The 56,196-nt window shown below is 71.0% G+C and carries 52 protein-coding genes and 2 pseudogenes (2 of these 54 only partly in view); 30 read left to right on the forward strand and 24 right to left on the reverse strand.

Annotation, left to right across the window (positions count from 1 at the left end; genetic code table 11):
* The 4 genes and pseudogenes from ACFZB3_RS11805 to ACFZB3_RS11820 all read right to left on the reverse strand — a co-directional run.
* Positions 1-183, reverse strand: the 5' portion of a protein-coding gene (locus tag ACFZB3_RS11805; RefSeq protein WP_391373354.1) for a diaminopimelate decarboxylase. 1,146 nt of this gene lie to the left of the window's left edge; only the first 183 of its 1,329 coding nucleotides appear in the window; its start codon is at positions 181-183; the stop codon falls past the left edge of the window.
* A 32-nt stretch (positions 184-215) separates the two neighbouring features.
* Complete coding sequence (locus ACFZB3_RS11810) at positions 216-1,208, reverse strand: fatty acid desaturase (RefSeq protein WP_391373357.1); 993 nt, start codon at positions 1,206-1,208, stop codon at positions 216-218.
* Positions 1,209-2,459: 1,251 nt separating this feature from the next.
* On the reverse strand, positions 2,460-4,739 hold the full coding sequence (locus tag ACFZB3_RS11815) for an FUSC family protein (protein ID WP_391373360.1): 2,280 nt from the start codon (positions 4,737-4,739) through the stop codon (positions 2,460-2,462).
* Positions 4,740-4,771: 32 nt separating this feature from the next.
* A pseudogene (locus ACFZB3_RS11820) lies at positions 4,772-5,032 on the reverse strand (formate dehydrogenase); the annotation flags it as partial.
* A gap of 446 nt (positions 5,033-5,478) precedes the next feature.
* On the opposite strand from ACFZB3_RS11820, the gene ACFZB3_RS11825 reads away from it, so the two are divergent.
* Together ACFZB3_RS11825 and ACFZB3_RS11830 are read left to right on the forward strand one after the other, a co-directional pair.
* Entirely contained in the window at positions 5,479-6,141 is a 663-nt protein-coding gene (locus ACFZB3_RS11825; protein ID WP_391374046.1) for a sigma-70 family RNA polymerase sigma factor, read from the forward strand.
* Positions 6,141-7,202, forward strand: coding sequence for a hypothetical protein (locus ACFZB3_RS11830; RefSeq protein WP_391373363.1), 1,062 nt, complete (start codon positions 6,141-6,143; stop codon positions 7,200-7,202). The genes ACFZB3_RS11825 and ACFZB3_RS11830 overlap by 1 nt, the downstream gene beginning before the upstream one ends.
* A gap of 225 nt (positions 7,203-7,427) precedes the next feature.
* On the opposite strand, the gene ACFZB3_RS11835 is transcribed toward ACFZB3_RS11830, so the two are convergent.
* Positions 7,428-8,294 carry a L,D-transpeptidase family protein gene (locus ACFZB3_RS11835; RefSeq protein WP_391373366.1) on the reverse strand — a complete coding sequence of 289 codons (867 nt, stop codon included), beginning with the start codon at positions 8,292-8,294 and terminating at the stop codon, positions 7,428-7,430.
* A gap of 107 nt (positions 8,295-8,401) precedes the next feature.
* On the opposite strand from ACFZB3_RS11835, the gene ACFZB3_RS11840 reads away from it, so the two are divergent.
* Positions 8,402-9,982: a methylmalonyl-CoA mutase family protein gene (locus ACFZB3_RS11840; RefSeq protein WP_391373369.1), complete on the forward strand. Its 1,581-nt coding sequence runs from the start codon at positions 8,402-8,404 to the stop codon at positions 9,980-9,982.
* Between the two features lie 105 nt (positions 9,983-10,087).
* Positions 10,088-10,741, forward strand: a complete 654-nt coding sequence (leuE, locus tag ACFZB3_RS11845; RefSeq protein ID WP_391373372.1) for a leucine efflux protein LeuE — start codon at positions 10,088-10,090, stop codon at positions 10,739-10,741.
* 28 nt (positions 10,742-10,769) lie between these two features.
* Here leuE and ACFZB3_RS11850 read toward each other — a convergent pair whose 3' ends face one another.
* Positions 10,770-11,291 carry a helix-turn-helix transcriptional regulator gene (locus ACFZB3_RS11850; protein WP_391373375.1) on the reverse strand — a complete coding sequence of 174 codons (522 nt, stop codon included), beginning with the start codon at positions 11,289-11,291 and terminating at the stop codon, positions 10,770-10,772.
* A gap of 180 nt (positions 11,292-11,471) precedes the next feature.
* Here ACFZB3_RS11850 and ACFZB3_RS11855 point away from each other — a divergent pair, with 180 nt between their 5' ends.
* Both ACFZB3_RS11855 and ACFZB3_RS11860 read left to right on the forward strand, forming a co-directional pair.
* Positions 11,472-12,023, forward strand: a complete 552-nt coding sequence (locus tag ACFZB3_RS11855; protein ID WP_391373378.1) for a hypothetical protein — start codon at positions 11,472-11,474, stop codon at positions 12,021-12,023.
* A 60-nt stretch (positions 12,024-12,083) separates the two neighbouring features.
* The gene (locus ACFZB3_RS11860; protein ID WP_391373381.1) at positions 12,084-12,866 is read left to right on the forward strand and encodes a TMEM175 family protein; all 783 of its coding nucleotides are present in this window, start codon (positions 12,084-12,086) and stop codon (positions 12,864-12,866) included.
* Here ACFZB3_RS11860 and ACFZB3_RS11865 read toward each other — a convergent pair.
* Positions 12,863-14,239, reverse strand: a complete 1,377-nt coding sequence (locus ACFZB3_RS11865; RefSeq protein WP_391373384.1) for an FAD-dependent monooxygenase — start codon at positions 14,237-14,239, stop codon at positions 12,863-12,865. The genes ACFZB3_RS11860 and ACFZB3_RS11865 overlap by 4 nt on opposite strands.
* A 71-nt stretch (positions 14,240-14,310) precedes the next feature.
* Here ACFZB3_RS11865 and ACFZB3_RS11870 point away from each other — a divergent pair, with 71 nt between their 5' ends.
* Positions 14,311-14,961, forward strand: coding sequence for a TetR/AcrR family transcriptional regulator C-terminal domain-containing protein (locus tag ACFZB3_RS11870; RefSeq protein ID WP_391373387.1), 651 nt, complete (start codon positions 14,311-14,313; stop codon positions 14,959-14,961).
* Positions 14,962-15,170: 209 nt separating this feature from the next.
* Here ACFZB3_RS11870 and ACFZB3_RS11875 read toward each other — a convergent pair whose 3' ends face one another.
* Positions 15,171-16,079: a class I SAM-dependent methyltransferase gene (locus ACFZB3_RS11875; RefSeq protein WP_391373390.1), complete on the reverse strand. Its 909-nt coding sequence runs from the start codon at positions 16,077-16,079 to the stop codon at positions 15,171-15,173.
* Between the two features lie 185 nt (positions 16,080-16,264).
* On the reverse strand, positions 16,265-17,383 hold the full coding sequence (locus ACFZB3_RS11880) for an acyltransferase family protein (RefSeq protein ID WP_391373393.1): 1,119 nt from the start codon (positions 17,381-17,383) through the stop codon (positions 16,265-16,267).
* Positions 17,384-17,645: 262 nt separating this feature from the next.
* Here ACFZB3_RS11880 and ACFZB3_RS11885 point away from each other — a divergent pair, with 262 nt between their 5' ends.
* Both ACFZB3_RS11885 and ACFZB3_RS11890 read left to right on the forward strand, forming a co-directional pair.
* Positions 17,646-19,106: a hypothetical protein gene (locus ACFZB3_RS11885; protein WP_391373396.1), complete on the forward strand. Its 1,461-nt coding sequence runs from the start codon at positions 17,646-17,648 to the stop codon at positions 19,104-19,106.
* Positions 19,103-21,421 (forward strand): glycosyltransferase, encoded by a 2,319-nt coding sequence (locus tag ACFZB3_RS11890; RefSeq protein ID WP_391373399.1) that lies wholly within the window; start codon positions 19,103-19,105, stop codon positions 21,419-21,421. Before ACFZB3_RS11885 ends, ACFZB3_RS11890 begins: the two co-directional genes overlap by 4 nt.
* Before the next feature lie 121 nt (positions 21,422-21,542).
* Here ACFZB3_RS11890 and ACFZB3_RS11895 read toward each other — a convergent pair whose 3' ends face one another.
* On the reverse strand, positions 21,543-22,877 hold the full coding sequence (locus ACFZB3_RS11895; RefSeq protein ID WP_391373402.1) for a polysialyltransferase family glycosyltransferase: 1,335 nt from the start codon (positions 22,875-22,877) through the stop codon (positions 21,543-21,545).
* Entirely contained in the window at positions 22,874-23,851 is a 978-nt protein-coding gene (locus ACFZB3_RS11900; protein WP_351715083.1) for a glycosyltransferase family 2 protein, read from the reverse strand. The genes ACFZB3_RS11895 and ACFZB3_RS11900 overlap by 4 nt, the downstream gene beginning before the upstream one ends.
* A 198-nt stretch (positions 23,852-24,049) precedes the next feature.
* On the opposite strand from ACFZB3_RS11900, the gene ACFZB3_RS11905 reads away from it, so the two are divergent.
* Genes ACFZB3_RS11905 through ACFZB3_RS11920 form a run of 4 tightly spaced genes read left to right on the forward strand, consistent with a single transcriptional unit; the run spans position 24,050 to position 28,817 of the window.
* Positions 24,050-25,372, forward strand: a complete 1,323-nt coding sequence (locus ACFZB3_RS11905; protein ID WP_391373405.1) for a DUF6716 putative glycosyltransferase — start codon at positions 24,050-24,052, stop codon at positions 25,370-25,372.
* A 56-nt stretch (positions 25,373-25,428) separates the two neighbouring features.
* Entirely contained in the window at positions 25,429-26,679 is a 1,251-nt protein-coding gene (locus ACFZB3_RS11910; RefSeq protein WP_391373408.1) for a cytidylyltransferase domain-containing protein, read from the forward strand.
* A gap of 15 nt (positions 26,680-26,694) precedes the next feature.
* A complete protein-coding gene (locus ACFZB3_RS11915) occupies positions 26,695-27,630 on the forward strand; it encodes an N-acetylneuraminate synthase family protein (protein ID WP_391373411.1) in 936 nt (311 codons plus the stop codon).
* Positions 27,631-27,677: 47 nt separating this feature from the next.
* Entirely contained in the window at positions 27,678-28,817 is a 1,140-nt protein-coding gene (locus ACFZB3_RS11920; RefSeq protein WP_391373414.1) for a hypothetical protein, read from the forward strand.
* A 208-nt stretch (positions 28,818-29,025) separates the two neighbouring features.
* Here the strand turns inward: ACFZB3_RS11920 and ACFZB3_RS11925 are convergent, their stop codons facing one another.
* From ACFZB3_RS11925 to ACFZB3_RS11935, 3 genes are all read right to left on the reverse strand, one after another.
* Positions 29,026-30,015 (reverse strand): zinc-binding dehydrogenase, encoded by a 990-nt coding sequence (locus ACFZB3_RS11925; RefSeq protein WP_391373417.1) that lies wholly within the window; start codon positions 30,013-30,015, stop codon positions 29,026-29,028.
* Between the two features lie 94 nt (positions 30,016-30,109).
* A complete protein-coding gene (locus ACFZB3_RS11930) occupies positions 30,110-30,811 on the reverse strand; it encodes a TetR/AcrR family transcriptional regulator C-terminal domain-containing protein (protein WP_391373420.1) in 702 nt (233 codons plus the stop codon).
* Between the two features lie 58 nt (positions 30,812-30,869).
* Positions 30,870-31,883: an aldo/keto reductase gene (locus ACFZB3_RS11935; protein ID WP_391373423.1), complete on the reverse strand. Its 1,014-nt coding sequence runs from the start codon at positions 31,881-31,883 to the stop codon at positions 30,870-30,872.
* An 87-nt stretch (positions 31,884-31,970) separates the two neighbouring features.
* Here ACFZB3_RS11935 and ACFZB3_RS11940 point away from each other — a divergent pair, with 87 nt between their 5' ends.
* Positions 31,971-32,864 (forward strand): AraC family transcriptional regulator N-terminal domain-containing protein, encoded by an 894-nt coding sequence (locus tag ACFZB3_RS11940; protein ID WP_391373426.1) that lies wholly within the window; start codon positions 31,971-31,973, stop codon positions 32,862-32,864.
* A 100-nt stretch (positions 32,865-32,964) separates the two neighbouring features.
* Positions 32,965-33,471 carry a carboxymuconolactone decarboxylase family protein gene (locus ACFZB3_RS11945; protein ID WP_391373429.1) on the forward strand — a complete coding sequence of 169 codons (507 nt, stop codon included), beginning with the start codon at positions 32,965-32,967 and terminating at the stop codon, positions 33,469-33,471.
* 115 nt (positions 33,472-33,586) lie between these two features.
* On the opposite strand, the gene ACFZB3_RS11950 is transcribed toward ACFZB3_RS11945, so the two are convergent.
* The 3 genes from ACFZB3_RS11950 to ACFZB3_RS11960 form a co-directional block, all read right to left on the reverse strand.
* The gene (locus ACFZB3_RS11950) at positions 33,587-33,787 is read right to left on the reverse strand and encodes a hypothetical protein (RefSeq protein ID WP_391373432.1); all 201 of its coding nucleotides are present in this window, start codon (positions 33,785-33,787) and stop codon (positions 33,587-33,589) included.
* A gap of 114 nt (positions 33,788-33,901) precedes the next feature.
* Positions 33,902-34,141, reverse strand: coding sequence for a DUF397 domain-containing protein (locus ACFZB3_RS11955; protein WP_391373435.1), 240 nt, complete (start codon positions 34,139-34,141; stop codon positions 33,902-33,904).
* Positions 34,141-34,983 carry a Scr1 family TA system antitoxin-like transcriptional regulator gene (locus tag ACFZB3_RS11960; RefSeq protein WP_391373438.1) on the reverse strand — a complete coding sequence of 281 codons (843 nt, stop codon included), beginning with the start codon at positions 34,981-34,983 and terminating at the stop codon, positions 34,141-34,143. The genes ACFZB3_RS11955 and ACFZB3_RS11960 overlap by 1 nt, the downstream gene beginning before the upstream one ends.
* 193 nt (positions 34,984-35,176) lie before the next feature.
* On the opposite strand from ACFZB3_RS11960, the gene ACFZB3_RS11965 reads away from it, so the two are divergent.
* From ACFZB3_RS11965 to ACFZB3_RS11975, 3 genes are read left to right on the forward strand one after another with little or no spacing between them, the layout of a single operon-like run.
* On the forward strand, positions 35,177-35,584 hold the full coding sequence (locus ACFZB3_RS11965) for an ATP-binding protein (protein ID WP_391373441.1): 408 nt from the start codon (positions 35,177-35,179) through the stop codon (positions 35,582-35,584).
* Positions 35,584-36,108 carry a hypothetical protein gene (locus ACFZB3_RS11970; RefSeq protein ID WP_391373444.1) on the forward strand — a complete coding sequence of 175 codons (525 nt, stop codon included), beginning with the start codon at positions 35,584-35,586 and terminating at the stop codon, positions 36,106-36,108. Before ACFZB3_RS11965 ends, ACFZB3_RS11970 begins: the two co-directional genes overlap by 1 nt.
* Positions 36,109-36,147: 39 nt before the next feature.
* The gene (locus ACFZB3_RS11975) at positions 36,148-37,041 is read left to right on the forward strand and encodes an alpha/beta fold hydrolase (protein WP_391373446.1); all 894 of its coding nucleotides are present in this window, start codon (positions 36,148-36,150) and stop codon (positions 37,039-37,041) included.
* A gap of 27 nt (positions 37,042-37,068) precedes the next feature.
* Here ACFZB3_RS11975 and ACFZB3_RS11980 read toward each other — a convergent pair whose 3' ends face one another.
* Positions 37,069-37,725: a methyltransferase domain-containing protein gene (locus ACFZB3_RS11980; protein ID WP_391373449.1), complete on the reverse strand. Its 657-nt coding sequence runs from the start codon at positions 37,723-37,725 to the stop codon at positions 37,069-37,071.
* Positions 37,726-37,985: 260 nt separating this feature from the next.
* Here ACFZB3_RS11980 and ACFZB3_RS11985 point away from each other — a divergent pair, with 260 nt between their 5' ends.
* The 8 genes from ACFZB3_RS11985 to ACFZB3_RS12020 all read left to right on the forward strand — a co-directional run bounded on the left by ACFZB3_RS11985 (position 37,986) and on the right by ACFZB3_RS12020 (position 48,081).
* Positions 37,986-39,203, forward strand: coding sequence for an amidohydrolase (locus tag ACFZB3_RS11985; protein ID WP_391373452.1), 1,218 nt, complete (start codon positions 37,986-37,988; stop codon positions 39,201-39,203).
* A gap of 345 nt (positions 39,204-39,548) precedes the next feature.
* The gene (locus tag ACFZB3_RS11990) at positions 39,549-40,580 is read left to right on the forward strand and encodes a BMP family ABC transporter substrate-binding protein (protein WP_391373455.1); all 1,032 of its coding nucleotides are present in this window, start codon (positions 39,549-39,551) and stop codon (positions 40,578-40,580) included.
* A 244-nt stretch (positions 40,581-40,824) separates the two neighbouring features.
* Positions 40,825-41,874 (forward strand): BMP family ABC transporter substrate-binding protein, encoded by a 1,050-nt coding sequence (locus ACFZB3_RS11995; protein ID WP_391373457.1) that lies wholly within the window; start codon positions 40,825-40,827, stop codon positions 41,872-41,874.
* Between the two features lie 348 nt (positions 41,875-42,222).
* Entirely contained in the window at positions 42,223-43,941 is a 1,719-nt protein-coding gene (locus ACFZB3_RS12000) for an ATP-binding cassette domain-containing protein (protein ID WP_391374050.1), read from the forward strand.
* Positions 43,938-45,059 carry an ABC transporter permease gene (locus tag ACFZB3_RS12005; RefSeq protein WP_391373460.1) on the forward strand — a complete coding sequence of 374 codons (1,122 nt, stop codon included), beginning with the start codon at positions 43,938-43,940 and terminating at the stop codon, positions 45,057-45,059. Before ACFZB3_RS12000 ends, ACFZB3_RS12005 begins: the two co-directional genes overlap by 4 nt.
* The gene (locus ACFZB3_RS12010) at positions 45,059-46,321 is read left to right on the forward strand and encodes an ABC transporter permease (protein WP_391373463.1); all 1,263 of its coding nucleotides are present in this window, start codon (positions 45,059-45,061) and stop codon (positions 46,319-46,321) included. The genes ACFZB3_RS12005 and ACFZB3_RS12010 overlap by 1 nt, the downstream gene beginning before the upstream one ends.
* The gene (locus tag ACFZB3_RS12015; protein WP_391373466.1) at positions 46,318-46,722 is read left to right on the forward strand and encodes a cytidine deaminase; all 405 of its coding nucleotides are present in this window, start codon (positions 46,318-46,320) and stop codon (positions 46,720-46,722) included. The genes ACFZB3_RS12010 and ACFZB3_RS12015 overlap by 4 nt, the downstream gene beginning before the upstream one ends.
* A gap of 81 nt (positions 46,723-46,803) precedes the next feature.
* The gene (locus ACFZB3_RS12020; RefSeq protein ID WP_391374053.1) at positions 46,804-48,081 is read left to right on the forward strand and encodes a thymidine phosphorylase; all 1,278 of its coding nucleotides are present in this window, start codon (positions 46,804-46,806) and stop codon (positions 48,079-48,081) included.
* Between the two features lie 39 nt (positions 48,082-48,120).
* Here ACFZB3_RS12020 and ACFZB3_RS12025 read toward each other — a convergent pair whose 3' ends face one another.
* The gene (locus tag ACFZB3_RS12025; RefSeq protein WP_391373469.1) at positions 48,121-49,041 is read right to left on the reverse strand and encodes an AEC family transporter; all 921 of its coding nucleotides are present in this window, start codon (positions 49,039-49,041) and stop codon (positions 48,121-48,123) included.
* A gap of 153 nt (positions 49,042-49,194) precedes the next feature.
* Here ACFZB3_RS12025 and ACFZB3_RS12030 point away from each other — a divergent pair.
* A pseudogene (locus ACFZB3_RS12030) lies at positions 49,195-49,578 on the forward strand (STAS domain-containing protein); the annotation flags it as partial.
* Here the strand turns inward: ACFZB3_RS12030 and ACFZB3_RS12035 are convergent.
* Positions 49,465-50,478, reverse strand: coding sequence for an RNA polymerase subunit sigma-70 (locus ACFZB3_RS12035; RefSeq protein WP_391373472.1), 1,014 nt, complete (start codon positions 50,476-50,478; stop codon positions 49,465-49,467). The pseudogene ACFZB3_RS12030 and the gene ACFZB3_RS12035 sit on opposite strands and share 114 nt — an antisense overlap.
* A 213-nt stretch (positions 50,479-50,691) precedes the next feature.
* The gene (locus ACFZB3_RS12040; RefSeq protein ID WP_391373475.1) at positions 50,692-51,966 is read right to left on the reverse strand and encodes an MFS transporter; all 1,275 of its coding nucleotides are present in this window, start codon (positions 51,964-51,966) and stop codon (positions 50,692-50,694) included.
* 63 nt (positions 51,967-52,029) lie between these two features.
* Between ACFZB3_RS12040 and ACFZB3_RS12045 the strand changes: the two genes are divergently transcribed.
* Positions 52,030-52,983, forward strand: coding sequence for a LysR substrate-binding domain-containing protein (locus tag ACFZB3_RS12045; RefSeq protein WP_391373478.1), 954 nt, complete (start codon positions 52,030-52,032; stop codon positions 52,981-52,983).
* Between the two features lie 100 nt (positions 52,984-53,083).
* Here the strand turns inward: ACFZB3_RS12045 and ACFZB3_RS12050 are convergent, their stop codons facing one another.
* Positions 53,084-53,848 (reverse strand): alpha/beta hydrolase, encoded by a 765-nt coding sequence (locus ACFZB3_RS12050; RefSeq protein WP_391373480.1) that lies wholly within the window; start codon positions 53,846-53,848, stop codon positions 53,084-53,086.
* A 124-nt stretch (positions 53,849-53,972) separates the two neighbouring features.
* On the opposite strand from ACFZB3_RS12050, the gene ACFZB3_RS12055 reads away from it, so the two are divergent.
* Positions 53,973-55,130, forward strand: coding sequence for an adenosine deaminase (locus ACFZB3_RS12055; protein ID WP_391373483.1), 1,158 nt, complete (start codon positions 53,973-53,975; stop codon positions 55,128-55,130).
* Positions 55,131-55,281: 151 nt separating this feature from the next.
* On the forward strand, positions 55,282-55,632 hold the full coding sequence (locus tag ACFZB3_RS12060) for an ATP-binding protein (protein WP_391373486.1): 351 nt from the start codon (positions 55,282-55,284) through the stop codon (positions 55,630-55,632).
* 83 nt (positions 55,633-55,715) lie between these two features.
* Here ACFZB3_RS12060 and ACFZB3_RS12065 read toward each other — a convergent pair whose 3' ends face one another.
* Both ACFZB3_RS12065 and ACFZB3_RS12070 read right to left on the reverse strand, forming a co-directional pair.
* Positions 55,716-55,916, reverse strand: a complete 201-nt coding sequence (locus ACFZB3_RS12065; protein WP_181805292.1) for a PspC domain-containing protein — start codon at positions 55,914-55,916, stop codon at positions 55,716-55,718.
* 95 nt (positions 55,917-56,011) lie between these two features.
* On the reverse strand, positions 56,012-56,196 hold the 3' portion of the coding sequence (locus ACFZB3_RS12070) for a VanZ family protein (protein WP_391373489.1). It continues 367 nt past the right edge of the window; the window shows 185 of its 552 coding nt (coding positions 368-552); the start codon falls outside the window, past its right edge; its stop codon occupies positions 56,012-56,014.

The following is a 56,196-nucleotide window of genomic DNA, read 5'->3' on the forward strand; positions in this document are numbered from 1 at the left end:
CACGGTGTGCCCGAAGGCGCTGGGCAGCCCCTTGAGCAGGGCGACCTTGTCGCGGATGCTCTGCTCGTCGTAGACGAAGACCGGGGTGCCGAAGGTCTCGGCGACGTGGCGGACCTCCGCCGGGGAGAGGAACTTCAGCCGTTCCAGCGCGGGGCCGGACGGCGACGTGGTCTGGGCGGACATCAGGTCGCGTTTCCTTTCTTGGGGTCCGTCGGTCACCGGGTCATGCAGTTGTCGGACTGGTCCTGGTAGGTGATCCGTCCGGTGAAGACGTCCTTGTAGAAGGACCAGTAGGACGGGGCGACCGTCTCGATGCGGCCTTCGATCACCTGGTGCAGGGCCCGCACGTTGACCATGGGGATGCCCTGGTGGAAGTGGTGCGCGGTGTGCACGTCGTTGCCGTTGGTGTACCACTTCGCGAACCAACCCGCCTCGATGGTGCGGGTGTTGGACAGAACGTTGGGGTCGGTCTGGGTGTTCAGACCGTAGTGCTCCGGCATCTCGATCAGGAAGTGCGCCGGCTCGGCGAAGAGCAGGGTGGGCAGCACCCAGACCCAGAGCAGGTACAGGTCACGGGCGAGCACCGAGTACGCGACCGCCGCGACGATCAGCACCGTGAACAGCAGGTACTCGGTGCGGATCTTCTTCGCCGCGAGGGTCTTGGTGACCTTCGGGTTGGTGCGGCCCACCACCGAGCGGCCGATGTCCTTGACGACGTCGCTGTAGCGGCCGAGGTGGTACGCGCCGCGCAGGAAGCCGGGTACGGTTCCCAGCCCCTCGAACCGGTAGTTGAAGAACTCCTGGTTCTGCGGGGTTCCGAGGTAGGCGTGGTGGCGCAGGTGGTCGTGCTTGTAGTGCCAGTACGAGCTGAGCATCGGCGCGCCGGCCAGGAAACCGACCAAACGGTTCAGCGAGCGGCTGTTGTAGGCGTGCTCGTGCAGGGTCTCGTGCTGGAGCTCCACGAGGTGCGCGTACATGAGGCCGTTGACCGGGATCGTGATTGCGATGACCCACCACGCCGGGTCGAGGGCGACCGCAGTCCACGCGGCGGCGGAGATCAGCACGGCCAGCACGAATTTCGCGGTGAAGACAGAAGGCTTCTTCACGAACATGGACTTCGGCAGGGCACGCCGTTCGTCCTTACCCCGGACCGGGGCGAGCAATACGTTGACGGAACCATCGAGATCGGGCTCGACTGCCTGGCTCACTTTCTTTCCCTCCCTGTCGGCAACTGGCGGTGATTGTGACGGGACGGATCGGAACAGTGCAAGGAATTGAATGGCTTCCATATGAAAGGGAGGGTTCCATTTCCATGGCGGGCCTGCCCGTATTCCGTTGCGGGCCTGCTCCGAATCAGAGAAACCGCCCGCAGGGAAATGGCGAAGCCTCGGCGGACCCGGGCCGGTGTCCCGCTGGCGGGACACCGCCCAGCCGCCCCGGGCGCCGGTGCACAGGGCCGCACGGCAACCCAACTGCCCTATATGGAACGGCACTTGAGGCCGACCCCGGTGGTACGCTCCGCGCCGCGACGCCGGGCCCGTGCCGGCGGGCGTCGACCGGTTCCGGGATTCCCGGAAAAGCGGAGGGTGAACGGTGAAGCAGATGGCAGCCGTATTTCTGCCACTCCTGACGCCGTTTTTGCGACAGCGCCGTCGATCCGGAATCACCGCGCCGCCTCATGGTCCACTACCGCCACACAGGTACCACCGGCCCTGTCCTGCCGGGCACCACCGGGGAGGGCCCGGCGGCGGAACCGCACGGGCAGCGGGGCATCGCCACCGCGGCCTGCGGCGCGGTGGCCGGCCGGGGAACTGCCCGTGCACGTCCGGGTCGCCGACGCCGTAGCGGCCGAGCGACTGGTGAAGGCGGGCTGGTGAGGGCGCGAACCGCCTGGCGCGGCGTCAGCCGACCGATCCCGGAGCCGTTCCGTGCGGTCGACCGGATGCTCCTGAAGTACTGTCGGCGGCACCTCGGGCCGATCGCCTCCTCCGAGTGCCGGCCGCCCCTGCCCCGGGTGCCGGACGCACCCGCCGCCCGGCTGGACGGCCTCGCGGCCGGGCCGTCGGCGACCCGGCACACGCCGAATTCGGCGGAACCGCTTCCCGCATTCGGGTCGAGCGAAATGAACGGCGCCGGACCCGGACCATCGGTTGCACCACGGAAGAAGTATCCCTAATATGCCGGCCGTGAACGCTCGCAGGATTGTTTTCGAGCATCACCTGTGCGCAACCTGAACTCCTGCGGCGCATTGCCGGAAACCGACTCCGGAAGAACTTTCGCCTTCCGCCGCGGGAGCGTACGGGGCCGGCCGGGACCGAGACGGCCGAGGACGGCCCCCGCGGCTCCTGACCGCCGGCGCCCGACGCCCGTCCGCCGGCGCTGCCGGAGGCGATCCGGCACGGCAACGACCGTTGCGCGACAGTGTGTTCGGCGCTGGACAGGACTCCGCCGATCGCCGGTCACTCGTCTGCGGTACTCGCCGCTGCCGCCAGGCTCGGCAGCAACGTGCGGGCAGCCTCCAGGTACTTGCTCGTCCAGACGATGAGCACGACGTGGGCACGGGTGTCTCCCGACCCGAGCAGATCCCGGTACACCGACTCGACAAGGCGGAGGTCCTCGGGCGGGTCACCGCTCGCGACGGTGGGGGAGCGCCGTTCGATACCCGTTGCCAGAACGCGGTACGACGCGCTGACGCCCTCCGCGGCGCGGACCAGTTCCAGCCGCGCCGGGTCGCTGCCGGCGTCCGGCCGGGTCTCGCCCGCCCGCTGCCAGAGGTGCTGCAGCGCGTCGGCCATGAGCCGGAGCCTGGCGACACCGGTCACCAGCGTGGTCATGGCCGCCAGCGACACCGGCTTGGCGCCCCGCTCGGCGAGATAGGTGCGGAAGGAGTCGTCGAGCCGGCGCGCCGCGGCCGCGGCCCGCCACTCCTCCTCCGCGGGGGAGCGGCCGTCCTTCTCCGCCTCGGCAGGCAGGCCGAGGTGATGCTCCACCACGCTCCGGAGGTGCGCCGCGCAGTCGGTGTACGCCTCGGCCAGGGCCCGGTTCACGGCAGCCGTCGCGCCGCGCGGCCACAGGCACAGCGAAACCACCAGGCTCACCGCGCAGCCGAGTACGACGTCCTGGAGCCGCAGAAGCGCGATGTGCCAGTCCGGGTTCTGGCCGATGCTGAACACCACCACGAGTGCGACCGTGAACGCCGCCTGCCCGGCCGCGAAGGAGATCACCGTCGGGGCCACGCCCATGGCCAGGACGGCGACCGGGAGCACGAACCACAACACGGTGCCGTGATGTCCGAGCAGTTGCAGAAGCGCGGCCCCCACGACCGACCCCACCACCGTCCCGGCGACCGCGCGCAGCGCGTTCTGGCCGGTGTTCAGGGCGTTCGAGCGCAACGCCGACAGGGTGCCGAGCAGAATCCAGAACGCGTGCTGAAGATTGGTGATGTCCGCCAGGGTGACGGCGATGCCGAGGCCGACCGCGGCGCGCAGACTGTTGCGCACCCACACCGACGTCACGGTCAGATGTGCCCCCAGGCGTGCCCGCGCGGAGGACACGGATCCGCCCAGCGCGTCCGGTTCCCGCCCGAGCAGCCGCTCGAACCAGCCACGCCGCTCGGCCGCCGCGGCCACCTGCACGTTGTGGGCGACCTGCAGGGCCGCGAAACCGAGTTCCTTGGCACGGAAGGCGGCGTCCAACGTGGTGAGGACCGCGCGCTCCTCCATCTCGGCACCGTCGGTCCTCACGTGGTGCGGCGGCTGTGCTGCCGGCCCTTCGATCAACGTGTCCATGGCGGCACGCAGAAGACGGGTGCCTTCCTGCACCGGCTCCGGGGCGCCGAGTGGATTCCCGAGCAACGCGGCCGACCGGTCGAGGAGATCGGCCACCGCGCGCAGCACCGCGCAGGCCTCCGTCCGGCGGTCCGATGACGGCTCGTGGGCGGGCGGCCCGTCGGCCGCGACGGCGCCGAGCCAGATGAGCTCGTCCACCAGGCGCACCAGAGCGCGCGAACCCGTCGACAGGCCTGTCGGCCGATACGGCGTACTGTCGAACGCGCGACGCAGATCCCGCACAGCCGCACCCGCCTGCTCGGCGTTGTGCGTCAGTGCTGTGGCGCTTGCCGCTTCGGCATCGTCCATCGGCGGTGCGGCCTCGTCGCGCAGCCGGACAGCGGTGCTCCTGCACACACGGATCGCGGGCGTGCTGAGCGGATCGGTCGAAGCACGTGGCCACAGCAGCCAGATCGCGAGCATCGAGCCGCAGGAGGCGAGCCCCACGCCGGCGAGCCGGGCGATCAGCTGGGAGTAGGGCACCGGCGAGGTCACGGGGATGACGAAAGCGAGCAGCAGAGCCGTCGAGGAACTCGCGATCACCGAGCTGACCACACCGGACAGCAGAATGAGGAACGCGACCACCACGGTCGCCGCCACCCCCAGCCAGGTGACGCCGGCCGCGAAGGTGCCGAGGGTCACCAGAGCGGCCCAGGCGACCGCCAGTCCGACGTGCAGGCGCAGCCGTTGGGCCATGGGCCCGGTGAACTCGACGAAGAGCAGCATGGAGAAGCAGCCGAACGCCGCGTAGTAGGCCATCGCCGGCGAGTGGAACACCTGCATGCTCACGGCGAACAGGGCCGATGCGACGACGGAGGCGCGGCAGGCGCGCCGCGTGGCGGCGAGCCCGGGGTCGCGCGAGCGCAACCAGGCCGACACCGAAAGGCCCCGGCCGCGGACGTGATGACGCATGCGTTCAGGTGCCTCCTTTCAGTCGACGTCGCTCATGCGTCTCCCGCTGTCTCTTCCGCGGCGGCAGACGCACGGTCGATGGTCACCTTGATGTGCTTCATGAGAGGTCGGTCGCTCCGCGGGCTGTAGTCGCCCACGGCGCACAATACGTTCATTTCGGGCAGGCGACCGGCCGCGCGGCTGCGTGGGATGTCGTACGGAACGGCCAGATAGCCACGGAGACAGCGGCGCGAACCGCCCTTGGCGATGCTGGTGACGTCCACCGGACCGAATGTCGGCACTCCTCGGTCCCGCTCTCGGTAAGCACCCGTCGTCCGCTGAGGCGGCGATGGCGGCACCGCGGGCCGACGGGGTCCCCGGACCGGGCAGGCGCAGGGCCCTGCCAGGAACGATCCGGATGCCCGGGGAGGGTTCTGTGGCGGTCTCCGTGAACGCGCCTGCCGGTCACACGTCGGCCGGGGTGAACCACGGAGACGGCCGGGGCCGCCACCCCCCACAGGAGAGGCCCCGGCCGTCGCGCGGCACGGGCCGCGCGGCGGCCCGTACTCTGTTCAGCGCCAAGAGTGCGTTTTCTGTCACACCCCGGGGCGTCACGAGTTAGTTGCACTTTGTACGGACGTGGACGGCGAGCGGTTTCAGGTCGTAACGTGCCTTTCGCGTCGAGCGCGAATGCATGATCACTGCAACGATCGGCGGCTGCGTCGCAGCCGCGACCGACCACTTACTGAGGAACACACGGGTGCTGGGGGACGACGCGGAGTTGACCGCCGCGGTACGTGCTGCACAGGACGGGGACGAGACCGCGTTCCGCATCGTCTATCGCGCGGTGCAGCCCCGCCTGCTCGGATACGTCCGCACGCTGGTCGGCGATCCGGACGCCGAGGACGTCGCCTCCGAGGCCTGGCTGCAGATCGCCCGCGACCTCGACCGGTTCAGCGGCGACGCGGACCGGTTCCGCGGCTGGGCCGCCCGGATCGCCCGCAACCGCGCCCTCGACCACATACGGATGCGCGGCCGCCGCCCCGCGATCGGCGGCGACGAGACGGAGCTGGCCGGCCGGGCCGCCGAATCGGACACGGCCGGCGAGGCCATCGAGGCGCTGACCACCGACCGCACCCTCTCCCTCATCGCCCGGCTGCCGCAGGACCAGGCCGAGGCGGTGGTCCTCAGGGTCGTCATGGGCCTCGACGCCAAGACCGCCGCCGAGACCCTCGGCAAGCGCGCCGGCGCGGTACGGACCGCGGCCCACCGGGGATTGAAGAAACTCGCGGAACTGCTCGGTGCCGACCCCGGGGCGGCAGGCGTCCTCGACGCGCTCCCGCCCCAGCGAGAACCGGATGATCGTGCGGTGACGTCCGCGAGTGTGACGCATACGCGTTCGCGGACGCAGAAGGACATGTGATGGCCGACGAGCAGTACAAGTGGCTGAACCGGGTGACGGCGGACCGTCTGCTGCGCGGTGAGTCGCTCGAAGCTGTCGACGCCTCCGCCCGTGACCAGGCAGAACGCCTCGCAGGCACGCTCGGCGCGCTCTCCGCGCGGGCCACGCCGGCCGCCGCCGAGCTTCCCGGTGAGGAAGCCGCGCTGGCTGCCTTCCGCAAAGCGCGCGAAGCGGCGGAGGACGCACGGACCGCCGCGGCCGCCCGGCCCGGCCGGGCCGGGCGGGCCTCCGACGCGGGCCTCATCCGGATCGGCGCCGGCTCCCGGCCGTCCCGGCTCCCGGGCTGGGCCCGCCCCGCACGGCTCGGCCTCGCCGCCGCGCTGACCGCCGGCATGCTCGGCGGGGTCGCGGTGGCCGCAGGAACCGGAGTGCTGCCGACGCCGTTCGACGACAACCACCCCGGACCGGTCGTCTCCGTCTCGGCCGCGGGCACCCCGGCACGCCCCGACGGCTCGTCCTCGCCCGAGTCGCTGCTCGGCGGCGAGACGGGCACACCCTCCTCGGCCGCCACGCCGGGCGGTTCCGGAAAGCCCTCGCCCGACCCGTCCGGCAGGACGAAGAAGCGGGACACCGGCTCGCTCGGCATCCCGGTCGGCGGGTGGAGCGGCGCGCTGACGTCGTGCCGCGCGATCCAGAACGGCAAGTCCCTGGGCACCGACCGCAGGCGCGCCCTGGAGGGCCTGGCGGGCGGCGCCGGCCGGGTGGACAAGTTCTGCAGGGCCGTCCTCGGCACCGGGCTGAACGGCAAGGACGACGTCTCCCGCGACGGCAGGGGCGGCGACGACGGCCAGAGCGGCCAGAACGACGGCCAGGGCGGCCAGGGCGACAACAACGGCCCCGGCGGCGACGACGAGGGCCGGCCGGGCGGAGTCTTCGGCGGCGGCAAGGGCGGCGGCAAGGACGGAGGCAAGGGCAACGACCACCACCAGGACGGTGCGGCCACCCCCGCCCCGACCGCCCTCGCGCCCCTGCTGCCGAACCAGCCCCACACCTCGCCGGCCCCCACATACAGCGCACTTTGACCTTTACGCACCGCTGTGACCTGCGTTTTCGCAAGCCCCTGAACTTTTTTCCCGCAGGGTGTGACGTTTTCGGCGGCGGCGGCGCAGTACTGAGTGAGCCGACTGGTCATCGGCCGTCGCACAGAGCCGGGGTTCCCCCCGTACCCGTGGCTCGTGCATCGGCGCGGGCGGGACACGTTCCCCCGGTCCCGCCCGCGCCCCGAACGTCCTTCGTACGTCACCCGCTCACCAGGAGACGACGACCTTGTCGCCGCTGCGCACCTGCGCGAACAGATCCGCGACCGCCGCCTCGTCCCGCACGTTGACGCACCCGTGCGAGCCGCCCGCGTAGCCCCGGGCCGCGAAGTCGTAGGAGTAGTGCACCGCCTGGCCGCCGCTGAAGAACATCGCGTACGGCATCGAGGAGTGGTAGAGCGTCGACACGTGGTGGCGTGACTTCCAGTAGACGTGGAACACGCCCTCGCGGGTGGGGGTGTACTGAGCCCCGAACCGCACCGACATCTTCGACACCGTGCGCCCGTCGATCATCCAGCGCAGTGTCCGGCTGGTCTTGCTGATGCACAGCACCCGTCCGGTCAGGCACCGCGGATCGGGTGCTGCGGCCGGCTGACCGCCCATCAGGTACAGCTCCCACTTGCCCGGCCGGTGCGTCATCCGGACCAGCCGCCGCCAGGTCACGGCGTCGGTCTCGCCCGTCTGCGGCAGTCCGCGCTTGCCCTGGAAGCCCCTGACGGCCTGGGCGGTGAGGTCGTCGTAGGTCCCCGTCGGCCCGTCGAACAGCCAGGCGACCTGGCGCAGCCGGGCCTGGAGCCCGCGGACGCCGGTGCCGGTGTCGCCGCGGGTGAAGACGATGTGCGGCGGGTCCGTCTCGACGGCGGACGGCGCGGGGGCGGGCGCGGTGGAAGCGGGATCGGGATCGGGAGCGGTGGAGGCGGGTGCGGAAGTGGTGCCGGCGGGTGCCGGGCTGTGCGGGAGGTCGATGTGGACGGGCGAGTGCCCCTTGGCGTCCCCGCCGCCCGCCGGCTGCACCGTGCACCCGCACAGCACGGCCAGTACGGCGGCCAGGACCCCCGAGTACCCCGAGACCTTCATGCCGAGGATGCTTCCCCGCGTGACCGCCGCCGAACAAGAGGGCATCGTGGGAACCAACAGACGTACCGGCATATCGGTATATCGGCGTACTGCGGAGGTCACCCGTCATGGCCCGTGAGTCGGAGTCCGGACTGCCCGTCGAGCCGGTCTACGGCCCGGGCGACCTGGCGGGCTGGGACCCGGCCGGGAAACTCGGCGACCCGGGGTCGTACCCCTACACCCGGGGCGTCTACCCGACGATGTACACCGGCCGTCCCTGGACCATGCGCCAGTACGCCGGGTTCGGTACGGCCGCGGAGTCCAACGCCCGCTACCGGCAGCTCATCGCGCACGGCACCACCGGTCTCTCCGTCGCCTTCGACCTGCCCACCCAGATGGGCCACGACTCCGACGCGCCCCTCGCGCACGGCGAGGTCGGCAAGGTGGGCGTGGCGATCGACTCGGTCGACGACATGCGGGTGCTCTTCGGCGGGATCCCCCTGGACCGGGTGTCGACGTCGATGACGATCAACGCCCCGGCGGCCGTGCTGTTGCTGCTGTACCAGCTGGTGGCGGAGGAACAGGGCGTACCGGCGGCCGCCCTGACCGGCACGGTCCAGAACGACGTCCTGAAGGAGTACATCGCGCGGGGCACGTACATCTTCCCGCCCAAGCCGTCGCTGCGGCTGACCGCGGACATCTTCGGGTACTGCCGGAGGGAGATCCCGCGCTGGAACACGATCTCGATCTCCGGCTACCACATGGCCGAGGCCGGGGCGTCGCCCGCGCAGGAGATCGCCTTCACCCTGGCGGACGGGGTCGAGTACGTGCGCACGGCGGTCGCGGCCGGCATGGACGTCGACGACTTCGCCCCGCGCCTGTCCTTCTTCTTCGTGGCGCGTACGACGCTGCTGGAGGAGGTCGCCAAGTTCCGTGCGGCGCGCCGGATCTGGGCGCGGCTGATGCGGGAGGAGTTCGGCGCGCGGAACCCCCGGTCGCTGATGCTCCGCTTCCACACCCAGACGGCCGGCGTCCAGCTGACGGCCCAGCAGCCGGAGGTGAACCTGGTGCGGGTGGCGGTCCAGGCCCTGGGCGCGGTCCTCGGCGGTACCCAGTCGCTGCACACCAACTCCTTCGACGAGGCGATCGCGCTCCCGACCGACAGGAGCGCGCGCCTGGCCCTGCGCACCCAGCAGGTGCTGGCGTACGAGACCGACGTGACGGCGACGGTGGACCCCTTCGCGGGTTCGTACGCCGTGGAGCGGATGACGGACGACGTCGAGGAGGCGGCCGTCGGTCTGATGCGGAGGGTCGAGGACCTCGGCGGCGCGGTGGCGGCGATCGAGCAGGGTTTCCAGAAGGGCGAGATCGAGCGGAACGCCTACCGCATCGCGCAGGAGACCGACGCGGGGGAGCGGGTGGTGGTCGGGGTCAACCGCTTCCGGCTGGACGAGGAGGAACCGTACGAGCCGCTGCGTGTCGACCCGGCCATCGAGGCCCGGCAGGCGGAGCGCCTCGCCCGGTTGCGCGCCGACCGCGACCGGGCGGCCGTCGCCGCGGGCCTCACCGCCCTGAAGAAGGCCGCCGGGGGCGACGAGAACGTCCTTCCCCCGATGAAGGAGGCGCTGCGGGCGCGGGCCACGGTGGGGGAGGTGTGCAACGCGCTGCGGGAGGTGTGGGGGGTGTACGTCCCGGCGGACGTGTTCTGACGGCGCTTCCCGGCGGTGCGTCCTGGAGGCGCCTTCCGGCGAACGGCACCGGGAGCGTCGGCGGCACCGAAAGCGTTGTCGGACCCGCGTGCGAGACTACTTCTCATGTTCGGCGTCATCGATCTCCCCACCTATCTGGCAGGACTCGTCCTGATCGTCCTGCTGCCCGGCCCCAACTCCCTCTACGTGCTGTCCGTCGCCGCCCGCCAGGGTGTCCGGGCCGGTTACACCGCCGCCGCGGGCGTGTGGTGCGGGGACACGGTGCTGATGACGCTGTCGGCGGCGGGGGTGGCCTCGCTGCTCAAGGCCAACGCCGTGCTGTTCGGGATCGTGAAGTACGCGGGCGCCGCCTACCTCACCTGGCTGGCGATAGGGATGCTGCGCGCGGCCTGGACGATGTGGCGGTCGCGGAAGCAGCAGCCGGCACAGCAGGCGCCACCGGCCGCCGCCCCGGCGCAGGAGCGCCCGTACCGCCGGGCCCTGGTGATCAGCCTCTTCAACCCGAAGGCGATCCTGTTCTTCATCGCCTTCTTCGTGCAGTTCGTCGACCCGGGGTACGCCTACCCGGCGCTGTCCTTCGTGGTCCTCGGCACCTTCGCCCAGCTGGCCAGCTTCCTCTACCTCAGCGCCCTGATATTCAGCGGCACCAGGCTGGCCGACGCGTTCCGCCGCCGCAAGCGGATGTCGGCGACGGCCACTTCGGCGGCGGGGGTGCTGTTCCTCGGGTTCGCGGTGAAGCTGACGCTGGCCAGCGCCTGAGCCACCGGGTGCGGCCCGGCCGCCGGGGTCACAGGTGTTCGGTGAGCCGTTCGGCGGCCCAGTCGGCCCACTCCGCGGAGGTCGTCGAGCCGCGCAGGCCGTATTCGAGGATCAGCCAGCCGCAGATCTGCACCGGGTCGCCGACCCATTCGACGTTGTCCCGCACGGCTTCCAGCGCGGCGAGGCGATCGCGGTTGACCCGGGCGAAGTTCTCCAGGTAATCGACGCCCTCCTCGCGGCTGAGCGTCCACAGGAAGAAGACCCGCAGCAGGGCGGCGCTGCGGAAGGCGAAGTCGGTGCCGGGTTCGGTGAGCCAGCCGCGCAGTTCCGCGCGCCCGGCGTCGGTGATGCCGTACTCGCGGCGCTGGCGCGCGCCGGTCCCGGTGACCTCGATGAGTCCCTTCTCGCTGAGCTTCGCCAACTCGCCGTAGACCTGGCTCTTCTGGGCGGGCCACACCGCGGACAGGCCCGCGTCGAACCGCTTGAGCAGGTCGTATCCACTGGCGGGCTGCTCGGCCAGGAGGCCGAGGAGTGCGTGGGGCAAGCTCATGACCTCACCCTACCTTTCCGGAATTCACCCGTCACGGCTGGACAGAGCAAGATCGACCGGCCATTCTTGGACCGTCCAACATTGGACTCTCGATGGGTCCGAGGCCTGTTCGAGGCCTGTCCGGGGCCTGTCCGGGGCCTGTCCGAAGGCTGTTCGAAGGTTGTCCGAAGGAGACACCCGGTGAACTACGTCCGCGGTTTCGCGCCCTGGCTGTGCTACGCGGCCCTGAGCCCGGTCGACTGGCGACTGGGCACGGGCGCCGCCGCCCTGGTCGCGCTGTACCTGCTGGCCCGCCAGCTCCGCGCCCGCACGGTCGACCTTCTGGGGGCCGCCACCTGCGGGTTCTTCGTGGTCATGGCCGGGATCGCGCTGGCCGACCCGGGGAGCGCGCTGCAGCACTGGATCTGCGCCCTGGCCAACACCACCCTGGCGGCCACGGCCCTGGCCTCGCTGGCCGCCCGCCGCCCGTTCACCCTGGCCTTCGCCCGGGCCGAGGTGCCGCGGGAGTTCTGGGACTCCCCCCGGTTCATCAGGTTCAACATGGTGCTCACCGCCATCTGGGCGGCCGGGTTCACCCTCGGCGCGCTCGCCTGTGCCGCCGTCGTCGACTACGACCACTCCGCGACCGTGCCGCTCGTCACCGCCCAGGTCCTGGCGTTCGTCCTCCCCTTCACCGTCGGCGGCCGGTACGCCGCCCGGGCCAGGTCCCGCGCCGCGCAGGCCCTGGCCTGACGTCCACGGCTCCGCACACTCCCGCACCACGCACCGCTCTACACGAGGAAGCAGTCGAACATGCCCGACACCCGCGCGCAGCACACCGCCGGGCCCCAGCACCGGACCGAGAACACCGGGGAGGACCCCGGCCCCGGGGGCCGGCCGGCCAGTCCGGAGCGGCTGATCTACTTCTCGGACGCGGTGGTCGCCATCGCCATCACCCTGCTCGCCCTGGAACTGCCGGTCCCCACCGGGGAGGTGCACGGCAACTCCGGTGTCCTGCACTTCCTGCGCGAGCACCTCGCGGAGTACACCGCGTTCCTCGTCAGCTTCTGGGCCATCGCCATTCACTGGATGATCCACCAGCGGATGTTCCGGTACGCGACCGGGCTCTCCGGCGGTGCCATCCGGTGGAACCTGCTGTGGCTGCTCGCGATCGTCGTCACGCCGTTCACCACGAAGCTGCTGACCAGCGAGGCCGACGCCTACCAGGTCCAGTTCATCGTCTACGCCGCCACCCAGGTCCTGACCTGCCTGTTCTTCCGGCTGGCCATCGCCGACCTGCGCAGGTCGGGGCTGCTGAGCACCTATGACGCGGAGGCCGTGTCCAGCACGCTGAGCTGGCTCACCGCGATGATGCTGGCCTTCCTGATCTCCATACCGGTCGCCCTGGTCACCCACTGGGCGTCGGTGTGCTGGGCCCTGCTCCCCGTGATCCGAATCGGCCTGCGTAACCTTCGGCGCCCCGAAGGGCGCTGGGGGTACCCCCGGCCGAAGGCTGGGGGAGGAACTGCGCGACCGGCCACGACGGCGCCGCAGCCGTCGGACGACCCGAATCCGCAGTTCCAGCAGGGCGCTTAGGCGCCGGTACGCGCCGCGTACGCCCCCAGCCCCTCGGCCGTGTCGCCCGCCCAGCCCACGTAGCCGTCCGGGCGGACCAGGAACACCCCCGGGCCGTAGGACTCCGGGGCCGGCAGGCTGCGGAGTCCGGCCACCGGTTCCGGGGCCAGCAAGGTCCAGTGCGGCCCCCGGAACGAGTCGAACATCCGCACCCCGTCCGCGTTCCGCCCGTCGGGCGCGCGGTCGCCCGCCCGCACCGGTCCCGGGTGCGCCCGGGTCTCCTCGGTCAGCGAGGACTCCCGGTAGCCGATGCCCAGCTGGACCGTGGCCTCGCCCCGGCGGACCTCGCCGTGGTGGACGCTCGTCGAGAGGCCCAGCATGGCGGCGGCGTTCGCCCGGCGCTCCTCCTCGTAGGTGTCGAGGAGCGCGTCCGGGGCCCGGCCCGCGAGCACCGCGGCCAGCTTCCAGCCCAGGTTGTAGGCGTCCTGGACGCTGGTGTTCAGGCCCTGGCCGCCGGCCGGCGAGTGGACATGGGCCGCGTCGCCGGCCAGGAAGACCCGGCCCGCCCGGAACCGGTCGGCCAGCGCGGCGCGCGGGCGGAAGTCGGAGGCCCAGCGCACCTCGGTGATGTCCGCCGCGTCGAGGTGGCTGTACGTCGTCACCAGCCGGCGCAGGCCGTCCAGGGACAGGTCGGTCTCCGTGCCCTCGGGCAGCCGGGCGCCCAGCTGGAAGTCGTCGGTGCCGGCCAGCGGGCACAGCGCCACACCGCAGCCGTCGTCGCCGACGAAGGTGTGCCAGTGCTCGCGGTCCAGGCCCCGCAGGCGCAGGTCGGCCACCAGGAACGGGCTCGGGTCGACCGACTCGCCGGTCATGCCGACGCCCACCGCACGCCGTACCGCCGAGCGCCCGCCGTCCGCCGCCACGGCATACCGCGCACGAGCCGTCGTACCGTCGGCGAAGCGGGCGGTCACTCCCTCCGCGTCCTGCTCCAGGCCGGTCAGCCCGCGCCCGAACGCGACCCCGCCGCCCAGCTCCCGCAGCCTCGCGTACAGCACCTCCTGGGTGCGCCACTGCGCGACCATCAGCGGTTCGGTGTACGGCGCGCCCTCGTCCGCCGCCACCGCGTCGAACATCGGCTTCGTGCCGAGGGGCTCGCCGTTCTTCCAGAGCAGCTGGGGCGGGTAGGGGCCGCCGGCCGCGCGCATCGCGTCGAGCACGCCGAGGTCGTCGTACACCTCCTGGGTCCGGGGCTGGATCCCCTTGCCGCGCGAGCCCGGGAACAGCTTCTCGCCCGCCTCCACGACCAGGGCGTCCACCCCGCGCCGGGCGAGGTCGATGCCGAGGGCGAGCCCGGTGGGTCCGGCGCCGACGACCAGTACATCCCGCATATCCATCACATTTCTCCTTAACGCTGTTAAGTGCCGTCGACGGCAAGGCTGCCCTTAACGCTGTTAAGCTGTCAAGCGTGAGTACGGAACGACGCGCCCCCCTCGACCGCCGCCGGGTCGCCGACACGGCCCTGCGCCTGCTGAACGAGGCCGGTCTGGAGGGGCTGACCCTGCGGGCCATCGCCAGGGAGCTGGACGTCAAGGCCCCGGCCCTGTACTGGCACTTCAAGGACAAGCAGGCGCTGCTCGACGAGATGGCGACGGAGATGTACCGCCGCATGGTCGCGGTCACCCGCCTCGATCCCGCCGGCACCTGGCAGGACGGGCTGCGCACGGTGAGCGGGGGGCTGCGCACGGCCCTGCTCGGCTACCGCGACGGCGCGAAGGTCTACAGCGGCTCACGCTTCACGGGCATCGACCACGCCCCGGAGCAGGAGGCCTACCTGCACGTCATGACGGAGGCCGGCTTCACCCTCGCCCAGGCGGCCCAGGCGGGCACGACGACGAACGCCTACACCATCGGCTTCGTCATCGAGGAACAGGGCGTGGAACCCCTCCCGGGAGAGCGCCGGGAGGGCTACGACATCGACGAACGAGCCCGCGTCCTGGCCGACTTCCCCCTGTCGGCAGCGGCGGGCCGCGAACTCTTCACCGACTACGACCGCCAGTTCGACGAGGGCCTGGAACTGGTCATCACCGGAATCGCCGCCCGCTACAAGGTCGCCTGAAGGGGGGGAGACTGCAGCGCCCCGTAAGGGGCGCGGGGCTGTATCGAATATGCGGCTCCGCCGCGTGGGCGCGACCGGCCGCACGCCCGCACATGCTCTCCCGCCCGCTGCAGCGCCCCGTAAGGGGCGCGGGGAACTGCGCGACCAGCCCCCACGCACCCGCACCCGCCGGACAACCCCCACGCCCCCCATGGCCCCCCGCCCCGCGGCTACCGCATAGCCCGCCGCAAAGCCCGCGTCAGTACCGGCGGCAGCAGATCCACCGCAACCCTCCGCACCCGGCTCCGCCGCCGAGGCGCCGACGTCGGTGCCACCGGCGCCGCAGGCGCGGACGTCGGCTCGGGCGCCTCCGGCGCAGTCGCGTACCGCGACAGCGGGAACTCCGGCTCCCGCATCCCCTTCGACTTCAGCCGTATGATCCGGTGCCCCGCCGCCTCCTGCATGCTCAGGTGGCAGTCGGCCCGCCCCCGCGCCATCTCGACCAGCTCCTCCTGTACCGCCTTGGGGTCGCCCCACGTGCCGTACAGCTTCTGGGTGCTGATGCATATGGGGTGCAGGTCCCCGTTGAGCACCGCCTCCCACGTGGCGACGGAGACGCCGGGCGTGTGCTCGGAGCGGAAGTCGTCGAGGACCACGATCCCGTCGGGCAGCAGCAGTTCGCGCGCGGCCGCTATGTCGCCGTGCACATGCTCGTACAGGTGCGACGCGTCGACGTGCACGAACCGGCAGGAGCGCGGCGCGACCTCGGCGGGCACCACCGAGCTGGGCCCCTGGAGCACCCGGGGCAGCTCGTCGTGGAAGGCGAGGTAGTTCTCCTCGAAGAGGCGCCGGGTCAGCCTGCCGTAGGACTTCGTCGACTCCGCGCGGTTCGCGTCGTCGGGCGCGTCGCCCTCGAAGAGGTCGCAGACCGTGAACGACTCGCCCGGCCGCAGGTGCCGGCCGGTGAAGATCGCGCTCTTGCCCATGTAGACCCCGATTTCGAGGAGGTCGCCCAGTGCCGGGGAGGTCTCCTGGCGGCTCAGGAACCAGTCGAAGAGCATCTGGTCGAGCACGGGGAACCAGCCCGGGACGTCGTCGAGACGGTGCGGCGGGCGGGTCGTTTCCTGGATGGTGGCCATACGGAAGGTGCACTCCCTCGATACGCGGTACGCGGTACGCAGTGCGGCAGTCTGTGGGAAACCTGCGGACCGCCTGTGCACGGCAGGGCTCCACGGTGCCTGCCCGCCCTACGCCTCCGAAAGCAACCGAGAGGTGAACGACGGACCAATTTTCCAAAGTGAACAGGAGGTGAACCAAAAGCGAATCAGGACGCCTTCGCCGTCAGGGCCCGTTTCAGTCTCGGCCCGAACGGTGTCTCCACGAACCGGTGGATCAGCCAGGCCAGCCCGAGCATCCCGGACAGCGTGATCAGCAGCGTCGGCCACGGCGGGATTCCCCACCCCCGGTGCAGCACCCGGATCACGAACCATCCGATGTGTTCGTGGACCAGGTAGAACGGGTAGGTCAGCGCCCCGGCCGTGGTCAGCCAGGGCCAGGCCGCCCAGCGCGTCCGGCCGGCCGCCACCGCCGCGACCACGGCGAACGCCAGGGTGACGACGAGCATCACGACGTACGGGTCGCGCGCGGTGCCCGGGCGCCACAGCCCCTCGGTGGCCGTGCGCAGCCCGAGGATCCAGGAGAGCGTCACGATGCCCCAGGGCAGCAGCCCGCCGCCGAAGCGGTGCACGAGGTAGAGGGCCAGACCGCCGGTGAAGTACGGGGCGTACTGGGGCATCACGAGCAGCTGGGCCCATGATCCGTCGCCGGCCGCGGTGGACAGCACGGCGGCCAGGGTCCACACCGAGCAGAACAGCACCACCCTGCGGTAGGTGACGCCCGGCAGGACGACGGCCAGCGCGAACAGGGCGTAGAAGCGGACCTCGACCCAGAGCGTCCAGCAGACGCCGAGCACGCGCGGTACGCCCATGGGCTGTTGGAGCATCGTCAGGTTGACCAGGAACTCGTCGGGCCGTACCGCGCGGACGACCGCGGGCAGGACCAGGGACGCCGCGGTGACCAGCACCAGGGCGACCCAGTAGGCGGGGTAGAGGCGGGCGGCGCGGGAGCGGAAGAAGTCGCCGAGGGAGCGACCCCAGCTGCTCATGCAGATCACGAAGCCGCTGATGACGAAGAAGAGCTCGACGCCGAGGCAGCCGTAGACGGCCGCCCGGGACAGGGTCGGGAAGACGTGCTCGGGGTTCTGGTGCCAGGACGCGGAGACGACTCCGCCGCGTCCCGCGTAGTGGTAGAGGCAGACCATCAGGGCGGCGGCGAGCCGCAGTCCGTCGAGGGCGAGCAGTCGGGTGCGGGGGTGTCCGGGTGGGGCCGGGACGGCCGGGATCTTCGCAGGCGAGGGCGCCAGTGTGGGGGTCGCGAGTGACATGGTCCGAGACGCCTACCCGAGTCCGGACCGCTAATCATCCGATCTGTTCGCGGAGTCCCCGGGATGTGGGAAGTCCCATACCGTCACCTGGGGGAATCATAGGAAGTGCGCGGTGAACCTGCTAACCATTCTCTTACCAGTCGGTGTTCGTTAACCATATAGTCGTTTTGGCTTCCTAGTTTCTCCATCCATCCCCCCGGTGCGGGTCACCTCACCACACACAGCGATTACACAAGCTTTGCTTGGCAAAATCAGGAGAGCTATGACGAGGGTCCAGAACAGGCGGGCACCTGCGCGCGGAGGGGAGCTGGACGACTGCCTGCACGCCTGCGCTGTGCACAGCGGCAAAGTGGTCGGCAGCCTCGACCGCCGTCGCGCGGAGCTGGCGGAGCAGCTGCGCAAGCTGCTGGTGGTCGTCGCAACCGAAGGCACCACCACGCCCGCGCCCGCCTCGGCCGGCGGTGCGACGGCGCTTCTCAAGCGCGCCGTCAAGGGCGCCGCGAGCCCCTCGGGCGGGATCAACAACGACCTGCTGGACGCTCTGCTCGCGGTCGCCAACAAGGCCCTGGAGTGCGGTTACAACGACGAGCTGAACCTCGCCCTGGTGATCAGCGACACCGTCCTCGCCCAGCGCAAGAACTCCCGCGCCGGCTGGCGGCTGCGCGCCCGCATCCTGGAGGGACTCGGCGAGGAGCGCGAGGCCGTCGAGGCCTACGAGCGCTACCTCGACCTCACCACCGACGACGGCTTCGGTGTCGCCAACCGGATATCCGGCATGCGTCGCGCCGCCGAACGCGAACGCGAACTGCTCGACCTCCTGAAGCGCCAGGTCCCCGCCGCCGCGGACCACGCCCGCGGGCCCTCCACCGCCACCTGGGCCGAGGGCCTCGCCCTGCAGGCCGTCGGCGACTGGCGGGCCGCCGAGCCCCGCCTGGTCGGCGCGCTGCTCGCTCTCGCCGAGGACGAGGCGCCGGTGAACGACCGGCAGGAGCTGCTCAGCCAGTACCTGGACCTGCGCCTGGCCGAGGGCAACGACGCCGGCATCGCCGAGGCCGTCGCGCTCTACTCCGAGCAGCGCCGGGTCCGGATGCGCGGCCCGGTCGCCAACCCGACCGTCGACGGCGTGCAGTGGATCAGCCTCGGCGAGTTCCGCAACCAGATCGCCGGCAAGTCCGTGTGCCTGATCGCCAACTCGGGCCGGGTGGGCGCCGGCGGCATCGGCAGGCAGATCGACGACTACGACCTGGTCGTGCGCTTCAACTCGTACAAGATCGACCCGAAGCACACCGGCGAGCGCACCGACATCCACGTCAGCATCCACAAGCACGCCTTCAACTGGGAGAAGCCGGTGACCACCCGGCTGATCTTCGGCGGCGTCTCGGGCGACTGGAAGCACTCGCTGCGCAACAAGCTGGTGCCCGGCGCGCAGAAGTTCCTCGGCGACGAGTCGCTGCGCTGGCCGATGCGGAACATCGGGCAGATCAGCACCGACACCTGGTCGGGCATCCCGACCTCCGGGTTCAACATGCTGTGGCTGCTGGACTTCCTGGACGTCAGCCCGACCCTGGACCTGATCGGCTTCGACTTCTACGAGAGCGGCGCCTACCGCGTGCAGGAGGCCATGAAGCTGGCCATCACCTCCGTGCACGAATACACCAGCGAGAAGGACTGGGTCATGCAGCGGGCCCAGAGCGTGACGGACATGAGGATCTCCCTGCGATGACGACCACCTTCACCTCGGCGGCCCCGAACACCGACGCGAGCGCCCTCACCAAGAAGCGCCGGATAGCCTTCGCGTCCTACGTGGACGAGAACTACCTGCCCGGCTTCCTGGTCCTGCTGCGCAGCCTCGCCCTGTCCAACCCGGGCGTCTGCGAGGACTTCGTCGTGCTCTACGACGACCTGCGCCCGGCCTCCATCGCCAAGATCCGTGCCCTGCACCCGCGGATCGTGCTGCAGCGGGTCAACGACACGCACTACGACTCGTACGTCAAGGGCGACCAGGACAACTACCTGGTCCGCAAGGCGTACTTCATCCTCGACATCTTCCGGCTGCGCGACTACGACACGGTCATCACCCTGGACACCGACATGGTCGTCCTCGGCGGTCTCGGTGAGCTTCTGGAGCTGCGCGAGGGCCTCGCGGCCGTGCCCCAGTTCTTCTACGGGCAGCACAAGCTGAACTCCGGCCTTCTGGTGATCCAGAAGGAGTACCTGTCCGACGAGTTCTGCGCGAAGATCGACAAGACCGGCCGCAGCGGCGACTACGAGCTGGACAAGCACGACCAGGGCATCCTGAACGCCGTCCTGGACGGCGACTTCGTCCGCCTCGACGCCAAGTACAACTTCGTCAAGCGGCGGCTCTCCGGCGACCTCCCGGTCCCCGAGGACACCAAGATCCTGCACTTCACCGGGCGTCACAAGCCGTGGCAGGGCGGTGAGTCGGGCTACGCGCAGGCCGAGGACCGCTGGCGCGAGTTCGAGATGACCGACGCCGAGTTCCACGCGGCCTACTTCGCCTCCTCCGGCGGCCTCCACCACGACCTGGTCGTCCACTTCGGCGCCCCGCACGTCAAGCGCACCGGTGACGTCGAGATCGCCCGCAAGGTGGCCGCCGCGCACATCGCGTCCGGCGACTACCAGGACGCCGTCGACGTCATGAGCAGCGTCCGCATCCCGCTGGACGAGGCCTGGCCGCACGAGGTGCTCGGACACGCCCTGATGAGCGTCTCCCGCATCGAGGAGGCCAAGACCCAGCTGCTGCTCGCCTCCGCCGCCCCCAACCGGGCCGCGACCGCCTTCGCCCGGCTCGCCCAGATCGCCTGGGTGTACGGCGACAACACCGAGGCCCTGCGGTACGCCACCGCCGGCCTCACCGTCGACCCCACGCACCGCTCCAGCCGCCTGTGGGCGCAGCGCGCCGCCGCCGTCCCCTCCCAGGAGCAGGGCAGCGCCGAGGACCAGCTGGCGCACGTCGCGTTCTACATGGACCGGCAGGGCAACGCGGGCGACAAGCTGCTCCCGGAGACCGTCCGGCTCGGCTTCGGCCCAGACACCACCTCCCGGCGCTGGCACTCCGTGCACGCCCACCGCTACTTCGACAAGGCCGCTCTGGAGCGCGTCAACGCCCGCCGGGGCCTGGTCATCGGCGGCGGCGGCCTGTTCATCCCGGACACCATGCCGAACGGCAACAGCTCCTGGCAGTGGAACGTCCCGGACGAGCACCTGCGCGCCATCGACGTCCCGATCATGATCTACGCGGTCGGCTTCAACGCCTTCGACGGCCAGTCCTACCGCGCCCGGCGGTTCAACGAGAGCCTGCGGCTGCTGGTCGAGAAGTCCTCCTTCTTCGGCCTGCGCAACCACGGCTCCATCGCCAAGGTCCGCGGCATGCTCCCGCCGGAGCTCCAGGACAAGGTCGTCTTCCAGCCCTGCCCCACCACGGTCATGCGCCAGCTGGTGACCGGCTGGACCGACCCGGCGTACCGCGAGGACACGGTCATGCTCAACGCGGCCTACGACCGCGCCGGGCTGCGCTTCGGCCACGACTACGGGCACTTCCTCGCCGAGATGGCCAAGGCCGTCCGCAAGATCGGCGAGCACACCGAGGTCAAGTGCGTCGCGCACTCCCTCGACGACGAGAAGATCGCCTTCGACCTGCGCCGCGAGCACGGCATCTCGCTCCCGGTGATCCCGATGTACGACTTCTCCAACGACGAGATCCGCGAGACGTACGCCAAGACCCGCCTGGTCATCGGCATGCGCGGGCACGCCGGCATGATCCCGTTCGGTGTCGGCACGCCGATCGTCTCGCTGATCTCGCACCCGAAGATGGCGTACTTCCTGAACGACATCGAGCGGCCCGAGTGGGGCGTCTCGGTGCACGAGCGGGAGCTCGGCGACATCCTCACCGAGCGCGCGATCGGCATCCTCGACAACCACAGCCGGACCGTCGCCGACGTGCACGACCGGCAGGAACAGCTCTGGAAGGTCACCCAGGAGAACCAGGCCACGATCAGGAAGATCCTGGGCCGGTAACGCCGAAGGGGCGGGCCCGGAAACCCGGACCCGCCCCTGATCGGCGGCGCAGCCGCCGTCCGGGGGCGCGGGGAACTGCGCGCCCAGCCACGACGGCGCCGCAGACGAAGCGACGCGGAACCTACTTCCGCACAACCCGCCGCAGGTTCCGCGCCTTACGCGCCATCCGGCGCACCGTCGCGTTCCGCAGCGGAAACGTCAGCTGCGACGGCACCCCGCCGGGCAGCCCCAGCGAGGTCAGCCGCTTGCGCTTGAAGTAGCGAATGGTGGTGTCGTTCAGATGCTTCGTCAGGTACCGCTCGGTCTCCCCGCGCAGCTGCGGGTAGATCTTCGGCTGCATGGCGAAGCCCACCGCGCGGATCAGCTCGCCGAGTGCCTCGACGCTCAGCCGCGGCCGCTGTGCCTCGACCGCCTTGCGGTCGGTGAGCTCGGGGATCAGCGCGTCGACGACGGTGACCGGGACGCGGTTGCTGTTCTCGTACGGCGTGAGCTTGTCGAGCAGCGTGTCGGTGCCGACGCAGGCGGTCGGCAGGCCGTACAGCGCGGACGCGGTGAGCAGCGCGGTGGAGAAGCAGCCGACGACCAGGGCGGGACGCATCCGCTGGTAGAGCACCTCGGCGAGGACCGTGGTGTCCAGGACGGTGAGGTCGACCTTGAGCTTCTCGGCCTCCTGCTCCAGGGTGCGGGCGAACCGGGCCGGGGCGGAGGGGTGCGGCTTGAAGACGACCTTGGTGTGGCCGAGTTCGACGGCGCCCCTGAGCATCCGGACGTGCAGGTGCTCCTCCTGCTCGGGGGTGAGGATGCCGAGCGCGGAGAGGTACTGGCCGAGCAGCAGGGCCGGTTCGTCGATCTCGGGCAACTCGTCGCCGCTGGGCGCGAGTTCGGCGAGCACCTTGGTGAAGGCGGCGGTCGGCACGACCTCGCCCTCGACACCGAACTCGGTGAGCAGCATCGGCTTCAGGCCGGGCACCAGGTCGAGGTGGAGGACCCGGTCGACGCGGGTGCCGACCAGCGGGTCGATCTTGTTGCGGGTCGGGCCGTAGCTCATCAGGCCGTCGGCGTAGACCGTGACCGGGGCGCCGGTGAAGATCTGGGTGAGGCTCTGCGAGGGGTTGACCTGGATGGACTCGACGGCGAACTCGACGTCGTCGTCGCCCAGCTGCCACTCGTGGCGCAGGAAGCGTTCCCACAGCGGGAAGTCGTCCGGCCGGGGGGCCCAGCCGCCGGGGTGGAACGGGAAGATCGTCTCGTTGTACGAGATCACGTCGTCGAAGCGGTCGCGCAGCCGCTCGAAGCCGGGCGCCTCGTCCAGGCCCGGGGTGGTCTCGGGGGTCGCCGCGTTGTTGCAGACCAGCAGGATGCGCCGGTCGGCCGGGCGGAAGGCGCCGGAGTCCAGGGCGGCGGCGAGGGTGGCCGTGCCGTAGAGGGTGGACGCCTGGAAGATCTGGGTGGTCACGCGGCGGCTCCCGCGGGGGCGGGACGGCGGCGCAGCCGGCGCAGCTTGGTGGCGCGCTGGAGGTCCATGGAGTCCAGGGCCTCGTCCAGCACGTCCTGAGGCATGCGCCGCAGGGCGGCCGCGCTCATGGATTTCAGCTTCTTCGCCACCGCGGGCTCGAACCTTTCGATGGATCCCAGGTGATGGGAAATGATGGCGCAATACGTGCGGACGGCCTTCGGCAGGAGTTCCTTCGCGTCGGCGTCCTGCGCCGTTTCCTCGATCACCTGGTCGAACGCGCGAATGAAATCGAGCTGACGGACGTCGCCGATCTGCGTGAGTGACGAGGCTACGCCACGCCGGTAGAAGACGCCGAGCAGGTTCACCGCGGCGAAGGACCCGGCCTCCCGGTGCAGCTTCCAGATCCACGGCCGGTCCTCGGCCGTGCGCAGCCCGTCCGTGAAATGCACGAGCCCCTTGTCCACCAGACGGCGGTGGTAGACGCCCGCCCACGCGTAGGCGTAGTCGACGGAGGTGGACCGGTCGGCGGGCAGGATGGCGTCCCGCGGGTTCATCACGACGTTGCGGCGGCCGACGGGCACGCGGGTGACGACCCGGGCACGCGCGGTGCACTGCACATGATCGGTGCGGACGAAGTCGCAGCCCAGCGACTCGATGGCGTCGACCAGTTGCGGGTAGTAGCCGGGCGCCAGCCAGTCGTCGCCGTCCAGGAAGGTGACGTACTCGCCGCGTGCCTTGTCGATCCCGGTGTTGCGCGCGGTGGCCAGCCCTCCGTTCAGCTCGTGTCTGACATGGACCGCGCCGGGGAGCTCGCGCTCGGCCCGCGCGAGAATCTCTGGTGTCCCGTCGGTCGAGCAGTCGTCGACGAGAATGAATTCGAAGTCCTCACGCGCGTTCGCGCGCAGGCTCCTCAGGGTGTCGGGCGCGTATTGCTGCACGTTGTAGAACGGCACGATGACGGAGAGCTTGACCACGTGGAGGACGTTAGGCGGACGCCCGTCATCCGTCTTGACTGTCGCCTTGAATCCAGGTGAACGACGCGTGGCGAAGCTGTGAACCAGGCAATTTTGATGGCTTATCCCGAGCTGATTCGCCATCCGGAGATGTGTTGTTAACCTTTTGTTGGATTCGGGTTCGGGAGTTCCTCGGAATGGCTTCCTAGCGTCTTCGACGTGCCAGCAAGTGCAACGAAGTCCCTGCGGGTGGCCGTCCTGGCGGATTCCGACACTCGGTGGAAGTGGGGAGCGCTCACCGCGAAGCGCCTGATTCCCAACGAAACCGACAATCCGGATGTCCGGCTCGACGGCTACCTCCTGCGTGGCCGTGCCACCCCCACCGCGCGCCAGCTCCAGGAGGTCGGCGTCCACGCGGACTCGCTCCGCGAGGTGACGGCCGTCGAGTTCCTGAGAGAGATGGAACAGGAGTCCTTCGACATCCTCGTCCTCTCCCTCGTCGGCGGCGGCACGCAGGCCATGCTGCACGGGCTGCGCAGCGCCTGGGCCGGCCGGGAGAAGCGGCCCGTCGTCGTCACCGGCTACGTCGGCGTCGTCTACGAGAAGCTCGCCGACGGCCTGCTGCTGCGGCACGGCGCGGACCTGGTCCTCGCCAACTCCCGCCAGGACGCCGACCGGTTCCGGGCGGTGTACGACGGGGTCGGCGCCGACTCCTCGTCGGTGACCGAGGTCGCGCTGCCGTTCCTCGGCGGGGCGCCCTACGAGGGCGAACACGACCCGTACACCGTGGTGTTCGCCGCCCAGCCCTCGGTCCCGGAGAGCCGCAAGGACCGCACCTACCTGCTGAACCGGCTGATCGAGCACGCCCGCAGGCACCCCGAGCGGGAAGTGCTGCTCAAGCTGCGCTCCAAGCCCGGCGAGCACACCACCCACATCGAGGAACTGCCGTACCAGAAGCTGGTTCAGGGCAAGGACGTGCCCGCCAACTTCAAGCTGGTCTACGGCCACATGGGCGAGGTGCTCGACCGCACCGACCTCCTGGTCACGATGAGCTCGACGGCCGCCCTGGAGTCCCTGCACCGCCGGATCCCGACCGTGGTCCTCACCGACCTCGGCATCCGCGAGGCGCTCGGCAACCACCACTTCGTCGGCTCCGGCTGCCTCGCCTCCTGGGACCAACTCGACGCCGGACACCGCCCGGTGCCCGACGCCGAGTGGGTCTCCCGGCAGGGCGTCGCCGCCGACGGCAGCTACGCCACCGCCTTCGACGCGGGCCGCGAGCGCATCGCGAAGCTGCTCGCACGGCCCGGCGGGCTGCCGCCCCTGAACCCGTACTACACACCCGAGACCGCGTCCGGTTACCTGCCCGGCATCCTGGCCCGCCACCACCTCGGCCCCGACGGCGTCCCGCTTCCGGGCGCGCCCGCCGCCGACAAGGCCCCGGGCCCCGTCCGCCAGATCGTGCGCCGGGCCGCACGCGGCGCCTACCGCCACGGCGTCCAGCGGGTGGCCCCCGTGATCCGACGAATGGGAGAGCTGTGAGCGACCGGATCCCGCGCCAAGGAGCCCCGCTCCAAGCGTCCGAAGGAACAGAGCCGATGTCCCACCCCGAAGGGGCCGCAGTGCCCCGCGTCCTCGCCGTGATCCCCGCCCGGGGCGGCTCCAAGGGCGTGCCCGCCAAGAACCTCGCCCCGGTCGGCGGCGTCCCGCTGGTCGCCCGCGCCGTCCGCGAGTGCGTCGCCTCCCGCCTGGTCACCGACGTGGTCGTCTCCACCGACGACCAGGCGATCGCCGCGGCCGCCCGCTCGGCCGGCGCCGAGGTCGTGCTGCGCCCCGCCGCCATCGCCGGCGACACCGCCACCTCCGAGGCCGCCGTCCTGCACGCCATGGACGCCCACGAGGCGCTGCACGGCGCCACCGTCGACGTCGTGCTGCTCGTGCAGTGCACCAGCCCGTTCATCGTCCGCGAGGACATCGACGGGGTGGCCGGCGCGATCGTCCAGAACGGCGCCGACACCGCGCTGACCGTGGCCCCCTTCCACGGCTTCGTCTGGCGCGACGAGGTGCACGCCCCGGTGCCGGTCGGCGCCGACGAGGCCACCGCCAGCGGCGGCTTCGGCGTCAACCACGACAAGTCGTTCCGCCCGCGCCGCCAGGACCGCCCCCAGGACTTCCTGGAGACCGGCGCCGCCTACGCGATGCGCGCCGACGGCTTCCGCGAGCACCAGCACCGCTTCTTCGGCCACACCGAACTGGTGCGGACCGACCCCGCGCGCGTCCTGGAGATCGACGACCCGCACGAGCTGGCCCGCGCCCGCGCCCTGGCCCCGCTCTTCGACGCGGACCGCCCCGGCGCGCTGCCGACCGCCGACGACGTCGACGCGGTCGTACTGGACTTCGACGGCACCCAGACCGACGACCGGGTGCTGATCGATGCCGATGGAAAGGAGTTCGTCTCCGTGCACCGCGGCGACGGACTCGGCATCGCCGCCCTGCGCAAGAGCGGGCTGAAGATGCTGATCCTCTCCACGGAGCAGAACCCGGTCGTCGCCGCCCGGGCCCGGAAGCTACAGATTCCGGTCCTGCACGGCATCGACCGAAAGGACCTCGCACTCAAGCAGTGGTGCGAGGAGCAGGGCATCGCTCCCGAGCGCGTGCTCTACGTCGGAAACGACGTCAATGACCTCCCGTGCTTCGCCGTCGCCGGCTGGCCCGTGGCGGTCGCGAGCGCCCACGACGTCGTACGCGGCGCCGCACGCGCGGTCACCACCCTCCCCGGTGGTGACGGCGCGATCCGAGAGATCGCCAGCTGGATCCTCGGCCCCTCTCTCGATTCCCTCCCGAAGTAAGGACACCCCACAGTCATGAGCAACTCCCGTCTGCGCCAGTTCGGTTCCCGTGAGGTCGGCCCCGGCAAGCCCGTCTACATCTGCGGCGAGATCGGCATCAACCACAACGGTGAGCTGGAGAACGCCTTCAAGCTGATCGACGTCGCCGCCGAGGCCGGCTGCGACGCCGTCAAGTTCCAGAAGCGCACCCCGGAGATCTGCACCCCGCGCGACCAGTGGGACATCGAGCGCGACACCCCCTGGGGCCGCATGACCTACATCGACTACCGCCACCGCGTGGAGTTCGGTGAGGACGAGTACCGTCAGATCGACGAGTACTGCAAGAGCAAGAACATCGACTGGTTCGCCTCCCCGTGGGACACCGAGGCCGTCGCCTTCCTGGAGAAGTTCGACGTCCCCGCCCACAAGGTCGCCTCCGCCTCCCTGACGGACGACGAGCTGCTGAAGGCGCTGCGCGCCACCGGCCGCGCGATCATCCTCTCCACGGGCATGTCGTCCCCGAAGCAGATCCGCCACGCGGTCGAGGTCCTCGGTTCCGAGAACATCCTCATGTGCCACGCCACCTCCACCTACCCGGCGAAGGCCGAGGAGCTGAACCTCCGCGTGATCAACACGCTGGAGAAGGAGTACCCGAACGTTCCGATCGGCTACTCCGGCCACGAGACCGGCCTGCAGACCACCCTCGCCGCGGTCGCGCTCGGCGCCACCTTCGTCGAGCGCCACATCACCCTCGACCGCGCCATGTGGGGCTCCGACCAGGCCGCCTCCGTGGAGCCGCAGGGCCTCACCCGCCTGGTCCGCGACATCCGCATCATCTCCGAGTCCCTCGGTGACGGCGTCAAGAAGGTCTACGACTCCGAGCTCGGCCCGATGAAGAAGCTGCGCCGCGTCACCGGCGTCGTCGCCGAGGCGGAGATCGCCGCGGCCGCCGGCGAGCCGGTCCAGGTCTGAGCCCGAATCTGACTGATGTGTTACGACGACGGGACGGTCGTACGTCGATGAGCCCCCGCGCCGGGAACACCGGCCCCCACACACTCGCGTTCGTCGAGAGTCCGGTGCAGTTGCTGAACGTGCTGGAGTGGGCGCATGTCCACGCCCTGCGCGGGTCGGCGGACCCCGTGCCGACCGTACCCGGACAGGTACGGCGCCCGGCATCCGGCATATCTGCACCCGGCGCGGAACTCACGATCGTCGTCCTGTCCCCGACGGACCCGATGACCCGGGGCCAGCTGCGCCGCATGGCGGACCTGGCCCGGGACGAGGGACACCGGGTCCGCTGGGAGGAAGCACGGGGCGGCACCACCGCCCCCTTCCAGACGATCGGCGGCCTGGCGGGTTCCCTCCGCCGGGCCGACCGCATCGTGATGGGAGACCCGTTCTCCCGCTACGTACAGCTCCTGCTGACCATCACCCGCGCCCGTGACCTGGTCGTGGTCGACGACGGCACCGCGACGATGGAGTTCGTCGCCCAGCTGGCGCGCGGCGAGCGCCTGGTCCGCTGGCACCGCAAGGGCGGCCGGCCCGGCGCCCGTGACCTGCTCTTCGCGCCGGTCTCCTCCTCCGCCCGCCGCCGCCTCACGCCGAGCGCCCGCCGCCGCGTGGAGGTCTTCTCCTCCATGCCGATGACGGAGACGCCGACCGGGGTGACGGTCACCGCGAACGACTTCGGCTGGACCCGCGCCCGCTTCGGCCCGCCGCGCATCACCAAGGGCGCCGACATGGTGGGCACCTCCCTGGTGGAGACGGGCGTCGTGGACGGCGACCGCTACCTGGAGGCCGTCCAGACCCTGGCCAAGGCGCACGGCGCGACCCGCTACTTCGCGCACCGCCGCGAGAGCACCGAGAAGCTCCACCGCCTGGCGGCCGAGACGGGCCTGGAGATAGTCCGTCCGGACCTCCCCCTGGAACTGATCGCCCGCCGCGGCCCCATCGGCCGTACGATCCTCAGCTTCCCGTCGACCGTCGTGCACACCCTGCCGCTGGCCCTGGTGGGCACGGGCGTCCGCGTGGCCGTCTGCGACATCGACCCGACCTGGCTGACCGAGAACGCCTCCCCGCGTGCCCAGGGCTTCCTGTCCGGGGTCACGGGCACGGCGAAGGACGTCCACCGGCTGGCGGCGGTGACGAGCCCGGCCTGACCCCCGGCCGCCGCCAACGGTCCGCTGTCCCTGTCCGCTGTCCGGTCAGCCCAGCGGCAACGTCGGATGCGAGGGGTTGCCGTCGGGTGAGGTGACGGTGGTCGTGCTGCCGTCGTCGGCTCCCCGGCGGTGAACGCCAGGCGTGCGGAGGCACGGTGCACGGCATGTGCGCGTCGGGCGCGTCCTGAGCGCCACGTGATCGACGACTTCAGGCGACGGTGATCACGGCCTTGCCGCGGGCGTGTCCCTGCTCCACGTGCCGTACGGCCGCGGCCGTGTCCGCCAGCGGGTAGGTCCGGTCGACCACCGGGGCGAGCCGGCCGGCCTCGACGAGGGCGGTCACGGCGAGCAGGTCCTGGTGGACGGGCCCGTCCGGGACCGTGGGGACGAGCGGCCGCAGCCGCTGCCGGACGAACGGGTCGGCCGCGACGACCCGCAGCATCGAGCCCATCGCTCCGAAGACGTGACCGGGCGAACCGCCGCCGTTGGCCACCAGCGTCCCGCGCGGGGCGAGGGCCCGGCGCAGCCGGCGGAGCGGACGGCCGCCCACGTTGTCGAGGATCAGGTCGTAGCGCTCGCCCCGGCCGGTGAAGTCCTCCCGCCTGTGGTCGACGACGTGCGCCGCGCCCAGCGAGCGCACCAGCTCGGCGTTGCGTGCGCTGCACACGCCGGTGACCTCCGCGCCGAGGTCCACGGCGATCTGTACGGCGCAGGTGCCGATGCCGCCGCCCGCCCCGTTGACCAGCACCCGCTGCCCGGCCTCGGCCCGGCCGACGGTCCGGATCCCGCGCAGCGCGGTCACCGCCGCCATCGGCAGGGCCGCGGCCTCCTCGAAGGTGAGCCCGGCGGGCTTCGGCACCAGCAGGCCGGGGGTGGTGACCGCGAACTCGGCGAAGGCGCCCGGACAGAAGCCCAGCACCTCGTCGCCGGGCCGCAGCCCGGCCACCCCGGCGCCGACCGCCGCCACCTCCCCGGCCGCGTCGATCCCGGCCACCCGGGACCTGGGCCGGGTCAGCCCGACACCTCCCAGCAGCCGCGCCACGTACGGGTCGCCGCGCAGCAGATGCCAGTCGTACGGATTGACGGCCGCCGCCCGGACCCGCACCAGCACCTGGCCCGGACCGGCCGACGGCGACTCGATCTCCGCCGCCCGCAGCACGTCCGGCGGCCCGAACCGCTCCTGCACGATCGCCTTCATCGGGATCTCCCCCCTTGTGGTGTACGGCGTACACCCCCTTGAGGGCAAGGTAGGCGTACGGCGTACACCCGTCAAGGTTCCGGGGGACCGGGACTCAGGCCGCGGTCAGCAGCCGCTCAAGGCCGTCCAGCGTCAGGTCCAGGGCGAACTCGAACTCGAACTGGTCGTCGCAGCCGGAGCCGACGACCGACTCCGGGTCATGGGCCACCGCCATCGCCAGCTCGGCGAGGTGCGGGAACCGCGCGGCCATCTCCTCGGCAGGCAACGCGTCCGCGTCGGGCGCCTGTCCGGGCCTGTCCTCGAACAGCTCCTGCGAGAAGCCCAGCAGCCGGCTGCCCATCACGTGCAGCGCGTGATGGACCAGCCCGACCGGGAACCCGCCGGCGCGGAAGATCCCGACCATCGAGTCCAGGTATGCCAGGAGTGCCGGGGTCGGGGTGGCCCGGGCCTTCGTCCGCGCCTCGATCACCTCGGGCGCCCAGGGGTGGCGCAGCAGCATCCGGCGGGCCGACAGCACCCGCCGCCGGACGGCCTCCTTCCAGCCGACACCGTCGGCCGGCGGATCGATCTCCCCGACGAGGACGTCGATCATCCCGTCCAGCAGCTCGTTCTTGTTGGCCACGTGCTTGTACAGCGCCATGGGGACGACACCCAGCGCCTGCGCGATCCGGCGCATGCTGAGCGCGTCGACGCCCCCGTCGTCGGCGAGGGCGACGGCCGCGTCCAGTACCCGCGTCCGGCTCAGGGGCACCCGCGGCCGCTCGACGGCACCGGCCTGCGTGGCGATCTCGACCAACCCCTCTCACCGGCCCTGCGCCGAATCTACAGGGCCCGCCGGACGCGGGAGGGTCCGGTCACTGCCAGGTCGGCATGACCGCGGCCGGGTAGCGGGAACCGGCCGCTCCCCGCGGCAGGATCTCCTGGATCCGGGCGAGGTCCCCGGGCGTCAGGTCGACGTACGCGGCGGCCGCGTTCTCCTCGACCCGGTGCGGGCTGCGGGTGCCCGGGATGGGCACGATGTCGTCGCCCTGCGCGAGCAGCCAGGCCAGCGCCAGCTGGGTGACCGTGGCGCCCTTCTCCTCCGCCAGGGCGGTCAGCCGCCGCACCGCCGCGACGTTCTGCTCGTAGTTGCCGGGCCGCCAGCGCTCGTCCATGGTGTGCCGCATGTCGTCGGCGTCGTACTCCGCGGCCGGCTTGACGGCGCCGGTGAGGAAACCCCGCCCGAGCGGGGAGTACGGCACGAAACCGATGCCCAGTTCCCGGACCACGGGCAGGATCTCGGCCTCCACGGCCCGTTCGAAGACCGAGTACTCGGTCTGGAGCACCGAGACGGGGTGGACGGCGTGGGCGCGGCGGATGGTCGCGGGCCCGGCCTCGCTGAGCCCGAAGTAGCGGACCTTGCCTTCGGCGATCAGCTCGCCGACCGTACCCGCCACGTCCTCGATGGGGACGTCGGGGTCCACGCGGTGCTGGTACAGCACGTCGATGCGGTCCGTGCCCAGGTGCCGGAGGCTGTTCTCGGTGACCTCCCGGATGTGCTCGGGACGGCTGTCCAGCGCGTGCCCGATCCGCGTCGGATCGGTGAGGTCGAAGCCGAACTTGGTCGCGATCAGGATCTCGTCGCGGAAGCCCTTCACCGCGCGCCCCAGCAGCTGCTCGTTGCTGCCGGTTCCGAGGCCGTACAGCTCGGCCGTGTCGAAGAGGGTGACGCCGAGTTCGTGAGCCCGGTGCAGGGTGGCGATGCTGCTCCGCTCGTCCGGGGTGCCGTACGCCATCGTCATGCCCATGGTGCCGAGACCGATCGCCCCGGCCGTGAGGCCCTGGGTGCCGAGGGTGCGCCGGGGAAGGTGTGAGGTGTGCTCTGTCATGCCGTCGACGCTACGGACGGGCCGCCCGGGAGGCATGGGCCGTCGCTCGCATAGGATTGCCTGATCCTCTCAGGGACGGAGCGTGCTGTGCTGGACCGACTCGTCGCCGCCATCGACCGCCACTGTGTCGCCTCGGGCACGGACACCGAGGTTCCCCGGCTCTCCCTCGCCGCGGTCGACGAGCCCGTCGAGCCCGCCCACCTCCTCTACGAACCCGCGATCTGCTTCGTCGCCGCAGGCACGAAACGCACCACCGCCGGCGAGCTGGTCCGGGTCGCCCGCCCCGGCGAGATGCTGCTCACCACCATCGACCTGCCCGTCACCGCCGACCTGGAGCAGGTGCCGTACCGGTCGGCGTCCCTGCGTCTCGACAGCGAGGCGTTCGCCGAACTCCTGGTGGAACTGGACGAGGCGGCCCGCCCCGCCCCGGCGCCCACCTCCGCGCACGTCGCCGCCCCGATGCCGCCCGAACTCGCCGACGCGGTCACCCGCTGGGTCCGGCTCCTCGACGCCCCCGACGACATCCGTCCCCTCGCCGGCCGCATCGAGAGCGAGATCCTCTACCGGCTGCTGCGCAGCTCCCTCGGCCCCGTGCTGCGCCAGTGGTCGCTGGCCGACTCCACCACGACCCGGGTGCGCGAGGTGGCCCGCTGGATCCGCGCCCGTTACGCGGAGCCGCTGACCATCGACGAGATCGCCGCGGTGGCGCACATGAGCGCGGCCGGCCTGCACCGGCACTTCAAGGCGGCCACCGGCATGAGCCCGCTCAGGTACCAGAAGCACCTGCGCCTCCAGGAGGCCCGGCGCCGGCTGGCCGTCGGCGACGCCACGGCGGCCCAGATCGCCCAGGCCGTCGGCTACCTGAGCGCCACCCAGTTCAACCGCGAGTACCGCACCGCGTACGGCCTCCCGCCGATCCAGGACGCGGCCCGCCTGCGCGCCGGACCGGCCCGGACCGCCCCCGCGCCGACGGGACTGTGACCGCGCTCACGCCGTCCGCCGTCACATCTCCCTCCCCGGTTCCGTCAGTGCGGTGACAGCAACACCGAAGCGCTCACCAGCACGCACCGAGGAGACGGCGATGGCAGCACGTTCGATCACGGCAGAGGTCCCGACGGCCCCGCGGATGTCCGACGACCCCGCGCAGCTCGTCCCCGAACTGGCGGACGTGTCCGCGGCGCTCTTCCGGGCCACCGGCAACGGCTCGGTACCGCGCCCCACGATCAGCCTGGTCCAGCTGCGGGCCGGCCAGATCGTCGGCAGCACGTACCTGACGGTCCTGCACACCGGTTTCCTGCGGAAGGCCGGGGAGCCGGAGGAGCGGATCACGTCGGTGGCGTCGTGGCAGGACTCGCCGTACTTCACGGCCCCGGAGCGCGCCGCGCTCGCCCTGACGGAGGCGGTGCTCCAGCCCCCGGCGGCCGGCGAGCGGGTCCCCGACGACCTCTACGCCCGGGCGGCCGAGCTCTACGAGCCGAAGGCCCTCGCCACCCTCATGTTCGTGATCGGCCAGGTCGGCTTCTTCATCCCGATCGCCCTGATCGCCAAGCCGGTACCGGGGCGGGCCTTCAACGCGCCGTGGAAGTGAGCCGCTGGTTCGGATGAGCCGGCCGCCCCGGTCGTGAGAGTGTCGTACTCGTGATCGAGTTCTCGGCGAAGGGTGTCGGCCGGTTCGTGCTGCACCGCTCCGGCGGTGCGGAGACCTACCGCCTCGGGTCGGCCGACATGTTCGCCCTTCCGGACGCCGCCACCGGCACGGTCTCGCTGTGGTTCGAGGCCGCCACCGACTCCGGCGGCCCCACCGCCGGGTTGGCCGTGGAACTCGCGGAGCTGCGGCCGGACCGGCTGGTCGGCAGCGTGCACGCGGTACCGGGCACGGCGACGGACGCCGAGGACTCAAGCACGGCGCTCTTCTACCTCCACGAACACCAGCCCCTGCGCCACAACGAGCTCCGGATCCTGGCACGCGACGGCGACCGCTTCCACGTCCACTGGACGGCCGTCACCGCCGACCCGGTCTATCCCGGCACCGAGCCGGCCATGCGCGTCGAGATCGAGGGGGAGTTCGCGTTTCCGGGGCTCTTCAGCGCTTCGACCAGGGAGATGAAGGCCGCGGGCGCGAAGGTGAGGGTGCCGGCGGCGGGGTCCTTGGAGTCGCGGACGGATATGCGGGTGGGGGAGTTCGCTATCTCCACGCAGGAGTCGCCGTCGCCGAAGCTTGAGTAGGACGACTTCTGCCACCGGACGGGGATGGACATCAGAGTTCCTTCGCCACGCGGTTGATCAAGTCTCGTGACTTGTCGGGGTTGAGCGACGCGGCTTCCAGTTTACGGAGAAGCGTTCGAAGGGCGCCGAGTTGGACGGCGGAGTCGACGTACGCCGCGCCGTTGGGCCCGTCCCGCACGACGGTGTCCAGCCTGGATACGGCACCGCCCGCGTACAGCATGGCGCTCGCGGCGCCCGCGAACCCTTCCTCGGCGAAGGGGATGACCCGCACGCTGACGTTGTCCGCCTCGGAGACCTCCAGCACCTCGCTCAACTGGGCTCGCGAGGCCGCTCGGTCGCCGACCATGATGCGCAGCGCCGCCTCATGGACGATGGCGTCGAACGGCGTACCGTCGAGGACTGCCTTGCGTCGCATCCGGTGCTCCACACGCGACTTCAGCTCCGTGTGGGGCAGTTCCGGGATGCGGTAGGCGTAGACGGCACGGGCGTAGTCCGCTGTCTGGAGCAGGCCGGGGATGTACAGGAACTGCGCCTCCCGCAGGAACGTGGCGTGGTGCTCCAGTTCGGCGAGATCGAGAAAGGGTGCCGGCAGCAGGCCCTGGTAATCCTCCCACCAGCCTCGCGTGCGGTCCTTCGTCATGGCTGCGAGGGCCTCGATCAACTCGCCGTCGGAGCAGGAGTAGTTGGCGGCGAGCAGCCTTAGCCGTTTCTCGCTCACCCCCGCCAGTCCCGACTCGATCTGGCTGATCTGCGGTGCGTTCACCCCGAGCAGTGCGGCAGCCTCCCGCGAGCTGAGGCCCGCCGTCTCCCGCAACCTGCGCAGCTCGACCGCCAAGCGCAGCTGGCGCGCCGTTGGCTCGACTCTCTTTGCCACCGACGGGGCCTCCCCATACGCCTTGACGCGCGACTCGTTCGGGGTCAGATTACGCGACCGGCTTGCGGGATCGAAATGTTGCCCCCTACCTTCGGTGACGTAGTGCTCACGCTGTGGAAGTGCACCGCACCGTTGCCGTGCGGCGATGCCACCGTGCGTGAATTCCCCTTCACCTGACCGGAGTTGATGACGCATGTCCGAGACCTGGGATTACACGCTCTACGTCCCCAACGACCCCAGAGCGGTCACCGTCTGTCGCCGCACCCTGCGTCTGGTCCTGACGATGCACGGATTGATCGGTCTCGCCGACACCGCGGAGCTGCTGGCTGCGGAGTTGGTCTCCAATGCCGTGCGGCATACGAAGGGGCCGGCCGCGCTGCGGGTGCGGCGTTCCCTGGAGGGGGTGGTGTGGATCGGGGCGTGGGATGCGGATCCTGTGCCTCCGGAGCCGCCGGGGTCGTTGGAGGCGGTGGCGGGCCTTGAGGAGGCGGGGCGGGGGCTGGGGCTGGTGGTGGCGTGTGCGGACTGCTGGGGCTGGCAGCCGTCGTCCCGGTTCGGGGAGCGGGGGAAGTACGTGTGGTGCGAGCTGGGGGTGGCGTGATGGTGGGGGCGTCGCATGAGGCGTCGCACCGGATCTTCCAGAAGGATCCGGGGCTGCTGACGCATGCGTTGCAGCGGGCGCTGGGCGTGCCGTTTCCCGAGACGAGGGAGATCGCGGCGATGAAGTCGCTGGCAGCCGCCCTGAAGACCATCGACCGTGACAGTGCCGCGGTGTTCGTGCAGTTCGTCGACTCGTGCCTGGTCGATTCCCGGGCGAAGCAGATGTGGAGGGACCTGATGACGGCGATCCAGTACTTCTGGCGGCATCCGCTGGCGGAGCAGGTGCGGGAGGAAGGCCGCGAGGAAGGCCGGGAGCAGGGGCGGATCCAGCAGTGCGCCGAGATGGTGCTGCGAGTCCTGGAATGGCGTGGCATTCCGGTGAGCGACTTGGTTTCGGGAACAGGTGGACGCCTGCACCGAGATGGAGCAGCTGGAGATCTGGGCCCAGCGCGCGGTGCACGTCACCGATGCCGCGGAGCTGTTCGCCGGGGAGTGATCGCCGGGAGGGGCGGGCCCGGTCGGTAATTCGGGTGCGTCGGTCGGGGGGCCTGGCAGGATCCGGGTATGCCGATCATCGACGTGTCGCCCGGAGTGTCCATCGCCTACGACACCTTCGGCGACCCCTCCGACCCTCCGGTGCTGCTCGTGATGGGCTTCGGTGCCCAGATGATCGCCTGGCACGACGACTTCTGCCGGGCGTTGGCGGGGCGGGGCCGCCATGTGATCCGTTACGACAACCGTGACTGCGGGCTGTCCAGCAGGTTCGACGACCACCCCGTCGACGTCGGCCGGTTCGTCGCCGCCGTGAGTTCGGGGGACGTTCCCGCCGCCGTCGCGATGGTCCCGTACGGACTGCGGGACATGGCCGACGACGGGTTGGGCCTGCTCACCGCGCTCGGGATCGGGCGGGCGCACGTGGTCGGGGCGTCGATGGGCGGGATGATCGCCCAGACGATGGCGGTCACCCGGCCGGAGCGGGTGCTGACGCTGACGTCGATGATGTCCTCGACCGGGGAGAGCGAGTACGGGCAGTCCACTCCCGAGGCGCGGGCGGTGCTGTTCAGCCCGAAACCGGCGGACCGCGAGGGGTATGTCGCGGCGGCGGAGCGGGAGCTGGTGTGGGCGTCCAGGCGCTACGGCGACCCGGCGGTGCTGCGGGAGCTGGCCGCCCGCAGCTACGACCGGGCCTACTACCCCGCCGGGACCGGGCGGCAGCTCGGCGCGATGATCCTCGCCGGCTCCCGCGCGGAGGCGCTCCGCGGGCTCCGGGTGCCGACCCTGGTGATCCACGGCCTGGACGACACCCTGATCGGCGTCGACGGCGGCCGGCGCACCGCGGAACTGGTGCCCGGCGCCGAGCTCCTCCTGGTCCCCGACATGGGCCACGACCGCCCGCGCGAGCTCTGGCCCGAGCTCATCGACGCCCTCGTGGCCCACACCGGGCGAACGGGGTCGTAGGCCCCCGGGGCCCCCGGGCCCGTCCGCTCAGCCCGGCTTGCGGGCCAGGACGAACGCCCGGGGCCTCGTCTCCGGCTCCAGGGGTTCGCGGATCAGGGTCGCCGCCACCTCCAGGCCCGCCTTGACGAGCATGTCGCTGACCGCGTAGGCGGGGCGCCAGTAGTAGTGCAGGTCGATCTCGTGGCCGAAGCGTTCGGTGAGGTGGAGGCCGGGCGTGTCGGCCTTCTGGAAGGACAGCAGCACGTGGCCGCCGGGGACCAGGACGCGGTGGAAGCCGGCGAAGGTCGCCGGGAGGTGGTCGTCCGGGACGTGGATGATCGAGTAGAGGGCGAGGATGCCGCCGAGGGTCTCGTCGGGCAGGTCCAGGGACGTCATGGAGCCCCGGTGGTAGCGCACGGCGGGGTGGGCCTCGCGGGCCAGGTCGACCATGGCGGGCGAGAGGTCGATGCCGAAGGTCTGGACGCCCAGGTCGTTCAGGTGGGCGGTGATGTGGCCGGGGCCGCTGCCCAGGTCGGCCACGGGGGCGGTGCCGTTCGCCTTCACCAGCGCGGCGAAGGCGGCGATCATGGACATGTCTACGGGTAGGTCCGGGACGCCCGGGAAGGCGGCGGAGTAGTCCTTGGCGATCGTGTCGTAGGACGTACGGGTGGTCTGTATGAAGTCGGTGGTCTCCGGGTCCGTCACGGTCGCGCAGGCTACCGGGCGGGCGTGGCCCGCGTGGCGAAGTCCCGGTTGCGGCTCGGTCCCGTTCCGGTGGGTGGACAGGACCGGCGTGATCGTCGCCGGGCGTGGTATGCGTGGAAGAGGAAACATAGGTGTTACCCAGCCACGTCCGAGGTCATGCGTCCGCGGTCAGATTTTCTTCCCCTAACGGGCTGAACTTTTGTTGATCTCGGGTCAGTTGACCCTTCGGGCGTCCTACCCTTCAGAGGGTGAACCAATTGATGTCCACAGAGACCGAGGCCGACCTTCCCGGGGATGTGCTCCCCGGCGTGCTCAGCGAGGAACTGCACGCCGAACTCGTCGCCTTCCGCCGCGACCTGCACATGCACCCCGAGCTAGGGAACCAGGAGTTCCGCACCACGGCCGCCATCAAGGAACGGCTGGAGAAGGCCGGTCTCCGGCCGCGCGTCCTCCCGGCGGGGACCGGACTCATCTGTGACATCGGGCCGGTCGGGGACGGGCTTCCGGTGCTCGCCCTGCGCGCCGACATCGACGCCCTGCCCATCCCGGACATGAAGACCGAGTGCTCCTACCGGTCCACCGTGCCGGACCGGGCGCACGCCTGCGGGCACGACGTGCACACGACGGTGGTGCTGGGCGCCGGACTGGTCCTCGCCGAGCTGCACGAGCGGGGGCAGCTGCCGCGGCCCGTACGGCTGCTCTTCCAGCCCGCCGAGGAGGTGCTGCCCGGCGGTGCCGCCGACGCCATCGAGGCCGGGGTGCTGGAGGGGGTGGGCCGGATCATCGCCGTGCACTGCGACCCCCGGGTGGACGTGGGGCGGATCGGCCTCAGGACCGGCGCCATCACCAGCGCCTGCGACCGGGTCGAGGTCTCCCTGGACGGCCCCGGCGGGCACACCGCACGGCCGCACCTGACGACCGACCTGGTCACCGCCGCCGCCCGGGTGGCCGTCGACGTGCCGGCGCTCATCGGGCGGCGCGTGGACAGCCGGAGCGGGCTCGCGGTGACCTGGGGCCGGATCGAGTGCGGGCACGCGCCCAACGTGATCCCGCAGCACGCGGAGCTGTCCGGGACCGTGCGCTGCCTTGACCTGGAGGCGTGGCGGCAGGCGCCGGACGTGGTGCACGCGGCGATCGACGAGGTCGCCACCATGCACCGCGCCAAGTCCGAGATCAACTACGTGCGCGGGGTACCGCCGGTCGTCAACGACCCGGTGATCACCGAACTGCTGCGGGACGCGATGACCGCCCGGCGCGGTACCGACTCCATCGAGACCACCGAGCAGAGCCTCGGCGGCGAGGACTTCTCCTGGTACCTGGAGCACGTGCCGGGCGCCCTGGCGCGGCTCGGGGTGCGCACGCCGGGCGAGCGGACCGTGCGCGACCTGCACCAGGGCCACTTCGACGCCGACGAGCGGGCCATCACCGTCGGGGTGGAGCTGTTCACGGCCGCCGCCCTGATCGACGCGACCATGTAGCCGTATCGGCGCGAGTCGTGCCGGACGGCCGGAGAAACGGTCAGCTTCCCCGTACGTCCCGCAGGTCCCGCAGGGGGCGAAGAGGTGCCCGGTCGGTACCTCTTCGCCCCCTTGTGTCACCCCGCCGTAACCGGCGGCCGCCGCTTGTAACCCGGAGTCGGCACGGTTCGATAACGGCCCGGAGAAACCCCGTTCCCCTCCCCTTCTACGCGCGTTACTGTGCGCCGAAATCGCCACCGAGGGTGGACGGTTGGGGAAGCGGGCCGGGGACGGTGCCGTGGGGACGAAGGGGTGCTTGCTGTGCGTTATATCTCGGGTCGGAGGACTCGGTTCTCCCAAGCTGCGGTGACCGTTGCCGTCATCGCCCTCGCGGCCGCCGGATGCGGCAAGTCCAGCTCGGACAGCGGTGCGACCAGCACCAACTCGTCCGGCAAGTACAACGGCAAGGGCATAGGCCTCGCCTACGACATCGGCGGCAAGGGCGACCAGTCCTTCAACGACGCCGCGTACGCCGGCTTCCAGAAGGCCGAGAAGGAGTTCGGCATCAGCGGCCGGGACATCGAGCCGCAGGACGGCGAGTCCGACGCCGACAAGGTGCAGCGCCTCGACACGCTCGCCAAGGCCGGTTACAACCCGATCATCGGGGTCGGCTACTCCTACGCGCCCGCCGTCAAGGAGGTCGCGGCCAAGTACCCGAAGATCACCTTCGGCATCATCGACGACAACGAGGTGACGGCCTCCAACGTCGTCGACATGGTCTTCGCGGCGGAGCAGTCCTCGTACCTCGCGGGCGTGGCCGCCGCGTCCGCCACCAAGAAGGACCACATCGGCTTCATCGGCGGCGTCGACATCCCCCTCATCCACACCTTCGAGGCGGGCTTCGACCAGGGCGCCAAGTCGGTCAACCCGAAGATCAAGATCGAGTCGCAGTACCTGACCCAGACGGCCCAGGAGGGCGGCTTCTCCAGCCCCGACAAGGGCAAGGCCGCCGCGCAGGGCCAGATCGACGCCGGTGCCGACGTCATCTACCACGCGGCCGGTCTCTCGGGCCAGGGCGTGATCGAGGCCGCCTCCACCGCCAAGGTGTGGGCGATCGGTGTCGACTCCGACCAGTACAGCCAGAGCGCCCTTGCGAAGTACAAGGACTACATCCTCGGCTCGGCCCTGAAGAACGTCGGCGGCGCGGTCTACGACCTCGTGAAGTCCGTCTACGAGGGCAAGCCGGAGAGCGGTGTCGTCAACGGCACCCTGAAGACCGGCGGCGTCGGCTTCGCGGACACCAACCCGAAGTACAAGGCCATGACCAAGGTCGTCGCGGCCGTCGACAAGGCCAAGCAGGACATCATCGACGGCAAGGTCACCGTCAACACGAAGTAATGCGACATAAATATGTCGCCGGGTGAGCGGCCGTACCGGTGCGTACGGCCGCCCGCCCGTCCCTGCAGCCAGTGCGCCCCTTGCCTCCTGCAAGGGGCGTATTGCTGTCCGTAGCCTTGGCCGTGACTGTGGCCACAGCTAGATAACGGACCGGACATTGGGGGTTTTCCGTCTGGTCTACGCGCGTTACGCTGCCGCGGAACCAGCGCCTGGTTTGGGCGCTTGCACGAAGGAGTCTCGTTCCATGCGCCGGGTGTCCCGAATCGCCGTTGCGGGCGTTGCAACCGCAGCCCTTGCCGTCACCGTTTCAGCGTGCGGCAGCTCGTCCAGCTCGTCCACCGGCAAGGCCGGCGCGTCCAAGGGTGTCGGTCTCGCGTACGACGTCGGCGGCAAGGGCGACCAGTCCTTCAACGACGCCGCGTACGCCGGCTTCCAGAAGGCCGACCAGGCGTTCGGCGTCACCGGCCGTGACATCGAGCCGCAGGACGGCGAGTCCGACGCGGACAAGGTGCAGCGGCTGGAGACCCTGGCCAAGTCCGGCTACAACCCGGTGATCGGTGTCGGCTTCGCCTACGCGCCCGCCGTCAAGGAGGCCGCCGCGAAGTTCCCGAAGGTCACCTTCGGCATCATCGACGACAACCAGGACCAGGCGAGCAACATCGCGGACATGGTCTTCCACGAGGAGCAGTCCTCGTACCTGGCCGGCGTCACCGCCGCGCTGACCACCAAGTCGAACACCGTCGGCTTCATCGGCGGCGTGGACGTCCCGCTGATCCACAAGTTCGAGGCGGGCTTCGAGCAGGGCGTCAAGGACACCAAGAAGAACGTCACGGTCAAGGCCCAGTACCTGACCCAGACCGCGGCCGAGGGCGGCTTCTCCAGCCCCGACAAGGGCGAGGCCGCCGCCGAGGGCCAGATCGGCTCGGGCGCCGACGTGGTCTACGCCGCCGCCGGCCTCTCCGGCCAGGGCGTCATCAAGGCCGCCGCCGCGCACAAGGTGTGGGCGATCGGCGTCGACTCCGACCAGTACAACCAGGCCGCGCTGTCGAAGTACAAGAACTACATCCTGACCTCGGCCCTCAAGAACGTCGAGGGCGCGGTGTACGACCTCGCCAAGTCCGTGATCAAGGACAAGAAGCCGCTGTCCGGTGACATCCGCGGCTCCCTGAACAACGGCGGCGTCGGCCTGGCCGACTCCAACCCGGTCTTCAAGAACAACGCCACCCTGCAGGCCGCGCTCAAGAAGGCCGAGGCCGGCATCAAGGACGGCTCGATCACGGTCAAGACCTCCTGACCCGGCGGTCATGACCTTGTCGTAGGCATGGTCAAAAGAACGCTGTAATGACAGCGTTACGGCCACGGAACGGGGTGCGGGAAGGATGTTCTTCCCGCGCCCCCTGCCATAGATCCGGGGACCTCGACGGGGCTCCGGGCGCGGATCCGAGAGTTCGGTCAGGAATCTCGGGTGCGGGTCCGGACGATCGGCCGGGGTCCCGGGGACCGGCGGCGGGGGCACCCCCGGTTCGCGCGGCAGAATGCTCGGAACGGATCGAGAGTCGAAAAAGCTCGGTCAGGTCCGGGCACTATTTAAAGCAGGGGCGCTACGCGCGTAGAGCGACCCCTTTTCCGAGGAGAGTGCGCCATCGACGCGTCCAGCAGCCCTCCGCTCACCGCAGAGACGACAGCCGCGGTCGAGCTGGCGGGGATCACCAAGCGATTCCCGGGTGTCGTAGCCAACCACGACATCCACCTGTCCGTCCGCAGGGGCACCGTGCATGCCCTGGTGGGCGAGAACGGGGCCGGCAAGTCGACCCTGATGAAGATCCTCTACGGCATGCAGAAGCCGGACGAGGGCACCATCGCGATCGACGGCGAGCAGGTCTCCTTCTCGTCCCCGGCCGACGCCATCGCGCGCGGCATCGGCATGGTCCACCAGCACTTCATGCTGGCGGACAACCTGACGGTGCTGGAGAACGTCGTGCTCGGCAGCGAGAAGCTGTACGGCATCGGCGGCAACGCCCGGAAGAAGATCCGCGAGATCTCCGACCGGTACGGCCTCGGCATCCGCCCCGACGCCCTGGTCGAGGACCTCGGCGTCGCCGACCGGCAGCGCGTGGAGATCCTCAAGGTCCTCTTCCGCGGCGCCAGGACCCTGATCCTCGACGAGCCCACCGCGGTCCTCGTCCCGCAGGAGGTCGACGCGCTCTTCGACAACCTGCGCGAGCTGAAGTCCGAGGGCCTCTCGGTCATCTTCATCTCCCACAAGCTCGGCGAGGTGCTGTCCGTCGCCGACGACATCACCGTCATCCGCCGCGGCACCACGGTCGGCACCGCGATCCCCTCCGAGACCACCCCCCGCCAGCTCGCCGAGCTGATGGTGGGCAGCGAGCTGCCCACCCCGGAGACCGCCGAGTCCACGGTCACCGACAAGGCCGTCGTCGCCGTCAAGAACCTCACCGTCTACGCCAGCGGCGGCATCGCCTCGCTCGGCGAGGTCGGCGCCCAGCCCGAGACCGCCACGGCCGGCTCAGCCGGCGCCACCGCCCGCGGCGACGTCCTCGACGAGGCCACCACCCCCGGCGCCGCCAAGCGCGTCCTCGACGACGTCACCTTCACCATCCACGCCGGCGAGGTCATGGGCATCGCCGGCGTCGAGGGCAACGGCCAGACCGAGCTGATCGACGCGCTCATCGGCACCCGCAACGCCGACTCCGGCACGATCGAGTTCCTCGGCGAGGACGTCACCCCCTGGGGCACCCGCAAGCGCCGCGAGGCCGGCGTCGGCTACATCCCCGAGGACCGGCACCGCCAGGGCCTGCTCCTGGAGTCCCCGCTCTGGGAGAACCGCATCCTCGGCCACGTCACCGAGAAGCCCAACGCCAAGGGCTTCTGGCTGGACATCAAGGGCGCCCAGGCCGACACCCGCCGGATCGTCGAGGAGTACGACGTCCGCACCCCCGGCATCGACGTCACCGCCGCCTCCCTCTCCGGCGGCAACCAGCAGAAGCTGATCGTCGGCCGCGAGATGAGCCACCACCCGAAGTTCCTGATCGCCGCCCACCCCACCCGCGGTGTGGACGTCGGCGCCCAGGCGCAGATCTGGGACCGCATCCGGGACGCCCGCCGCGAGGGCCTGGCGGTGCTGCTGATCTCCGCGGACCTCGACGAGCTGATCGGTCTGTCGGACACCCTGCGGGTGATCTTCGACGGGAAGCTGGTCGCGGACGCCGACCCGGCCACCATCACCCCGGAGGAGCTGGGCTCCGCCATGACGGGTGCCGCGTCCGGCCACCTGGAACACGTAGACACCGCCCCAGAAGGACACGAAGGCGCCGACGGTCCGGAGGACGAGGCCCGATGAAGAAGTTCGACAAGGAGCGGGTGCTCCTCGCGGTGGCCGGCCCGGTCATCGCGCTCGTCCTGGCGATCGCCCTGACCTCGATCGTGCTGCTGGCCTCGAACCGCAACCCGTTCGAGCCGTACGTGCTGATGCTCCAGCAGCTGCCGTACTCCGACATCCAGGTCCTGATCATCAACCAGGCGGCGATGTACTACATCGCGGCCATCGCGGTCGCCCTCGGCTTCCGGATGAACCTGTTCAACATCGGCGTCGACGGCCAGTACCGCCTCGCCGCCGTGATGACGGCCGTGGTCGGCGCCAACGTGGGCCTGCCCGCCTTCCTGCAGATCCCGATGCTGCTCCTGGTCGCCATGCTCACCGGCGCCTTCTGGGCGGGCATCGCGGGCGTCCTCAAGGTCACCCGCGGGGTCAGCGAGGTCGTCGCCACGATCATGCTGAACGCCATCGCCACCAGCGTCATCGGCTACGTCACCCTCGCCAACGTGTGGGGCGTCCAGGTCGGCAACAACATGACGACCGGCGTGATGAAGAAGTCCGGCTGGTTCCCCGGCATCAACCTGGGCTCCGACGTCGGCGACATCTACGGCATGGTCTTCGTCGCCATCGCCCTCGGCATCGGCTACTGGGTGGTCCTCAACCGCACCCGCTTCGGCTTCGACCTGCGCGCCACCGGCGCCTCCGAGTCCGCCGCGGCCGCCTCCGGCGTCGACGCCAAGCGCATGGTCCTGGTCTCCATGCTGATCTCCGGCGCCGTCTCCGGTCTCGCGGGCCTCCCGCTGCTGCTCGGCGACTCGCACACCTACAGCCTCGACTTCCCGGCCGGCCTCGGCTTCACCGCCATCGGCATCGCCCTGCTCGGCCGCAACAACCCCGGCGGCATCGCCTTCGCCGCCCTGCTGTGGGCCTTCCTCGACAAGGCCTCGCCCGCCCTCGACTACGCGACCCCGGTGGCGTACGAGAAGGAGATCGCCACGATCATGCAGGGCCTGATCGTCTTCTCCGTCGTCATCTCCTACGAAGCCGTACGGCAGTGGGGTCTGCGCCGCCAGCAGCGCCAGGTCGGCGCGGAGCTCGCCGCGGCCGCCGCCAAGAACACCAAGAAGGAGGTGGCGGCCTGATGTCCACCGCGACCATCGCCAAGCCGCAGGCGAAGCAGCCCGGCAAGGGCGGCCGCCGAATGTCGCTCCCGGTACTCCTGCTGGTCATCGCCGGCGTACTGGTCCTCACCTCGCTCGTGCGCATCATCACCGGCGCCGAGGGCATCACCTCGACCGGCCAGATGTCCACCGCACTGCGCCTCGCCGTCCCGATCGGCCTCGCCGGCCTCGGCGGCCTGTGGGCCGAGCGCGCGGGCGTCGTCAACATCGGCCTCGAAGGCATGATGATCCTCGGCACCTGGTTCGGTGCCTGGGCCGGCTACCAGTGGGGCCCCTGGGTCGGCGTCGTCTTCGGCATCCTCGGCGGCGCGCTCGGCGCCCTGCTGCACGCCGTCGCCACCGTCACCTTCAACGTCAACCACATCGTCTCCGGTGTGGCCCTGAACATCCTCGCCCTGGGCGCCACCCGCTACCTCTCGAAGTTCACCTTCGAGAACGCCGAGGGCGGCTCCTCCAAGCAGTCCCCGCCGATCGACTCGCTCGGCACGTTCAGCGTCCCGGGCCTGTCCGACTGGCTGGACACGCTCAACCAGAAGCACTGGTTCTTCGTCTCCGACATCGCGGGCCTGGTCGGCGGTCTGCTCACCGACCTGTCCCCGCTGACCGTCGTCGCCGTCGCCCTCGTCCCGATCACCTGGTGGGTCCTGTGGCGCACCGCCTTCGGCCTGCGGCTGCGCTCCTGCGGCGAGAACCCGGTGGCGGCCGAGTCCCTCGGCGTCAACGTCTACAAGTACAAGTACATCGCGGTGATCATCAGCGGTGGCTTCGCCGGCCTCGGCGGCGCGTTCCTCTCGATCGTCGCCTCCAACGTGTACCTCGACGGCCAGACCGCCGGCCGCGGCTACATCGGTCTCGCCGCGATGATCTTCGGCAACTGGATGCCGGGCGGCCTCGCCCTCGGCGCCGGCCTGTTCGGCTACACCGACAGCCTCAACCTGCGCGGCGGCACGGTGAACGTCCACGCGCTGATCCTGCTGCTCGCGATCCTGCTGGTGTTCGGCGCCGCCTACCTGGCCTGGAAGAAGAAGTACGTCCCGGCCGTCATCACGATCGTCATCTCGGTCCTGATGTTCATCTGGTACGCCACCACCAACGACGTCCCGCGCCAGCTGGTGACCGCGACCCCGTACCTCGTCACCCTCCTCGTCCTCTCGCTGTCCGCGCAGTCCCTGCGGATGCCGAAGGCGGACGGCCTGCCGTACCGGAAGGGGCAGGGCAAGTGACCGCCGCGGCCGCCGGCTTCGACTGGGAGACCCTGCGCGCGGAGGCCCGCGAGGCCATGTCCCACGCCTACGCCCCGTACTCCGGCTTCCCGGTCGGGGTCGCCGCCCTGGTGGACGACGGCCGTACGGTCTCCGGCTGCAACGTGGAGAACGCGTCGTACGGCCTCGGCCTGTGCGCCGAGTGCGGACTGGTCTCCGAGCTCCAGCGCACGGGCGGCGGCCGGCTCACGCACTTCACCTGCGTGGACGGCACGGGCGGGCTCCTGGTCCCGTGCGGCCGCTGCCGTCAGCTGCTCTACGAGTTCGGCGGCCCGGACCTCCTCCTGGACACCCCGGAGGGCGTCCTGCCCCTCTCCGAGATGCTGCCCCAGGCCTTCGGCCCGGCCCATCTCACCAAGTAACTCCCGTACGGCCCCTCCGCGTCCGTCGCGTCCGGAGGGGCCGTACGCATCGCACCTCTCGAAGGGAACGCCATGGCCACCATGGACGCCGTCTCCGTCATCCGCACCAAGCGGGACCGCGGTGAGCTCAGCGACCAGCAGATCGACTGGGTCATCGACGCGTACACGCGCGGCGAGGTCGCCGACGAGCAGATGTCGTCGCTCGCGATGGCCATCCTGCTCAACGGCATGAACCGCCGTGAGATCGCCCGCTGGACCGCCGCGATGATCGCGTCCGGCGAGCGCATGGACTTCTCCTCGCTGTCCCGCCCGACCGCCGACAAGCACTCCACGGGCGGCGTCGGCGACAAGATCACCCTCCCGCTGGCGCCCCTGGTGGCGGCCTGCGGCGCGGCCGTCCCCCAGCTCTCCGGCCGCGGCCTCGGCCACACCGGCGGCACCCTGGACAAGCTGGAGTCGATCCCCGGCTGGCGCGCCCTGCTCTCCAACGAGGAGATGCTGCACGTGCTGGACACCACCGGCGCGGTGATCTGCGCGGCGGGCGACGGCCTGGCCCCCGCCGACAAGAAGCTGTACGCGCTCCGCGACGTCACCGGCACGGTCGAGGCGATCCCCCTGATCGCCTCCTCCATCATGTCGAAGAAGATCGCCGAGGGCACCGGCTCCCTGGTCCTGGACGTGAAGGTCGGCACCGGCGCCTTCATGAAGACCATCGAGGACGCCCGCGAACTCGCCTCGACCATGGTGGGCCTCGGCACCGACCACGGCGTGAAGACGGTCGCGCTCCTCACCGACATGTCCACCCCGCTCGGCCTCACCGCGGGCAACGCCCTGGAGGTCCGCGAGTCGGTGGAGGTCCTGGCCGGCGGCGGCCCCGCCGACGTCGTCGAACTCACCCTCGCCCTGGCCCGCGAGATGCTCGACGCGGCCGGCGTCCACGACGCCGACCCGGCGAAGGCCCTCGCCGACGGCTCGGCCATGGACGTCTGGCGCCGGATGATCGCGGCCCAGGGCGGCGACCCGGACGCGGCGCTCCCGGTGGCCAGGGAACAGCACGTGATCAAGGCGGCGTCCTCCGGCGTCCTGACCCGCCTCGACGCCTACGACATCGGCGTCGCCGCCTGGCGCCTCGGCGCCGGCCGGGCCCGCAAGGAGGACCCGGTGCAGGCGGGCGCGGGCGTCGAACTCCACGCCAAGCCCGGCGACACCGTCACCGCGGGCCAGCCCCTCCTCACCCTGCACACGGACACCCCGGAGCGCTTCGAGTACGCGCTCCAGGCGGTCGACGGGTCGTACGACATCGGGGCGGCCGGTACCGAGTACACCGCGTCGCCGGTGGTGCTGGAGCGCATCGCCTGACGAGGGTCCGGCGCGGTGCTGCCGGGGACGACCGGCGGGTCACCCCAGCAGCGCCGCCACGACCACCAGCACCGGCACCGCCAGCACCGTCGACAGCAGGATCGAGTCCCGGGCCAGCTCCTCGCCGACCCGGTAGGTGCTGGCGTAGGTGTACAGGTTCTGCGCGGCCGGCAGCGCCGACGTCACCGTCACGTCGAGCAGGGGCGCCCCGCGCAGGCCGAAGACCGCCGACGCCAGGGCCCAGGCGACGAACGGCTGGCCCACCGACTTCAGGGCGACCGACAGGAACACCGGGTGCCGGTCACGGCCCCGGCCGGGGAGCTTGCTGCCGCGCAGGGAGATGCCGAAGGCGAGCAGGACGGCCGGCACGGACATGTTGCCGATCAGGGTGAGCGGGTCCATCACCGGGCCGGGGACGTGGATGCCGAGCCCCGAGACCGCCACGCCGGACAGCGAGCCCACGGCTATCGGGTTGCGCAGCGGGGTGAGCAGCTTGCGCCACCAGGGCCCCTTCTCGCCCATGCCGGCCACGTCGAGGATCGTGAGCGCGACCGGGGTGAGGACCACCACCTGGAAGAGCAGCACCGGTGCCACCAGCGACGCGTCGCCCAGCACGTACACCGCGATCGGGATGCCGAGGTTGCCCGAGTTGACGTAGCTGGAGCACAGCGCGCCGATCGTGGTGCGGCCCACGCCCCAGCCCCGTACGACACCCGCCGCCACGAACGCGCCCGCCGCCGCGGCCGTGCTCAGGGCCGTCACCAGGAGGCGGCTGGAGAAGATCACCGCCAGGTCGGCCTTCGCGAGCAGGGTGAAGAGGAGTGCGGGGGAGGCGACATGGAAGGCGAGCTTGGTGAGGACCTCGCGGCCGTTCGCCCCCAGGTGGCCGCCTCGGCCGAGGACGTAGCCGACGGCGATGACGATCGCGATCACCGCGAAGCCGCTCAGCACCCCTTGCACGGGACCTCCTCGCGGCGGAGGAGACCGTCGGGCGGGGCGGGCGCTGCTGATCCGTGGGGCATACAGCCAACCCTCTGGGTCGGTCAGGTGCAGGTCAACGTTGCGACCCTTGTGATCTTCGCGACCGTACGGAAGGCGGGGCGCCCCTGCGCGATGAGTTGTCGGACCCGCGGCGGTCTACTGGTCGTGGATGCCGTGACCCCTGCCGTGCTCATGCTGTCGGGCCCCGTCGTCAGGGACGAGGTGCCGGGGCTGTGCGACGACGTGCGGGAGCTGCTCGGGGCGGGCGAGGCCCGGGTCGTCGTCTGCGATGTGGGCGGGCTCGGGCCGCCGGGGCTGGCGGCCGTCGACCTGCTGGCCCGGCTCGAACTGACGGCCCGGCGGGCCGGAGGACGGATCCGGCTCCGCGACCCCGACCCCGACCTACGCTCCCTCCTCCGCTTCCTCGGCCTTCGCCTCCAGGTGGAGGGGGAGATCGAAGAGCGGGAACCAGCGCTTGGTGTCGAGGAAGAAGTGGAACCCGGTCAGCCTGCCGTCCGAGATCTCCAGGACCTGGACGGACCAGGGGCTCCAGCCGCCGGTGTCCGGGTCGGGCTTGTACTGGGCGAACCCGGGCAGGCCGTTGACCTGGACCGGGAACAGCCGTGAGCCCTCGCAGGCGGAGCCGATGGTGGTCATGAAGCCGGCGATGTCCTCGTGGCCGGTGAGCCACAGGTCGAACGGCGGCATCGTCATGATGGCGTCCTCGTGGAGGAGCGCGGTCAGTGCCGTCATGTCGTAGCCCTCGAAGGCGGCGACATAGCGCTCCAGCAGCTTCTGCTGCTCCTCGTCGAGCGGGTCGGAGACCTCGGCGGCGGCGCCCGACTGCCGCTGCTCGGCCAGCGTGGCCCGGGCCCGCTGCAGGGCGCTGTTGACCGACGCGACGGTGGTGCCGAGCAGCTCGGCCACCTCGTTGGCCTTCCAGGCCAGCACCTCGCGCAGGATCAGCACCACCCGCTGCTTCGGCGGCAGCTGCTGCAACGCGGCCATGAAGGCCAGCCGGATCGACTCCTTGGCCACGGCCGCCTCCGCCGGGTCGTCCACGGTCGGCAGCACGCGCGCGTCGGGCACCGGCTCCAGCCAGGTGTTGTCGGGCCGGGGCGAGAGCGCCGCCTGGGCCAGCGGCGTCGACTCGCTGAGGTCCATCGGCCGGGCGCGCTTGTTGCCCGCGCTGAGCATGTCCAGGCAGACGTTGGTCGCGATCCGGTACAGCCATGACCGCAGGCTGGAGCGGCCCTCGAACTTCTCGTAGCTCCGCCAGGCCCGCACCAGGGTGTCCTGCACCGCGTCCTCGGCCTCGAAGGACGAGCCGAGCATGCGGTAGCAGTACCCGGTCAGCTCGGTCCGGTACTTGTCCAGTGCGACGTCCAGCTCCGCCGTCGCCGTGCCGTCGGTCATCTTCCGTCCACCCACCCCTGTGGCCGTTCCTGTTCGCGCGCCGTTGCGCTCCAGCACTTCGGAAGGTAGCGCAGGGGACTGACAATGGCCCCCGGAGTGGGGAAACGTGCAGGTGAGGGGTGGTGCGCCCAAGGGGGTGGGGTGTGCGGCCGGGTGGCGGGTGCGGCGGCGTCGTGGCTGGTCGCGCAGTTCCCCGCGCCCCTTCCGGGCGCTTCAGTGGGCGTTGGCCAGGACCTGCCTGCGGGCTGCCATCGAGCCCAGGACGGTGATCGTCACCACGCCCAGGACCGCCAGCAGGCCCACGCTCACCGTCCCCGCCCAGCCTCCCGCGTGGAACGCCATCGCGCCCACCGTGCTGCCCGCGCTGGAGCCGATGTAGTACGCGGACTGGTAGAGGGCGGAGGCCTGGGCCCTGCCGTGGGTGGCCGTCTTGCTGACCGCGGAGGAGGCGACCGCGTGGCCGGCGAAGAAGCCCGCGGTGATGAGGACCAGGCCGAGCAGGACCAGCGGGAGCGAGTCGGCCAGGGAGAGGAGGAGGCCGGTGGCGGTCGTGCCGCCGGCCAGGTAGAGGGCACCGCGGCGGCCCAGGCGGCCGACCAGACGGCCCGCCGTCGACGCGGACACCGTACCCACCAGGTACACCAGGAAGATCGAGCCGATGATGCCCTGGGGGAGCGAGAAGGGCTCCTGGGTCAGGCGGTAGCCGATCACCGTGTAGACGCCGCCGAAGACGGTCATGAAGAGCGCGCCGATCGCGTACAGGCGGCGCAGCAGCGGGTCGGCCAGGTGGTCGCGGACCGTGCCGAGCAGCCGGCGCGGGTGCAGCGAGCCCGCCTTGAAGTGCCGCGGGGCGGGCAGGAGCAGCCGGAAGGCCACCGCGCAGCCGACCGCGATCACGCCGACGGTGCCCACGGCCACCCGCCAGCCCCACTCCTGCGCGACCCAGCCGGTGATGACCCGGCCGCTCATCCCGCCCACGCTGTTGCCCGCGACGAACAGGCCGATCGCCGTGACCAGCGCCTTCGGCCGGACCTCCTCGGCCAGGTACGCCGTCGCCGAGGCCGGCAGACCGGCCAGTGCCGCGCCCTGGACGCCACGGAGCACGACCAGCACGCCGAGCGAGGGCGCGAAGGGGACCAGCAGGCCGACGGTCACCGCCACCGCCAGCGAGGCCGTCATGACCGTACGGCGTCCGAACCGCTCGGAGAGGGCGCTCATCGGGATGACGAACAGCGCCAGACCGCCGGTCGCCGCCGCCACCGTCCAGCTCGCGTCGCTCGCGGAGACGCCGTAGCCGTCCGAGATCAGCGGGAGCAGGGCCTGCGTGGAGTAGAGGAGGGCGAAGGTCGCGACACCGGCGAGGAAGAGCGCGAAGCTCATCCGGCGGTAGCCGGGACCGCCCGGGGTCAGACGGGAGTCGGAGACGGCGGCGGGGACGGACGGGACGGCGCCCATGGTGGTGGACGCCCCGGTACTGGCGGGAGACATGCCTCGAACGTACGGACCCCGCCGTTGATCCGTCCAATGCATGGAATCGTCATAATCGTTCCCATGGAGCATCAGCAGAGGTCAGCAGGGCGCCTGTCACCGGACAGTGACACAGAAGACATGACGATGTTGCTGGCCCCACGCCTCGCGTACTTCGCCGGCGTGGCCCGCACCGAGCATGTCACCAGGGCCGCCCAGGAGCTGAACGTCCCCCAGTCCACCCTCTCCCGCGCGATGGCCCGCCTGGAACAGGACCTGGGCGTCGACCTCTTCACCCGGCACGGCCGCACCGTCTCCCTCACCCCCGCCGGCCGTACCTTCCTCACCTCGGTCGACCGCGCCCTCGCCGAGGTGCGGCGCGCCGCCGACGAGGTCCGCGCCGACGCCGACCCCACCACGGGGAAGGTCGCCTTCGGGTTCCTGCACACCATGGGCGCGGAGACCGTACCCGGCCTCCTCCAGGCCTTCCGCGCCGACCATCCGCGCATCCGCTTCAGCCTCGTCCAGAACTACGGCGAGGCGATGATCGAGAAGCTGCGCGCGGGCGAGCTGGACCTCTGCCTGACCTCCCCGGTGCCGGACGCCCCGGACCTGGCCGCCCGCCGCCTCGACGAACAGAGACTCCGGCTGGTGGTGCCCGCCGATCACCCGCTGGCCACCCGCAAGCGCATCCGCCTCGCGGAGGCGGCCGACGAGACCTTCGTGACCCTGGAACCGGGCTACGGCCTGCGCCGCATCACGGACGACGTGTGCAAGGAGGCGGGCTTCAAGCCGAGGGTCGCCTTCGAGGGCGAGGAGGCGGAGACGCTCCGGGGCCTGGTCGCGGCCGGCCTGGGGGTCGCACTGCTCCCGCCACCCGCCTTCCCCCGCCCGGGAGTCGTGGAACTCACGGTCACCGCCCCGAGAGCGGTGCGAGAAATCGGCGTCGCATGGCTGGAGGGCCACCCGGACACACCCCCGGTGGCCGCCTTCAAGCAGTTCCTGCTGTCGAGAAGGGGCAACCTGCTCCCCACCTAGCGACAACGCGCCCCTTCAGGGGCGCTGGGGGTACCCCCGGCCGAAGGCTGGGGGAGGAACTGCGCAGAACCACCCACGGTCCGCACCCCGAAACCGGACATCAGCTCTTACGAAGCGACCGCCCGAAGCCCGCGGCAAGTGGCATCCGCAACCCGATCGGCGGCGGCGCAGCAAGCGCGTCCTCCACCGGCCGCGACACCGCATGCCCGTACAGCGCCCCCATCACGAAGTCCGAAGCGAGCGCGAGGACTTCGTCCCGGTGCTGATGCAACCCGTGCCCGTCCGAGTGCACCTCGAACCGGCACACCTCCCGGTTCGCCTTCTTCGCCCGCGCCGCCAGCCGGAACGACAGCTCCGGATCGGTCCGTTCGTCGTTCGTGCCGTGCACGATCAGCACCCGCCGCCCCACCAGCTGGCGAACCGGTTCCTCGGGCGCCGCCACGTCGTCCTCGGGCAGCCAGGGGGCGACGGAGACCACGGAGTTGACGGCCTCGTGCCCGCCCGCGCGCAGCGCGGCCCGGCCGCCCATCCCCACGCCGAGCAGGCACACCGGGACGTCGCCGTACCGCCGTACCACCTCGTCGGCCGCCCAGCCGGCGTCCCCGGCGAGGTGCGCCTCGCTGCCGTTCCAGCCGCGGTAGCGGTAGTGGACGACGTGCGCGGCCAGTCCCTCGTCCCGGCCGTCCCGGGCGAGCCGGCGGCCGAGCGCGCGGACGAAGGCCGTCGCCCATACGAGGGACGGCCGTCGCGCGGAGACCTCCTCCCCGCCGGGGAGGAGCAGGACCGCGCCGCTCACCGTCGTCGGCTCCTGGCCGACTGCCCTGCTCAGGCTGGCCGTTCGGACCGGCGTCGCTTGCTGTGCCATGACAGAACAGTGTCAGAAGAGGCGGTGTACGCGACCCGTCCGTGCGGTCACCATTGCGTATCGACGGGAAATGGAAATCTCCGAGTACCGAGCGATCTACGCGCGTAGGAGTTACAGTGCGGAAATGACGAGCCAGAGCACCGCGAACACCCCGACGCCGGACCAGATCCGCCGGGCGCCGAAGGTTCTGCTGCACGACCACCTCGACGGCGGCCTGCGTCCGGGCACCGTCGCCGACCTCGCCCGGGAGACCGGGTACTCCGGCCTCCCCGAGACCGACCCGGACAAGCTCGGCATCTGGTTCCGCGAGGCCGCCGACTCCGGTTCGCTGGAGCGGTACCTGGAGACGTTCTCGCACACCGTCGGCGTCATGCAGACCCGGGACGCCCTCGTCCGGGTCGCCCGCGAGTGCGCCGAGGACCTCGCCGAGGACGGCGTCGTCTACGCCGAGGTGCGGTACGCCCCCGAACAGCACCTGGAACAGGGGCTCACCCTCGAAGACGTCGTCGAGGCCGTCAACGAGGGCTTCCGGCAGGGCGAGGCCCTCGCCCGCGAGAACGGCCGGCGGATCCGGGTCGGCGCCCTGCTCACCGCCATGCGGCACGCGGCCCGCTCCCTGGAGATCGCCGAACTCGCCAACCGCTACCGGGACCTGGGGGTGGTGGGCTTCGACATCGCGGGGGCGGAGGCCGGCTACCCGCCCACCCGGCACCTCGACGCCTTCGAGTACCTCAAGCGCGAGAACAACCACTTCACCATCCACGCCGGCGAGGCCTTCGGGTTGCCGTCCATCTGGCAGGCGCTGCAGTGGTGCGGCGCCGACCGGCTCGGGCACGGGGTGCGGATCATCGACGACATCCAGGTCCACGAGGACGGCACCGTCAAGCTCGGCCGGCTCGCGTCGTACGTCCGCGACAAGCGGATCCCGCTGGAGCTGTGCCCCAGCTCCAACCTCCAGACCGGCGCCGCCGACTCCTACACCGGGCACCCGATCGGGCTGCTGCGCCGACTGCACTTCCGGGCCACCGTGAACACCGACAACCGGCTGATGTCCGGGACCAGCATGAGCCGGGAATTCGAGCATCTCGTCGAGGCGTTCGGTTACACGCTCGACGACATGCAGTGGTTCTCCGTCAATGCGATGAAATCAGCGTTCATTCCTTTCGATGAACGCCTTGCCATGATCAATGACGTGGTCAAGCCCGGTTATGCAGAGCTGAAATCCGAATGGCTGTTCCGGCAGACCGCCTCCACCAGCGGTTCTGTGGATGCTGAGGGCTGATCGGACCTCCCGGCGGGGTACGGAATGCGGACGGGCCTTCACCGGCCGTCCGCATTTCGGTGTTTGCGGCGGGTGGCCCGGCATGTTTACGGTCGTGGACCGCTCAGCGTGTTATTGATCCCCGTCTCCGCATTCCAAGGACGCATTGACGATGAAGCAGTCTGCTGCCAAGACCCTCGGTGTCGCCGCCCTCGGTGCCGCCTTCGCCGCTGCCGGCGCGGGCGCGGCCAACGCGGCTCCGGCCGTCCCGGACTCCCAGGCCCTGGACACCGTCACCAAGACGCTGCCGGCCGAGAACGTCGCCAAGGCGCTGCCGGGCGCCGGTCAGGCCGTGACGCAGGGGCAGAGCGCCCTCGGTGCCGGACTGAACGCCGTCCAGCCGGCCGTCAAGCAGGCGCTCGCCGGCGGCCCGACCAAGCCCGTCGCCGGTCTCCTCGGCGGCCTGCCGGTCCAGGGCCTGCCCACGCACGGCCTGCCGGTGAACGGGATTCCGCTCGGCTGACCTCTCCCCGGCCGAACGGCAACGCCGTTGGGGCGCCCCGGAAACCCTCCGGAGCGCCCCAACGGCGTTGTCGTACCGCCTGGTCACCAGGCGGTGGAGGCCTTCTCCTCCGAGGGGAGGAGGATCCACAGCGCTATGTAGAGCAGGAACTGCGGGCCCGGCAGCAGGCAGGACAGCAGGAAGATCACCCGCATCGTGGTCGCGGAGGTGCCGAAGCGCCGGGCCAGCGCGGCGCACACTCCGCCGATCATGCGGCCGTGGGTGGGGCGGGCGAGGCTGGACATCTGCGGCTCCTTCGTGAGCGTCCGGTGCGAGGCGGCCCGTGCGGCCCCTCGTCTGCCCTCAACGCTACGGAGACGAACCGGGTCGAAGCGTCGCTCTACGGGGCGATCCCGACCCTGGGAATCGTCGGGGTACGACCCTGAGCGGCTTCCTCCTGGGGGAGGGCCGTGGGCCGCTGCCGCTCACCCCGCCGGCGGAGCCGGGCGCGGGCCGCCGGTACCACCGCCAGATGCGCGATCACCACGCCGGCCGTGTTGAGCAGGATCGAGTCCACGTCCACCA

It is taken from the genome of Streptomyces sp. NPDC008092 (genome assembly GCF_042957285.1).
Taxonomy (GTDB): domain Bacteria; phylum Actinomycetota; class Actinomycetes; order Streptomycetales; family Streptomycetaceae; genus Streptomyces.

Bases quoted from the DNA above. Each gene is read 5' to 3' on its own strand.
- ACFZB3_RS11815 (WP_391373360.1), bottom strand. From the start codon at position 4,739: ATGCGTCATCACGTCCGCGGCCGGGGCCTTTCGGTGTCGGCCTGGTTG.
- ACFZB3_RS11830 (WP_391373363.1), top strand. From the start codon at position 6,141: ATGGCCGACGAGCAGTACAAGTGGCTGAACCGGGTGACGGCGGACCGT.
- ACFZB3_RS11835 (WP_391373366.1), bottom strand. From the start codon at position 8,294: ATGAAGGTCTCGGGGTACTCGGGGGTCCTGGCCGCCGTACTGGCCGTG.
- ACFZB3_RS11840 (WP_391373369.1), top strand. From the start codon at position 8,402: ATGGCCCGTGAGTCGGAGTCCGGACTGCCCGTCGAGCCGGTCTACGGC.
- leuE (WP_391373372.1), top strand. From the start codon at position 10,088: ATGTTCGGCGTCATCGATCTCCCCACCTATCTGGCAGGACTCGTCCTG.
- ACFZB3_RS11850 (WP_391373375.1), bottom strand. From the start codon at position 11,291: ATGAGCTTGCCCCACGCACTCCTCGGCCTCCTGGCCGAGCAGCCCGCC.
- ACFZB3_RS11860 (WP_391373381.1), top strand. From the start codon at position 12,084: ATGCCCGACACCCGCGCGCAGCACACCGCCGGGCCCCAGCACCGGACC.
- ACFZB3_RS11865 (WP_391373384.1), bottom strand. From the start codon at position 14,239: ATGGATATGCGGGATGTACTGGTCGTCGGCGCCGGACCCACCGGGCTC.
- ACFZB3_RS11875 (WP_391373390.1), bottom strand. From the start codon at position 16,079: ATGGCCACCATCCAGGAAACGACCCGCCCGCCGCACCGTCTCGACGAC.
- ACFZB3_RS11880 (WP_391373393.1), bottom strand. From the start codon at position 17,383: ATGTCACTCGCGACCCCCACACTGGCGCCCTCGCCTGCGAAGATCCCG.
- ACFZB3_RS11885 (WP_391373396.1), top strand. From the start codon at position 17,646: ATGACGAGGGTCCAGAACAGGCGGGCACCTGCGCGCGGAGGGGAGCTG.
- ACFZB3_RS11890 (WP_391373399.1), top strand. From the start codon at position 19,103: ATGACGACCACCTTCACCTCGGCGGCCCCGAACACCGACGCGAGCGCC.
- ACFZB3_RS11910 (WP_391373408.1), top strand. From the start codon at position 25,429: ATGTCCCACCCCGAAGGGGCCGCAGTGCCCCGCGTCCTCGCCGTGATC.
- ACFZB3_RS11915 (WP_391373411.1), top strand. From the start codon at position 26,695: ATGAGCAACTCCCGTCTGCGCCAGTTCGGTTCCCGTGAGGTCGGCCCC.
- ACFZB3_RS11920 (WP_391373414.1), top strand. From the start codon at position 27,678: ATGAGCCCCCGCGCCGGGAACACCGGCCCCCACACACTCGCGTTCGTC.
- ACFZB3_RS11925 (WP_391373417.1), bottom strand. From the start codon at position 30,015: ATGAAGGCGATCGTGCAGGAGCGGTTCGGGCCGCCGGACGTGCTGCGG.
- ACFZB3_RS11935 (WP_391373423.1), bottom strand. From the start codon at position 31,883: ATGACAGAGCACACCTCACACCTTCCCCGGCGCACCCTCGGCACCCAG.
- ACFZB3_RS11945 (WP_391373429.1), top strand. From the start codon at position 32,965: ATGGCAGCACGTTCGATCACGGCAGAGGTCCCGACGGCCCCGCGGATG.
- ACFZB3_RS11955 (WP_391373435.1), bottom strand. From the start codon at position 34,141: ATGTCCATCCCCGTCCGGTGGCAGAAGTCGTCCTACTCAAGCTTCGGC.
- ACFZB3_RS11965 (WP_391373441.1), top strand. From the start codon at position 35,177: ATGTCCGAGACCTGGGATTACACGCTCTACGTCCCCAACGACCCCAGA.
- ACFZB3_RS11970 (WP_391373444.1), top strand. From the start codon at position 35,584: ATGGTGGGGGCGTCGCATGAGGCGTCGCACCGGATCTTCCAGAAGGAT.
- ACFZB3_RS11975 (WP_391373446.1), top strand. From the start codon at position 36,148: ATGCCGATCATCGACGTGTCGCCCGGAGTGTCCATCGCCTACGACACC.
- ACFZB3_RS11985 (WP_391373452.1), top strand. From the start codon at position 37,986: ATGTCCACAGAGACCGAGGCCGACCTTCCCGGGGATGTGCTCCCCGGC.
- ACFZB3_RS11995 (WP_391373457.1), top strand. From the start codon at position 40,825: ATGCGCCGGGTGTCCCGAATCGCCGTTGCGGGCGTTGCAACCGCAGCC.
- ACFZB3_RS12005 (WP_391373460.1), top strand. From the start codon at position 43,938: ATGAAGAAGTTCGACAAGGAGCGGGTGCTCCTCGCGGTGGCCGGCCCG.
- ACFZB3_RS12010 (WP_391373463.1), top strand. From the start codon at position 45,059: ATGTCCACCGCGACCATCGCCAAGCCGCAGGCGAAGCAGCCCGGCAAG.
- ACFZB3_RS12020 (WP_391374053.1), top strand. From the start codon at position 46,804: ATGGACGCCGTCTCCGTCATCCGCACCAAGCGGGACCGCGGTGAGCTC.
- ACFZB3_RS12035 (WP_391373472.1), bottom strand. From the start codon at position 50,478: ATGACCGACGGCACGGCGACGGCGGAGCTGGACGTCGCACTGGACAAG.
- ACFZB3_RS12040 (WP_391373475.1), bottom strand. From the start codon at position 51,966: ATGTCTCCCGCCAGTACCGGGGCGTCCACCACCATGGGCGCCGTCCCG.
- ACFZB3_RS12045 (WP_391373478.1), top strand. From the start codon at position 52,030: ATGGAGCATCAGCAGAGGTCAGCAGGGCGCCTGTCACCGGACAGTGAC.
- ACFZB3_RS12050 (WP_391373480.1), bottom strand. From the start codon at position 53,848: ATGGCACAGCAAGCGACGCCGGTCCGAACGGCCAGCCTGAGCAGGGCA.
- ACFZB3_RS12055 (WP_391373483.1), top strand. From the start codon at position 53,973: ATGACGAGCCAGAGCACCGCGAACACCCCGACGCCGGACCAGATCCGC.
- ACFZB3_RS12060 (WP_391373486.1), top strand. From the start codon at position 55,282: ATGAAGCAGTCTGCTGCCAAGACCCTCGGTGTCGCCGCCCTCGGTGCC.
- ACFZB3_RS12065 (WP_181805292.1), bottom strand. From the start codon at position 55,916: ATGTCCAGCCTCGCCCGCCCCACCCACGGCCGCATGATCGGCGGAGTG.